Source organism: Streptococcus sp. FSL R7-0212, from assembly GCF_038007985.1.
In the GTDB taxonomy this organism is placed as follows: Bacteria; Bacillota; Bacilli; order Lactobacillales; family Streptococcaceae; genus Streptococcus; species Streptococcus parauberis.
Map to the genome: position 1 here is coordinate 1,070,414 of NZ_JBBOYF010000001.1, position 57,671 is coordinate 1,128,084.

Sequence of the window (57,671 nt, forward strand, 5' to 3'; positions counted from 1 at the left end):
TTAAGACTTGAGCAACTTCACCTACTTCTTCAACTAATTTTATAAATAGACCTTGGTCACCTTTATGAAATTGATAAACTGATTTTAAGTAGTCTTGGTAGTTTTTGATTGATAAATCCTTGGTTAATTCAATTATATCAAAAAACAAGCCGGAGCTTGTTTTTTTTTAAATATCAAATTGAGTTCCAATTCCCATATCTTGTGCTTTTTCGACAATTAATTGAGCTGTTACGATGTCTAAGACTGCTGATCCAACACTCTTAAAGACTGTGATGTCTGATTCTGATTTACGACCGTGAATTTGTCCTAATAAGAATTGGCCAATCTCTCCAGTATAGTCAGTTAGTTCAAGCAAGCCTTCCTTGATTGGTGTTTGGATGTCTCCTGCTTCTGCTAAGACGCCATCACTGGTATCAAAGATAACTGCATCTGCTTTGACTAGTAATTCTTTAGGCAACTCAAGCATTTCTGGCGTATAGGCTCCAATACCATTGACATGAGCGCCAACTTTGACATCTTCAGCATTAAAAGTATTAACTTTTGAAGTTGTAACTGTTGTGACAATATCAGAATCCGCTACTGCTTCTTTTGCCGTTTGGACAGCATAGATTTTTGTAGTGAAGCTATCTTTCATATCAGCTGAAAGTTGTTGGGCAAATGTTTTTGCACGCTCAAAATCAATATCAAAGACTTTTAATTCTTCCAGTTGACGTGCGGTCATCATGGCGATGGCTTGTTGATAGCCTTGGCCACCGGTTCCAATTAAACCAGCAATTCTTGCATTTGGGTTTGAGAATTCTTCTGTCGCAGCACCTTGGATGGCAGCTGTGCGTAATTGGGTTAAATAGGTACCATCTAAGATAGCTGAGACAATACCTGTTTCTGGGTCTAAGGCGACCATTGTTGCAGGCACTGAAGGTAAACCTTTGTTGATATTGTCAGGATAGACAGAGACGATTTTGACACCTAAAGCATTCTGTTCACCTTTAGTCGCAGCTGGCATATAGAGGCTTTGACCATTAAAATCTGTTACATCTAGGTTAGTTCTTAATGGAACAGTTGCATTTCCACTGGTATATAATTTACTTGCTTCTTTGGCAGCTTTTATTGCATCAGTCATTTTGAAACATTGTTGGATATCTTTTTTAGTTAAAATTAACATGTTTTTCCTCTCTTCTATTTTTTCAACATACCGGAAGCACTATAGAGCAAGATAAAAGCGACAAACCATTGAAGGATTGAGACATTTAAGCTTGTTACGACAAAAACCGCACATAGAACACCAAGGACACCAAAAGTTGAGGTGAAAAGGGTAATTTTACGACTGTATTCACCAGACTTAACAAATTGAACGCTTCCCACTGGTACTGAGAATGTTGCTGCACCCATCATAATTGGGAAAGCGACTGCTGGATTCAAGCCTAGTAAGTAAACAGTAATCATAGTAAGGGCATAAGAGCCAATTCCAATGTTATTTAAGGCACCGAAAATTGCTAGCGCTACAGCCGCAATAACTAGTTTAACTCCAGTTAGTTCAGTAGCATTGCCACCACCTGGTAACCATCCAAATTTACCACCAAAGATAATCAAGGCGGCAATAATCATACCTATACCAATAGAATATTTTAGTTTTTCAGCTGGAAGCTTAACAGCAAATTTTGCGCCAAAGTACGAGCCAACCATTTGGCTTATTATACAAACAACTAAAGTTACAATAGAAACTTTAATACTAGTGATATAAGCCAGTGCCATTACAGCAACAGGAATTGTGCACTGTGTATTTAAGGTTCCTGGTAATTTTTTAACACTTGTCCAATTGAGTTTAGGATACAAGCTAGTACTGATGGCAAAGTCTGAAATACCGACAGAAGATAATAGCACTAGAGATTGGTAGAACAGCTGTTTTTGCTGGTTCAGCCATTACTTCTTTTTTATGGCTTATTAAGTCTTTAATAAAGATAAAGGCAAAATAAGCATTTACAATTATAACGAGAAACAATAATATATTTTTGAACGTCATGGTATTCTCCATTAGAATATTTTTCGAATACCTTCAAAATCGTTTCCATAGGCGCGTGCCAATTCCTGACCATGTTCTTGAATGATCTTTAAAGTGTATGCATCATGTTTAACATATTCCTTAGCTAAGAGACGCATTGCTTTATTGTGTGACCAAATGACATCACATGTGTCATCTAAAGTTCCAAATAGAACAATATCATCATCACAAATTAAATTAACCCAACGCCCACCCATGTCTTCAAGTTTATCAGTCTCAAAACCATGAGGGTAAAAACGTTTGAAAGGTAAAGTGTAATGACCACTTGGACTAAACAAAATACAAACGAAACCTTCTAATCTAGCTTCAGCTTCTTTTAAAGCTTGAATAATTGTGGGACTTAAACTTTCTTCCCAGATTTGGATATAAAGACTTTCCTTGGCATGTTCAATCATATATAAGATTTTATGTTGGACGGCCTCTTTATTTTCCAATTGCCATAGTAGAGTATCGTCTTCTTTTTCTTTTATATCAGATAAGTGATCATCTAAATATTGAATATCACCAAGAGTTGTTTGTTTGAGCATGCTAACAAACTCTTCTGGCGAAATGGCAGAGTATATCTTTGGTTCACTTTTATTAACTAAAACGACTCCCTTTTTTACCAATGTTTCTAAATTATTATAAACTTTGGACCTAGGGACACCTGATTTTTTACTGACCTCATATCCTGTCATGGATCCATTTTCCACCAGACTAAGGTATATATTGGTTTCAGACTCAGTATAGCCGAATTGTTTCATTTTTTTAACCAGCATATTAACTCCTCGTTTTTCATAGTAGCTACTTACAGTAACTACTATATTCTTGTGAGCGATTTTTGTCAATAGATTTTGTGAACTTTTTAACGTTTTTTTGAAAAATATTTCACGAAGTAAAAAAAGGACCTAATTTTTAGGTCCTTTTTTTACTTCTTATGGGCGCCGTATATGCCGAGCATATCGAAGCATAATTGGATCTTACCTAAATGGTAGGGGATAAATTTTTCGTCAGCCATCGTCTGGAAAATTTCTTGACGGCTTGCCCATTTAACAGCCTGTACTTCTTCTTCTTGTAAGCTTAAATCGTTTAAGTTGACATTAGCAATTACTAAGAAAGTATCATCAAAGCCCTCTTCAAAGTTTATTGTAAACTGTGGTCTAGTTTCAGATAAATCAAAAGAAATTCCTAATTCTTCCTGAGCTTCTCTCATGATGGCTTGCTGCGGTGTTTCTCCTGCTAAGGCACTGCCACCGACGGAGATATCCCACATGTTCGGAAAGTCTTCTTTATCCTTTTGTCGTTGTTGAATCAGCATCTCACCTTTGGTATTGAATATACAAAGATGGACAACTAAGTGAAGGTCACCTTCTTCAAATTGATGACTTCTAATCATGGTACGACCAGTTTTAATCCGTTGATTATCATAGATATCCCAAATTTCTTGCATGTTTGACCTCCTATCTACATGTGAAATGCTTCTTTGATTAAGGCTAGTAATTGATCATCAATATCTTCAACGTGATGCAATCGAATAGCATTATGATAACGCTTCTTTGAAATTTGTTCCGTTTTTCTTAATCGAGAATGGCTTAAAGGATGATCGCTGACGATATTAAGATCTAGCCGCTTCTTCTTTGGGTGAACTCCTAGAAAAGCAAGTTTTTTTTTACAAGATGTAAACTTGTTTTTTTAATTTCAATAATAGGTTGACCATATGTTTGTATATTTTCTAAAATAGTTTGGTAAATTTCTAAAACATGATCTTCATTATTTTGGAATAAACTATCCATGGCATAATCTTGATTCATGACCATTATCTTTTACTCTTTGTGATCGTTACTTTCGTTCCTTTTTCAATTTCACTAGTAATAGAAATCTCTAACTCAAGGTTGTTGAGTACTTTTTTTGTCATATAAAGTCCAAGACCAGAGGCTTTTTGATGTTCATGACCATTAAAACCAGTGAAACCATCATCAAAAATGCGATTGATATCCGCTTCTAGTATTCCAATACCTAAATCAGATATCTCAATACTATCACTTTTTAATTCAATTCTGATTTTACCACCATGCTTGGAATACTTGATAGCATTGTCAATAATTTGTTCTAAAGCAAAACTGAGCCATTTTCTATCAGTCTTAAGTTTACATCGACCAGATACACTAATACTAATATCTTTAGATATACAAACATAAGCATAACTTTTGATGATTTGTTTGATTAGATCTGCTACTTGGACCTGTTCAAAAATGTAATCATCATTATAATCAGAAAACTTCAAATAGGTTAATAATTGTTTCAGGTAATTTTCCATTTTAAATAGCTGAATCTTACCTTCTACCTTATCATAAGCCTTGGTTTGTTCCATTAGTGAAAGAACAGAAAGCGGAATCTTCATTTGATGGACCCACATTTTTATCATTTGGTTTAAGTTTTCTTTTTGTTTGATCAGCTCTTGTTGACTAAAATCACTTTGACTTAAGATTTTTTGAATAACATTCAAGTAGGCAAGTTCACTGGGAGATTGTAAATCATTTAACTCGTTTACATAAATAAAATCTTGTAAGATTTCTATTTTCCTTTTGAATTTCAAATAACTGGGAACTGTATATAGCAATAGAAACCCTAATGAAACCCATCCAGCAGTAATAAAATAATCGAGTGGTAAATGGACCAAATAAAAAACAAGAAAATTTAGAAATAGTAAGAGAAAATATAAGATATACCAAGATTTGTACTCTTTAATAAATAATCTAATCATTTCAGTACGTAACCTACTCCTCTCACCGTATGAATGTTATCCATCCCAAGCTCACCGACGCGTTTGCGAAGTCTGGTCATATTGACATTCAAGGTGTTTTGATCAATGAACTGATCATTCTCCCATAAGTTAGTCAAAATTTCTTCCTTGGTTACTACTTGTCCTTGCTTTGAGAATAGCAGAGCTAAAATTTTGTGTTCTGTCGGAGACAAGGCAATTTGTTCCTCACCCTTAACCAAATTGCCATCAAACATGAGGGTGAAATCTTGAAAGGTCAAGTCTGATTTGGTAAATTGTTGCGCTCTTCTTAAGAAGGCAGAAATTTTTGCATCTAAAATAGTTAGTGAAAAGGGTTTACTGATAAAATCATCTCCACCCATATTTAGAGCCATTACAGCATCCATTTCATCTGAGGAGCTAGATATAAAAATTATTGGAACTGTCAGCTCTTTTCTGATTTCAGTTGTCCAATAAAATCCATTATAATAGGGAAGGGTAATATCCATCAAGATTAAGTCTGGGGCAAAGTCTGTGACTTCACGTTTAATATCTCTAAAATTTAGGACGCTTGCTACTAGATAGTTTTGGGATAAATGTTGCGTTAGCATATTCTTTATTGTCGAGTCATCCTCAATGATAAAAATTTTTTGATGTATTTTCATATGACTATTTTAACAAAAAAGAGGCGAAAAATCGCCATCTTTCTATCTTTCTATAATTTTATAATAAGTTCGGCTAGTAATACTATAAATGATAAAGTATATCGCAATGATAATAGCTATTGTCGATGCACAAACAGTATAGATAAGGCTTGTATTAGTAACTCCAAAGAGTAATAACATCTGTTTAATCATCACTAGGGCAACACTAAAGTGGATGATTGACATTATTATTGGCATGAAAAAGACAAGGAGAATTTGAGAGTTAATTGTCTTTTTAACTTGTTTTTGACTCATTCCAACTTCTTGTAAGATTTTATAACTCTTTTTGTCTTGGTGGCCTTCAGTATACTGTTTATAGTAAATTATTAAGGCAGCACCCATTATAAAGGTAAGTCCCAAAAGAAATCCTGTGAATAGAAATCCACCAAACAGAGTATATGATTCATCTTTAAATCTATTTTTTTGATCGACATGAGCAATAAATTCTTTTGTGTTACTGATGTTTCCACTCTTATCAAGAATTTGATTTAATTGTTTCTGATTAAGATCAGCATAGACTTTATAGTTAGGTCTGATCTTATATTTTTGTTCAGTATTTACAAGTTCTACTATTTGGTTAAAAACTGTCTGATCCTTGACGATTATTAGTGATGGGTAATAGGTATTCGTAACATCTGGATAGACTACTTTTTTAAAATTTTTAACTACCTGATAAGTTTTTCCAAGGACAGATATTGACTTAAGTTGACTATCACCTTTTTGTGTAAAATAAGCAACTTGGTTTTTACTAAGTTTTGGTGCTTTATTTCCAAATTTTTCAAATTCTTTAGAATGTATTAAGTAGGTATAACTAGTTTTAGTTGGGATAGGTTGATTTAAATCCTTAGCAGTGACTTGAAGTTTACTACCTTTAGCTCCTGGAAATGCTAACATAGTGCTAGTTGATTCAATGTAATCTGTTTGACTTAATTGTAGTGGTTTTAAAACAAAATCATTCAATTGCTTTTTGGCTACTGACTCATTTTCTGAAACAAATTCAATTGAAGTATTTTTGGGAAACAATTTGTCGATTGCATCTTCTGTATTAGTATACAGAGCTGTTGTTGTTGCAATAGCAACAAATGCCATACAAGCTAAAAGTGTAATATTTGCTAGACCAAGAGCATTTTGCTTCATTCTAAAAATTAATTGGGACGTTGAAATAAAGTGCTCAGGCTTGTAATAATATCGTTTATTAGCTTTTTTTCTTTTTAGATACCAAGAAACAAATGAAATATAAAAGAGATAGGTTCCGATAATTACAAAGACAACAGCAATAAAGAACCGATATAAGACTGCTAAGGCTGCTATTTTTTCAGAACTTAGGGAAAGGTAATAACCAATTCCGATTGATAGGATGGCTAAAAAAGCAAATAAGATATTTCCTTTTGGCTCTAATTCTCCATGTTGATGATCCTGAAAAAGTAGAAGGGGAGATGTTTTTTTAATTTTTAAGAGTCCTACGAGTTCTAATATGACAAAGAATCCTAGGAATAGGAAACTTGTAATGATATATCCTTTACTATTAAACGGTAAGGATAATTGATTCATGTGAGATAAATTTACAAAAATTAAATAAAATAATTTTGAAAATATAAAAGAGAATAGACTTCCGAGAATAATTGTCAAGCCAAAGATTATCAGCAATTCAATACTTGATACAAGTCCAATTTGGCTTTTATTCATACCTAATATATTATATAGTCCAAATTCACGGTTTCTTTGCTTTAAATAAAAATTATAGCTATATATCTCCATTATCAATGTAAAGATATTAAGGATCACCATCGCCATTGTTAATAGGATTTTACCATAGGACATATTAGTTGTAATGGGACTAAATAAAATAATTGAAACGATACAACTCAGCACAAATAAAACAGTACTGGCTAATAAAAAAGGGGCTACAACTTCTTTTGATTTTTTTAAATTATTCCATGCTAATTTTAGGTAGAACATGCTATTCACCCCCCAATAAACCTGTCATTGCAAGTGAAATTGATTTACTAAATTCACTATTAGATTTATTACCTCGGTACATTTGATGGAAAATACGACCATCTTTGATAAATAAGACGCGTTTTGCATGACTTGCTGCATTTGAAGAGTGAGTCACCATGAGAATGGTTTGACCATCCATATTTATCTCTTCAAATAGATCTAATAAATCCTCAGAATTTCGATAATCTAAGGCAGCTGTCGGCTCATCTGCTAATAATATCTGTGGTTGGGTAATTAAACTTCTGGCTATTGCTACTCTTTGTTTTTGTCCACCAGATATTTCAAAAGGACGTTTATTTACCAAGTTATTAATATGTAGTTTCCTTGCAATTTGGGATAATCGTTTTTCCATTTCATGATACGATTTCCTGTCAAGTACTAATGGTAAAAAGATATTATCCTTGATAGACAAGGTATCTAGTAAATTAAAATCTTGAAATACAAAACCCAGATTTTTAAGGCGGAAATGTGCTAACTGGCTTTCTTTAATTTTTGTAATATCTTCACGATTTAATAAAACCGTACCATTTGTTGGTTTTTCTAGGGTGGCTAAAATGTTTAAGAGAGTTGTTTTACCTGAACCAGATTCTCCCATGATTGCAATGAACTCACCATTATCCACTTTAAAGTCTATATCTTGTAAGGCATGTGTAACTTCCTTTGAGAATCGTGTTCGATAGGTCTTTTGTAAATGATTAATTTCTAATAACATGTGCTAATCTCCTATTTCTATTATAACCTTTTTTATACTCTTAATTATAAACATTATCTTGCCTGTTAAACTTACAAGAGCAAGTCCAAAACTTACAATTCTGTAAGTTTTATTTTCATTATTAGACAAGCATTTTGTTATAATATACTTATCAATCCTTAGATAGGGGAAAAGACATGGTAAAAAAAAGACGACTTACGAATTCACTAGGTACATTAGGTAAAGTTATTTCATTTATTCCTGACACAACTGAATTAATTGGAAAAGGAATGGAAAATACACGACCAATTGTTGAAAAATATATGGATCAACGTCATCAACGCCAAGAAAATTTAAGACATTTGGATGATGTTGTTAATATTTCTTTAGATGATGCCAAGGCACATATTGAAAAGCAAGGGTTTATTGTTGCTACTATTCCGGCGCGTCCAGATAAGCATCATGCAGATTGTAAGCTCAATGAAGTTATCACAATGTCACCTAAAAGTGGTAAATATCCTCAAGGGTCATTAGTAAAACTCTACTTTGCTGATTTAAATATGCTAGAAAAAAGTCAAGAATTAAGAGATAAAGATACCCTTCGTTCAGTTGAATTCAATCAAAAGGTTGCTGATGCAATTGAGAACGTTAAACATATCAAATTTCCATTTAATAAGTAAATAAAAAGAACCCTAGGGTTCTTTTTATTTACTTAAAAATGGTTCTAGGTCTGTTAAAGCGCGTTTAGCGAAAGCTTCATACCGTTCTTTTTTATCTCTAATTCGTTTGCCTTCAAGTTCCTTAATAATACCGAAGTTAACATTCATAGGTTGGAAATGCTTACTATCTGCATGTGTGACATAATAAGGTAAGCTACCAATTGCAGTAGTTGATGGGAAAACAACTTTCTCTTCACCTTTGAATAGACGAGCTGCATTAATTCCTGCTACTAAACCAGAGGCTGCAGACTCAACATAACCCTCAACACCTGTCATTTGACCAGCAAAGAAAAGATTTTGATTAGCGCGTGATTGGAATGTTTCCTCAAGTAAATTTGGAGAATCCATGTAGGAATTACGATGCATCACACCATACCTTACAAATTCAGCATTTTCTAAACCAGGAATCATTTGGAAAACTCGTTTTTGCTCTCCCCATTTTAAATGCGTTTGGAAACCAACCATGTTATAAAGACTTCCAGCAGCATTATCTTGACGTAATTGAACAACTGCATAAGGCGTCTTAAATTCGCCGTCACGAGGTCCAGAGTAATCTTCCGGGTATTCTAATCCAACAGGCTTCATTGGCCCGTAGAGCATTGTTTTAATCCCACGTTTGGCCATAACTTCGATTGGCATACATGCTTCGAAATATTTTTCTTTTTCAAAAGAATTAAGCGGTGCTTCCTCTGCTGTCGTGAGAGCCTCATGAAATGCCATGAACTCCTCTTTAGTCATTGGACAGTTCAGATAAGCAGCTTCTCCTTTATCATAACGAGACTTGAGATAAACCTTGTTCATGTCAATCGTTGACTTATCGATGATTGGAGCTGCCGCATCATAAAAGTAGAATCCATCTCCACCGTTTAAAGCATGAATTTTTTCGGCTAAAGCATCTGAAGTCAAAGGACCAGTTGCAATAACGGTAATGGCATCATTTGGAATCTCCGTAATTTCACCGCGGATAACCTCAATCAAAGGATTATTTTCTAATTCCGTAGTCACAGATTCCGCATAACCTTCGCGGTCAACAGCCATTGCACCACCAGCAGGCACACGATGTTTCTCGCCAGCACGCATAATGATTGAATCCAAACGACGCATTTCTTCCTTCAAAAGACCGACAGCATTTGTTAGACTATCACCACGAAATGAATTAGAACAAACTAATTCGGCAAAATTTGAAGTCTTATGCTGAGGTGTTGATTTAACACCACGCATTTCATAAAGTTTGACAGGAATACCACGCTTAGCAATTTGATAAGCAGCTTCCGAGCCAGCTAAACCAGCTCCAATAACATTAATATAAGATTGAGACAATAGACTAATACCTCTTTGGAGTAAAAATACTCCACAAATCTTTCTAAAATTTTTAATTGCTATATTATAGCAAATTTACAGCTAAAACTAAAATAACTTTCTCTCTTTTACATAACTATATCTATGTAATTTATTCTAAAAAAAACAAATCCAAGCTGCTACAAAAACAGATAAAATACTAAATAAAGAACCAATTAAATAATACTCAGCAAAAACAGGATCCTTGGAAATTTTATCATAACGAGCAATAGATTTAGCTGTAAAAACAAGTCCTACTGACGCAAACTGGCCCATGACCATACAAATTCCAATGACAATTCTTTCCAAATTACCAATCATGGCACCTGCACCACTAATCGTATCAAGTTTAGCTTGCGTCCGTGGCTGAAAACGCTCAAAAAAGATTTTGAATGCAATATTACTTGGCTTGGTGATTAAAACCATAAATAAGATGACTTTGAGATAAGAATTCTCTAAAAATGCAGGAACTTGTCCCTTCCAAAGTAGGAAAACGAAACCTAAGATACATATTATATGGAGGATTTGGTCAATGGCAAAGCTTTTAATCTGTGTTAGTTTCAATAATTTGGCTAAGTAAGTTTTGCTGAAATCAATAACTGCATGGCTCAGCCATACGAGTAGGCTAATGTCGACAGTTGACGGAATCATGATAGAAATAATTACAAGTGGCAAAGCAACGCCTAGAAGATGTTTTATTAAATAGTTCATTTCTGAGTTCTTTTTATCTGATGTTTCTTGACTCTGCAATTGAAAATCAGATAAAAAATGAGCTATTAAATACATAATTATTAGTGGGTTGTCTGTTAAAAATGTCGATAATCCAGTCATTTAGTTTCCTCCTCAAGCCCTTGCTGGTAGAGGTCGCATGCCGTCAATCTTGTTCTAAAATAGACTTTTATGCTGCTAGATTTTAGACGTTTTGAGAGAGCACTTGGGTCCAGTTTCATTTCTTTTGCTAATAATGCTTGATTAAAGTCCTCAGCATAAATATTTTCTGATAACATGGTTTCAAAAACTTCCTGCTGACTTGTCACCCAATTGTTTTTGATAGCTTCTCCTGCTGCTAGCAGACTATTAATGACCTTACTTGTTAGTTTATTATCAGATTGAAAGGCTAAATGGTTTTGACCATAATCATTTTTTTCATGAATGTAATTAATGGCTTGTCTAGCATTCCAATATGCAGGTCCATCAGCACCAATGCTTACGTCTGGATTTATGTCTGTTAAAATTTGTCCTAAGCCAATCCCAAAACGAATCTGATATGGTTTCATAAGCAAAATAATATCATCAATTACTTGAAAAATATTGACTTGGGTGGAAAGAAGCCCCTGAAATTCATCACCTAATGTTAGTGAAAATTTTGAAACTATTTCTTCTTTATACTTTTCATTAATGGCTTGAAGACAGGCTTTAAAATTATTTTGGACGTCATAACGATTTTCCAGTGACTTTGAATCAATCACATCACCTATTACTGCTAGATAGTTCATTATCTTCTCCTTCACTATGTCTATTATAGCAGACATTATGAAAAATGTCCGTTATAATAGACATTTTATAAAAAGTCCGTTATAACGGACTTTTCCTTGTAAAAATTAATTAATTGACACGCGTGTCAGCTGTTCCAGTTTCTATAACTTGAACAGCTGCATTTAGACCACCCTCAACTAAGTTTTTAACAGCTTCATCTGTATAATAGGCAGCATGAGGTGTATAAATAACTTTATCATGAGTTATCAATTGTTTAAAGAGGGCATCAGTGATTTCTTGATTTTCGAAATTCTTAGGAATGTATGGACCTTCGAATTCATATGTATCAATTCCAGCACCAGCTAAGAGACCATTATCTAAAGCATCTAGTAAATCTTGTGTTTCAACTAGAGCACCACGTGCCATATTTAGTAAGATAGCATCTTTTTTGAATTTACTAAACATATCTTTATTGAAGATATGAATATTTTCAGCTGTAGGTGGCATATGGAGTGAAACCACATCAGCGTCTTTAATTGCTTCTTCGACAGATGACTTATATTCCAAAATTTCTTGTGCAGCAGGGCTATGATAAATATCAAATCCAACGACCTTACATCCGAAGCCTTTGAAAATTTTGGCTGTCGCTAGGCCGATTCTTCCAGTGCCAATAATAGCGACGGTCATATCGCCTAAAAGGCGGCCACGAACAGGAAGGCTCCATGTGAAGTTTTGATTTTTAACGTTTTCGAGGATTAATTCAACTTTACGGATTAAGTTCAAGGCAATAGTAACTGTAAATTCAGCAATTGACTCCGGTGAGTAACTTGGTACATTACTGACAATAATATCATTAGCTTTTGCTAAATCTAAGTTGTACATATCAACACCTGCACTACGTTGTGCAATTTGTTTAATGCCAAGCTCTTTTAAGATTGGGTAAACTGCATCGTCCAATGGACCAATTTGTGCATTAACAACACCATCAAAACCAGCAGCATTTTTAGCTGTTTCAGGAGTTAATGGGCCTTCTTCTAAAGATACTTCGATTTGATTATTTTTTGCCCATTGTTCAGCAAGTACGGCTTCTTCACCGCGGACATTATAACATTTTAATTTCATCTATTTCTCCTCACTAAACATCCAATTTATAGTCGTTAGGATCGATAACTTTTAAGACTTTGATAAATAAATAATTAAATGCATAGTTCAATACAATTGGAGCAACAACAAAGACAATAACAACAATAAGAATGTTGGCAAATGACCAGCCACCTTTTGCTAAGTTCAAAGCATTGATTGGGCCAATTAGACCACTGATCCCAAAACCAGCACTTGCAGGTGTACCTTGAATGTTAAATAATGCAGCTAAAACACCAAGAACTGCTGCTGATGAAAGCATTGGTAACATAATAATTGGTTTAGCTAAAACAGTAGCCATTGAAATTTTTGGTGAACCAAGAACGTGAGCTAAAGCGGTACCTTTTGAATTTACTGCCCAACCTGCCATACAAAGACCGAAACTTGCTGCGCAGATACCAAGATTGGCTGCACCTGAACCAATACCCGCTAAACTAATTGCTAAGGCAATACCAACAGTTGTAATTGGTGACACAATAAGGAAACAGAAAATCATGGCAATCAATACTGACATTAAAATTGGTTGTAAACCAAGTAATGAAGCAATACCTTGACCAATCATAGTTGTAATCATTTTAACATAGGGTAAAAGAAAATGTCCAATACCACCTACTAATAGTAAAGTAACTGTTGGTACAATAATCAATGTAAATGATTTAGTTTTATCTGATAAGAATTGGATTAATAATACACCAAGAGCTGCTGTGATACCCATATTAATGATGTCACCAGTACCTTGAAGCATAAATGCTCCTTTAACAAAATTGGCAGCACCACCAGCGAACATTACTGCTAGACCTAATGAAGCAGATTGAATTGGGTTGAACTTAAAGTTATTACCAACTAGCATCCCGATAACAAGACCCATCATAGTTGTTGCTAATCCTGCTGCGGCTATAAGTGTTCCGAAACCTGACCACAATGGTAAAAGAGCTTTCATCAATTCTCCAAGAATAGCTCCTGGGATAAGAACAATAACAGTGCCTAATGCTAAACCATTTAAGATATTTATAGTAAATGACTTAGCTGTTTGTCTTTTTGTAACTTCTGACATAAGATGTCTCCTTCATATTCTTTGCTTGTGATTTCACTAACTATATTTATATTAACATATAGACGCAGATAACTAAACTTAGTAAAACTTATTGTACTATATGTTTTACAGTAAAATACATTTTTATAATGATAATGACCAGAAAATGTACATTGAAGTGTGCTATACTAATCATAGGAAAGGGAATTATCATGGATATCAGACAATTAACTTATTTCATCACAGTCTCTGAAACAAAGAACTATTCGCATGCAGCAAAAAGTTTATTTGTTACACAACCTACCCTCTCTCAATCAATAAAAAAACTAGAAGCTGAATTAAATACTACTTTATTTTCACAAAGTGGACGTCAACTACTTCTAACCGAGGCAGGGGAAATACTCTACAAACGAGGAAAAGATTTATTAGCAGATTTCAACCAAATTACAGAAGAAATTCAACAATTAGGTCAGGAAAAGAAAGAAACGATCAGAATAGGTTTAACGGGTCTTTTTGCAATTCAGTTTATGAAACAAATTTCAACCTTCATGGCAAAACACTCAAACGTTGAAATTTCGATGATCCAAGACGGTTCACGCAAACTCCAGGAACTACTTTCATTGGGGCAAATTGATATTGGGCTCTTATCATTTCCGAGTATCTTCAACAATATTACCATTGAACCATTACAGACAACAACCAAAGGTTATCAAGTCAGTATTGTACTTCCAAAAAATCATCCATTGGCAAAAAAAGAATCGTTGCGATTAATCGATTTAAAAGATTGTAAATTTGCATCATTATCAGAGAATTTCATGCTAGGTGAGATGCTACCTCGTCGTGCAAGAACACTTGGTTTTGAACCAAATATTGTCTTCAAGCATGATGACTGGGAGGTTATTATTCACAGTTTAAAGAGTTTAGATGCTGTAGCAATTCTAGCCTCTGAATTTAAACCGCTAAGCCAAATTGAAGAACTAGTTTGGATTCCTTTCCAAGATAAAAATGATTTTTATCCAATTGGTATTGCCTATCGTGATGATTATTCTTTTAGTCCAATGATTGAAGAACTGCTAGCAACCATTAAAACAAATTAAAAAAGAATTTTAGGACATCCTAAAATTCTTTTTTGTTATTTAACTTTTTCTTCTTTGTAATCACACGTCTCACTACTACATACAACTTGTTTGCCACCACCTCGAATTTTCTTCTCAACTAAGTAATCACCAGATTTAGGACATGTTCTGCCGACTGGAATATCCCAAGAAGTGAAGTCGCATTCAGGATAACGATCACAACCATAGAAAATACGATTGCGTTTTGTTTTACGTTCAATGACTTGCCCTTTTTGGCAGATTGGACAAGTGACGCCAATCTCTTTGGTGATTGCTTTTGTGTTACGACAATCTGGGAAATTGCTACAAGCATAGAATTTACCAAAACGGCCTAATTTGATAACCATTGGATGGCCACAAAGATCACAGTCAAAACCAGCTGGTTCATCTTTAATTTGAATTTTTTCAATCTCGTCTTCAGCCTTAACAAGATCATTTGAAAATGGTTTGTAGAAATGGTCAATAACAGTCTGCCATTTAACTTGTCCTTCTTCAACTTGGTCAAGTTCAGCTTCCATACTGGCCGTAAATGCCACATCAACAATATTAGGGAAAAATTCTACAATCAGTTTATTAACGATTTCACCTAACTCTGTTGGCTCAAATCGTTTAGCAGCTAATTTAACATAGTACCGTCTTTGAATAACTTCCAAGGTTGGAGCATATGTTGACGGACGACCAACACCGTTTTCTTCTAAGGTTTTGATTAGAGTTGCTTCTGAATAACGAGCTGGTGGTTGTGTAAAGTGTTGTTCTGGTGAACTTGACTCTCGTTTAACTGTTTCACTTTCTGTCATTTCAGGCAACATTTTATTTTTATCTGAATCATTATAGACTGCCATATAACCATCAAATTTAATTTGACTACCGTTTGCAACAAAAGTAACTTTATTTTGCTCAAGAGTAACTTTAACAGTATCGAAGATAGCTGCAGTCATTTGACTGGCAACAAAACGATTCCATATTAAAGTATAGAGTTTGAGTTGATCTTTATTTAAGTGTTTGGCAATTGACTCTGGCGTATGATTAACATTTGAAGGTCTGATTGCTTCATGGGCATCTTGTGCGCCACTTGCATTTTTAATACGACTTCCATGTTTAGAATACTTGCTACCAAAACGATTACTAATAAAAGTAGCTGCCTCGTTTTGAACAGATGGACTAATCCTTGTTGAGTCAGTACGCATATAGGTAATTAGACCTTGTGTTCCTTGACTACCAAGATTGATACCCTCATATAAATTTTGAGCTATCATCATTGTTTTACGCGTACGGAAATTAATTTTGTTGGCAGCATCTTGTTGTAATGAGGAAGTTGTATACGGTAATGGAGCATTACGACGGCGTTCTTTTTTCTCAACTTTCTCGACTGTGAAATCATCATTTTTAATGCGAGAAAGAACGTCTTTTACTTCTTCGTTAGTATTTAATTTAACTTTCTTGCCGTCAACCCCATAAAAAGAAGCTTGGAATTTCTTTGTACCTTTTTTAAAGAGACTATCGATTGTCCAATACTCTTCAGGTTTAAAAGCTTTAATTTCATTTTCGCGGTCAATAATAAGCTTTAGTGCAACAGATTGGACACGACCAGCAGATAAACCTTTTTTGACTTTTTTCCAAAGAATTGGTGAGATAGAATACCCAACAATACGGTCTAAAACACGCCTTGCTTGTTGAGAATCAACTAGATTCATATCAACTTGTCTAGGCTCAATAAATGCATTTTTTACTGCATCTTTCGTGATTTCATTAAAGACAACACGATTCTTATCTTCAAGATTAAGTCCTAAAATATGAGATAGATGCCATGAAATTGCTTCTCCTTCACGGTCCGGGTCACTTGCCAGAAAAACTTGTTTTGCATTTTTTGCTTCTTTTTTAAGTGAATTAATCAGTGGACCTTTACCACGAATATTGATATATTCTGGCTCGTAGTTGTTTTCAAAATCAATTGACATTGATGATTTTTTTAAATCACGGATATGACCAACTGATGCGACAACTTTGTAATTGCGTCCTAAATATTTTTCAATTGTTTTTGCTTTTGCAGGTGATTCAACGATGACCAAATTCTTTTTTGGACTGGTTGTTTTTTTCTTACTTGTGGCTTTTTTACTAGTAGTTTTTGCCTTACTTGTAGTTTTCGTTACCAAATTGACACACTTCCTATAACTTATTGGTTAAAGCTTCTAGAATAATATCCCATTTTTTTGGAACTGTCAATAAAAAAATTTGTTATATATGAAGAAACTTGAGAATTATTGGTATTCTGAAAGGATGTCTAAGCCAATTGTGACGCATTTTGCACCCTCTTTGATAAGCTGGTGACATCCCTCTGAATTATTATTGACAATCGTTCCTGGTATTGCAAAAATATCTCTTCCTTCATCCAGTGCATACTTACAAGTAATTAGACTTCCAGAACGGACTCTGGCTTCACAGACTATGATTCCTAATGATAGCCCTGCAATTATCCGATTCCGTTGAGGAAAATGATAAGCTAAAGGTTCTTCTGCTGGTCCATATTCACTAATCAATAGATGGTTATTTGCAATATACTTTTGCAGTCGATGATTTTCTTTTGGATAAAATTTAGTCATCCCTGAACCAATTACAGCAATTGTTTTCCCTCCATTTTTGATAGCTGCAAAGTGGGCAGCCGTATCAATCCCTCTGGCTAATCCACTTACAATAACAAACTTACTATTTAACTCTTCGATAATTTTATCAACGGCATGAATACCTTTTTTTGTTGCCTGACGCGAGCCCACTACACCTAAAATAGGCTGATTTAATAAGCTAATATCTCCTTGATAAAATAAAAGAACTGGTGGATTATAGATTGATTTTAAAGAAATTGGGTAGTTTTTATCAAAAATTGAAATGGAAGGAAAAAGATTGAATTCATTTTTTATTGCACCAATGTCTAAAGATTTATAATTCTCAATAAAAATGATTGGTTGCTTGCATTCAGATATGAGTGCCATATTACGTAAGGAAAGTTTTTTGTCATACTTTTCCTGATAGGCGATAATTTTTAAAATGTGATGATTTTCTAGTCCAGCTTTTTTCAATTTGTATAGTTCGAAATTATTCATAATAATACCTCTCACTATATTATTCGAAAAAGAAAGAAATCCCTAAAAGGGATTTACTCATTATAAATTTTTTATCACACGAGCAGGATTTCCACCGAGAACAACATTATCCCCAAAGGATTTTGTAACGACACTGCCAGCTCCAACAACGACGTTATCACCCAGAGTGATTCCAGGTAAGATAGTTACACCACCACCCAGCCAAACGTTGTCTCCAATAGTTATCGGAGCACCAAATTCAAGCCCAGCAATTCTTTCCTCAGCATTAAGTGGGTGTAAAGGCGTCAATAACTGACAATTAGGTCCAAACATAGCATTATTACCAATGCGAATTTCACAAACATCCAACATAGTCGTATTAAAATTAGCATAGAAGTTTTCACCTAGGTAGATATTGGAACCATAATCACAGGCAAAATTGGCTTCCATAAAGATATTATCACCAGTCGACCCGAGCCATTCCTTCAAAATTAGACTTCTTTTATCCCCATCTAACTCATTGTTGAAGCGTGCCATATAGTCACGTTTTTTCTGACGCATGGCTTTAAGATCGCTATCACTAGCATCATACATTTGACCCGCAATCATTTTTTCAAATTCAGTCATTTCACATCTCCTCGTAACTAGTTAAAAATTATTTAAACGAAAAACTACTATTTTTCTGCTGAAAACTAGTATTAAAGCATGGATTTAACTGGTTCAAATGTACGTCGGTGGATTTCAGTCACGCCCAATTTGCGCAAGCCTTCCAAATGATTCTTTGTTCCATATCCAGCATTTTTGGCAAAATCGTAACCTGGGTATGCCTTATCATAATCAACCATTAAGCGATCACGAGTGACTTTAGCAACAATTGAAGCTGCCGCTATAGATAAAGAATTGGCATCTCCTTTAATAATTGATTCTTGAGGAATAGAATTCTCAAGTTTCATCGCGTCAATCAAGAGAAAATCAGGAGTCAAATTGTCACCTTCTAAGTTATTGATTGCGGCTTGCATGGCTAATTTAGTAGCCTGATAAATATTAACTTCATCAATCACTTCGTTAGTCATTAAACCAATACCAACTGCGATTGCTTTCTCTATAACCAGATTATAAATCATTTCATGTTTAGATTTAGGTATTTTTTTGGAATCATTCAACCCAGTGATTTTACAGTTTTTCGGCAGAATAACACAGGCTGCGACAACTGGACCTGCAAGGGGGCCACGACCTACTTCGTCGATACCAGCAATGGCTTGATAGCCTTGAGCATATAAGGATTTTTCATAGCGTAACATATTCTCTAGACGCTGGTCTTCATCAAGTATGGCTTGAATAGCCCTTTTTCTCGCCTCTAAAGCCTTCTTGACCCCTGCACGGCTATCTGTATCAAAAGTAGCAAAAAGAGGGTCAGTGAGGTCATTAATGGCCTCTAATTGACTTTTAATGTCTTTAATCGTCAAAGTCATCAACATCACCTACTTGATCAAGGGTAAAGACACCCAGTCTGCCGTCTCGAACTTCTTTGACAAAAAGATTGTAAAAACGATCATAATCATCTTTATAGCCAAGCTTTCTAGTCATAGACATAATCATTTCTGGAGCTTCGTCTTCAAGGTTGATTCCTTTAAAACGGTCAAGTAAACGATTTGGATAATGCTCTTTAAAGTAATTTAAACCAAAAATAGTCACTTCATCCATAGGTAGCAATTGGTCTTTGATTGCACCTGTCAATGCTAACTTAAGACCAACTTTTTGATCTTCGAATTTGGGCCATAGAATCCCAGGAGTATCTAAAATTTCCAAATCTTTATTTGATTTTAACCATTGTTGACCCTTGGTAACCCCAGGTTTATTACCAACGACTGCTATTTTCTTACCTGCCAGACGGTTCATCAAAGTCGATTTACCAGCATTTGGAATCCCAATAATCATTGTTCTTAGGGTTTCTTTTTGGATACCGCGGTCGCGTAATCTTTGAATTTTGTCTGCCATCAAGTCTTTAGCTGCTTCAGTCACTTTTTTAACTGTAGATTGCTCTTTCGAGTTAATTGCTAGTGTCTTGATGCCTTGTTTCTCGTAGAATTGACGCCACTCTTTTGTCATACTCTTATCAGCTAAGTCTGCTTTATTTAAAATCATTAATTTAGGTTTGTCACCAACAATTTTAGTCAGCATTGGATTTTGACTTGATAAGGGTAAGCGTGCATCTACTAGGATAGTCACGAAATCAACGTGTTTAATATTTTCTTGTACTTGTCGTCTAGCTTTGGACATATGTCCTGGGAACCATTGAATGATAGCCATGTTTTTCCTTTCAACTTAAATGTCAATTAAGTTCTGATCTATTTTGAAGTTATTTGTCTCATGTAAATGGTAATAAATACTTCAAGCAAAGCCTATTTTACCATTTTTTTAATGATTTTGCTCCTGATTAGAATATAAAATGACCTTTCAAATAATTGAAAAGCCATTCTTTTTATTTTATATTTTCTGCCATTTGTTTCATGACACGTTGGAATGTCAGTAAATCTTCATTTGGAATTCCTTTTACAGCATCATTTTTAAATCTTTCAGCAACTGGCAGAATCTTTGTATACATTTCCCGACCATTGCTTGTCAAATCAAGAAAATTAGTCCGTTTATCAAATTGGATACGTTGAATAAGTCCATTTTCTGTCATCCGATCTAATAATTTAGCAATAGTTGGCTGTTTTGATCCCAATAAATTAGCTAATTGTTTCTGACTAATCTGCTCATTATTTGCAATATGGTAGAGAGCCATCCATTGAACACGTGTTAGTCCATATGGTTGGATACGATTATCTAATTCAGTCGCAAGTAACTTACTTTCTTTATTCGTAAAATAGGCTAAACATTCTTCAATCTTAAACATACAACCTCCAAAAAGACTATATCATAAAAGACGAATCAATTCTACAATTTTATCATTATTTTCCGGATTATAATCATTTCCTATAAATGTATTAAAATTTTCATCACTAAACCTCGGATTTAAACTGTCAGTATAGACTTTAATTGCTTTGATTTTGTTATCTTTAGTCTCTATAAAAACTTGAAATAGGCCACTAACAGTCTTTTCTTCGATTTGAGCTGTAAAATCTGGACTTTGTGCAAAAATCCATTCTTCGGAAGAGAGATATTTAGCTTGATCAATGATATCATCAGTCCAATCTGGAAGGATTGGTTCTTGATTCAATACCTGACAAAAGCTGGCAATTAAATTCGAACTTGATAATTCTCTATTTTTTTGGTTTAGATTAAGAACCCTTGATTTTACTGAAGTAATTCCTTTAGATTGTAATTTGATTTTTGAAGGTTTTAACACCTTACATAGAACGGCCTCATTTAAATCAACCAAGCATGTTCCATGATGAAGCACCCATTCATTCTCAATTAGATAAGCCATTCCACTAATTTTTTTACCATCTACTGTTAAGTCGTTTCGACCATTTTTTTCTACAATTATTCCTTTTGTCTCAAGTACTTTTTGAATGAGGTTTATAATTTCCTCAGTCGATTCTTCGGTTGAAATATAAGAATAGTTAAGATTTCCCTGATCATGATAGACCGCACCTCCACCACTATATCTTCTGACTAAACAGATTTTGTTTTCTTTTAGATACTCCATATCGACTTCCGCATATGGATTTTGATTTCGTCCAATAATTACTGATGGTTGATTGACCCACAAAAACAGAGCTTCTTCCTTTAGATCGAGAAGATGTTTTTCAAAGGCGATGTTTTCATATGGATTTAATCTATCAGAAAGGTATAATTTCATTCGTGAAATGCTCCTAAACCAAGATCAAGTGATGCTTCATGGATAACTTCAGCTGTTGTAGGATGGGCAAAGATGATTTGTTCAATTTCATCTAATTTCATTTTATTTGTGACATAAGTTGTTAATGTCGCAATTAAAGTGGAGGCATCTGGTCCTATAACCGAGGCACCAATTACAGTATCTGTTTGATCTTTAATAATTTTGACGAAGCCTTGTGTTTGATTCAATGTTAAAGATTTTCCATTAGCTTCAAAATGAGCATATCCTACTTTATAGTCTATTCCTACTGCTTTTGTTGCTTCTTCGCTTAATCCAACACTTGCAATTTCAGGTGAAGTAAAGACAACACTAGGTGTATTAGTTATTGTAAATTCACTTGCCATGCCTAAAATATTTTCAACAGCAATCATCCCTTGTTTGCTTGCAGCATGTGCAAGTTGAATCATATTGTTTACATCACCGACAGCGTAGATATGATCGACAACTGTTTTCATGTGATTGTCTACTAAAATACCTCTAGTTTTTTCATTAAGAGTGACGTCTGTTTTTTCTAAAGCAAGTTCTTCCATATTTGGTTTACGACCAACAGCAACTAATACTTTCTCACTGATAGCAAATTGTTCTTTACCTTTTTCTTGGAAATGAGTGATAACTTGTCCATCAACTGCTTCTGAAAATGCCGAAACTTTGCTTTCTAGATAAACTTTGATGCCTTTTTCTCTTGCTATATCAAAAATAGTTTTAGAAATTTCTGCATCCATATTTGCTAGTAAGGCGTCCCTAAATTCAATAACTGTTACTGAAACTCCAAGTTGAGCATAAAGGAAAGCAAATTCAAGACCAATGACACCACCGCCAACAATAACCATACTCCTAGGTAATTCTCTATTATCTAAAGCTTCAGTACTTGTCAAAATGTGTTTTGAATCAATCCCTGGAATGTTTGGAATGGCAACGACTGAACCTGTCGCAATAATACAATCTTCAAAAGTGACAATAGTTTCTTGTTCAGAATCTATTTTGACACTTGTATTATTAATGAAACTCGCTTGACCTATAATGACTTCAATTTGATTTTTTTCCATCAGAAATTCAACACCGGTGGTTAATTTTTCAACAATTTGATTTTTACGATCAATAATTGCAGGCATATCCGGTTTAATCTGACCATCAATCATAATCCCAAAATCCTTACTATGGATAGCCTGCTCATATAGTTCTGAAGAAGCAATTAAAGCTTTGGTAGGGATGCAACCTACATTTAGGCAAGTCCCTCCCATTTTATTTTTTTCTACTAATAAAACATTTTTCCCAGCCTTTGCAGCTCTAATGGCTGCAACATAGCCACCAGTTCCACCACCTATTATGAGAAGATTCACACTTTTATTAATTATTTCTTTGCTAGTGCTTATTTCTTTCTTGCTAAGAATTTCACTACTATCAGTTTGAGTGTCAGAAGCAGCTAGTTCATAAATATCTTGACCAACTTTCACAGATTCACCCTCAGTTACTAGAAGTTGAGAAATCCGTCCATTTGATTTTGCTTTAATTGAACGATTTCCCTTTTTAGTTTCGATTTGAAAGAGTTCTTGCCCTTCTTCAACTAAGTCTCCTTGAGCAATATTAATTTTTCCGACGGTAAAAACTTTGCTACCAGGAAAACTTGGTAATTTTTCCATTTTTATCTCCTTAAATAAAATTCAGGAAGGCAAAAATGCAGCTTCCTGAATAGCTCAGTATATTATTGACTTATTTATCTTCAATGACAGCTGCAGTACGAATAACTTTTACACCATTTTGCAAGTTATCACTAACTGGGCAATGTTGATCAATAAATTCTGAAAAAGCATCAACTTTTTCTTGCGGTTCAGAAGTTACAAAGTGAGTAGAATAACGAATTTCTTGGAAACCATTACGGACTCCTTCTGCCAATCCCATAAATCCATCAGGATCAAGGTCTCCTTCTAATTCCATCCAGAATTCATCATATTTGAAGTCTTGAGATTCTGCAAATGCTGCACAAACAATTGATTGACAAGCACCAAGTGCACATAGAATGGCTTCTACAGGATTCATTCCTGTATTAGTTCCACCAAGTTCTTCTGGCTCATCTAATGTGATTTTGAAACCACGCGCATTAGCTTCTACTTGCAATCCATTGGCAGTCTTTCTGGCTGTCGCTTTAAATGTTTCTAACATAAAATACCTCCAAAATTAAAAAAGTTGTGTAATAGTTAGCATGCTATCTGTTTTGATTATAACGCTTTCAATTTGTGAAGTCAATAACTTTCTTATAGATTTTGCTATTTTTTCACAATTAACTTTTTTCTTGCTTTGTTTTTTCAATAATGTTATTATCTGGTTATTGAAACTATATAAAGGGGTTTTTAAAAAATGACTTTTCCAATATTGCCAAAATGGGAACAACTACCAGATCTTGATTTATATTTAGATCAGTTGTTACTCTATACCAATAAAACAACTAATTTTGGTAGCCCGGCCATCCAAAAAGAAGTTACTGCTTCAATGATTAACAATTATGTCAAACATGGATATCTGGCTAAGCCAATCAAAAAGAAATATGAAAAACAACAAGTTGCTAGGTTAATAGCTGTTACCATACTAAAAAATGCTTTTCCAATCCAGGCCATTGCACAAGTTTTAAGCCAGCTCCAAGAAAAGTCCAATTCTCAAGTACTTTATGATACATTCGTCGACTATTGGAATGAGGAAAAAACTCAAGATACTCCTGAGATAATTATCAACGCTTGTCAAACAATTAAGTACTACTTCCAAACCCTTCAACTAGTCGAAATTACACAAGAGGTACCAAAAAATGAATCAAACCTTTAAACAAAGTCTTCCCTTATCCTTTGGAGAGGAGGTGGCAAATGCAACAACCCATGCAATTGGATCAGCGACAATGCTTGTCCTACTTCCGATTACAGCTATCTATTCATATCAAACTTACAATTTACAGGCAGCTGTTGGCTCTTCAATTTTCGTGATTAGTCTCTTCTTAATGTTTTTATCATCAACTATTTACCACTCAATGACCTACGGATCACCTCAAAAGTATATACTGCGGATCATTGACCACAGCATGATTTATATTGCTATTGCCGGTTCTTATACACCAGTTGCTTTATCACTTGTCGGTGGTTGGCTAGGCTATACTATCATTATTCTCCAATGGGGTATCACTATTTTCGGAATCCTCTATAAGATTTTCGCTAAAAATATAAATGAAAAATTCAGTCTTGCACTCTACCTGATAATGGGCTGGTTAATCGTCTTTATCTTACCAACTTTAATTCAAAAAACAGGACTAATATTTGGGATATTGATGTTTCTAGGTGGCTTATCTTATACAATAGGCGCAGCCTTCTATGCTAAAAAGAAACCGTATTATCATATGATTTGGCATTTATTTATCCTCTTAGCATCCGCTTTACAATATATTGCAATTGTTTATTATATGCTCTGAGAAAAAATTAACAAGACAAAGAGGCTAGTCAAACGACTAGTCTTTTTTAGCAACATTTAAACTTTTAGTGATATAATAAAATTATTAGAAAAGAGGACTTAATGACCACAGTAGCAATATTTTTCAATCCGAATTCTGGAAAAAAAGATGACCTTTTAGCTAGTACTGTTAAGGCATCACTTATCACCAAAGGAATCTCAGAATCAAATATTACTATAATAATCCCAAAATCAATAGAAGAATTATTTTTATTAGCAAAAGCAGCCAGCCATAACGGTGTTGATATCATCATTCCACTCGGCGGTGATGGTACAATTAATAAAGTTATTTCAGGTGTATACGAAGGTGGTGCCCATTCTCGAATTGGCCTTATTCCATCAGGAACAGTAAATAATTTTGCTCAAGCTTTAGACATTCCACTTGATTACCAGGCAGCCATAGATAATATTTTCGATGGACAAATTAAAGCTGTCGATATCTGCAAAGTTAACAATGATTATATGATTAGTAGTTTAACTTTAGGCTTATTGGCTGATATTGCTGCTAATGTTACAAGTGAGAGCAAACGTAAATATGGACCCTTGGCTTTTCTCAAAGACAGTCTACGCATTCTTCGCAGGAATCGAACTTATTCAATTATAATCAATGAGCAGAATAATACGTATATTGCTGATCTCAAATTTTTACTGATTACAATGACTAATACCATTGCTGGCATGCCATCATTCTCTCCAGATGCCGCAATAGATGACGGGCACTTTCAAGTTTACACAATGAAAAAAGTATCTTTTTTCAAATTTCTCCGTCATAGGAATGACTTTTACAAAGGAGATTTTTCAAGAGCTAGAGAAATTCACCATTTTAGTGCTAACGAACTCAGTCTTGAACCAACTAATCCTCATAGACCATTTAATCCACGGACACGAGTTGACGGCGATAAAAGTAGTCGTCTTCCTATCAGATTGACTGTCTTACAAAAAGCAATTCAAGTCATTGTTCCAAAATGAAAGAGGCCCCCTGAGGGCCTCTTTCGTGTCTTATCATATTTATGTCCGAATTATCAGGTCGAACATCGAAGTAGTTTTTTAAAATCATCACCCTTTCTTTAAAAACAATATAATTATCATTGCTTATTATTCATATTAAGAATAATAAGTTACAACCCTATTATTTGAAAAGATAAATCGACAAATATTATTTATTTTGTCTTGTCAAAATAGTTTTTTAACCTGCTAATATTTGCCTGTTATTCATCCACTCTCTGATTAGCATCTTCTAGTAAGCTATCTTTATCTTCTTTAGGTAAACTGAAATAAGATAAAACTGCTACAAGTGTCCCTGTCAGCAAACCAACTAGTAGACCTGACTTTTTATTAGTCATAGGTACTCCTATTTCATTTTACGACCATTTAACATTTTTTTTGATAATCTTAGAACTGGTACTAATAATATTACCAATTGAAAAACATCTTTCATATCAAATTTATTTTTTTGACTAACTGATTCTACATTTTTATTTTTATTAAACATAACTTTTCTCCTTGGTTCTTCTTCAATGACAACCTTATCTTTTTTAGGGCTAACATTTTCTTTTACATAGATAACTTTATCTTTAATTTTTTCTGGTAATTTCTTTTGTTCGATTACTTCCCCATTTACTAAACTACCAATTGAAGTTTTAGCAAAGTCTGCAACTTGGTCAACAATTTGATCAATTTTTTCTTGAGATAACATAATATTGCCCTCCAAATATTTTTTATTCACTTGAATTCTTCCAAGTCAAAACAAGATTAAATAATGTGTAAAAAGACTGATAAACCTTATAGGTAAGGGTTTAGTAAAAGTGACAACACGTTATTTAATTTATATTGTCATTATATTATTTTATTTTTTTTAGGTCAAGTAATATGCGTAATAAAACCTAGAAAATTTTATTTCTAGGTTGCTTTTTTTATGTTAATTGATTAAAATCCCAGACATCAGATACCCAACCCTCATAAAAGTCAGGTTCATGACAAACCATTAATATTGATCCTTTGTAAGCCTTCAATGCTCGTTTTAATTCATCTTTGGCATCGACATCTAAGTGATTTGTCGGTTCATCTAAAACTAATACATTGTTTTCTCTATTCATTAAGAGGCAGAATCTTACTTTAGCTTGTTCTCCACCAGACAAAACTTGAATTTGACTTTCAATATGTTTAGATGTTAAACCACATCTTGCTAATGCTGCACGCACCTCAGCTTGATTAAGTGCAGGGAAAGCATCCCAAACAGCTTCAAGTGGTGTTTGTCGATTTCCACCTGCTACTTCTTGTTCGAAATAACCTAATTCAATAAAGTCACCACGTTCAACTTCACCTGAAAGTGGTTTGATAATTCCTAAGAGACTTTTCAATAGTGTCGACTTACCAATACCATTGGCCCCAGTTATAGCAATCTTTTGGTTTCGTTCAAAATTTATAGTCAACGAATCTTTAGTCAAGGGACGATCATAACCAATTACTAAATCTCGCGCTTGGAAAATGAAACGACTTGGTGTACGAGATTCTTTAAATTCAAAACTTGGTTTTGGTTTTTCAGCCTGTAATTCAATCAAATCCATTTTATCAAGTTTCTTTTGTCTTGACATGGCCATATTACGGGTTGCTACACGCGCTTTATTTCGGTTTACAAAGTCAGTCAAATCAGCAATTTCTTTTTGTTGACGTTCATAAGCTGCTTCTAATTGTGATTTTTTCATTTCATAGACATCTCGGAACTGATAATAATCACCGGAATAGCGAACAAGGTCTTGATTCTCAACATGGTAAACAATATTAATCACATCATTTAAGAAGGGAATATCATGCGAAATCAATACAAAAGCATTTTCGTAGTTTTGGAGATAACGTTTCAACCAATCAATATGCTCAGCATCTAAATAGTTGGTTGGCTCATCTAATAATAAGATATCTGGTTTTTCAAGAAGTAACTTAGCTAATAAGATTTTAGTCCTTTGACCACCCGATAATTCTGTCACATCAGATTCCATCCCAAATTCCATAACGCCAAGAGCACGCGCCACCTCATCGATTTTTGCGTCAAGGATATAAAAATCCCGAGATTCAAGGCGGTCTTGGAGTTCACCAACTTCTTCCATCAAAGCCTCAACGTCAGCCCCTTCGTCAGCCATTGACATGTAAATTTCATTGATTCTCTCTTCTGTTTTAAAGAGCTCGTCAAATGCTGTACGCAAAACGGCACGAACTGTTTGCCCTTGCTCAAGAACAGTATGCTGATCCAGGTAACCAGCTGTTACATATTTAGACCATTCAACTTTTCCTTCATCAGGGATTAGATGACCCGTAACGATACTCATGAAGGTTGACTTTCCTTCACCATTAGCTCCAACTAGGCCAATATGTTCCCCTTTCAAAAGTCGGAAAGAGACATTTTCAAAGATTGCACGGTCACCAAAACCGTGACTCAAATTTTTTACTTCTAAGATACTCATATGTTCATTATCTTTGATTTAACACCAAAGCATTTTTTCCTTTCACAAATCGCAGAGCTATTATCTTGTGCTCACAAATCATCAAAAAAGCCGTTACAACGGCTAATATCTATAGTCATTATGGCAAAATCGCAGAGCTTTGTCAATTCAATAATTAGTGGAAACCTTGAATTTGCCACTATGAATTATTTAAGGTAAAATAGAAAAAAATCTGTACGGGGACAAAATATGACGAGCATCTACCAAACTATTGTAAATGACTTAACACAAGCCATTACAGATAATTATTTTAAAGAGGGTGATAAACTTCCTTCCATTCGGAAAATAAGTTTACAATATAAATGTAGTAAGGATACCGTACAACGGGCTCTACTCGAATTAAAATTCAATAATTTAATCTATCCGGTAGCTAAAAGCGGTTATTATGTTTTGGGAAATATTAAGGACAGTCAGTCTGACTCAACTAAAAGTTTAGAGCAAGTTAATCATGAAGCTTTTGAAGATTTTAAGCAGTGTCTTAATCAAGCACTTAACCATCAAGAAAATCAACTCTTCAACTATTATCATAAAGAAGAAGGTTTAGATGAATTGATCAAGTCACTTTCCCATTACTTTATCAATAATCAAGTCTTTACATCATTAAAGAACATTATGGTTACTTCTGGTAGTCAGCAAGCTCTCTATATCTTAAGTCAGATGCCTTTTCCTAATGGCAATCAAACAATTCTGATTGAAAAACCAAGTTATTCTCGGATGGAAAATCTGCTAACAACATTAAAGATTCCTTATCAAACTATTGAACGTCATTTTCATGGAATTGATTTGAAAACTTTAGAGGAAATATTTAAAGAAGGTAATATCAAATTTTTCTATACCATCTCACGATTTTCAAATCCCTTAGGATTATCCTATACAAAAGAAGAAAAAGAAAAAATTGTAGACTTGGCCAAACAATATCAAGTTTATATTGTTGAAGATGATTACCTTGGAGATTTTGCCAAAGGGAATGATTCGCCAATTCATTACTATGATACTAATGATCGAGTAATTTACCTAAAATCTTTTTCAATAACTGTTTTTCCATCTTTACGGATTGCAGCTCTTGTGTTACCTTTAGAATTGCGGATTGATTTTATACGCCATAAATCACTCATTGACCTTGATACCAATTTAATTATGCAAAAGGCTTTAGCTCTTTATTTATCAAATGGTATGTTTAGTAAAAATCTCAAAAATCAGATTCACTTTTTCTTTACTAATCGAGGACACTACCGTGATATTTTTACAGGCAATCAAATGATTAATGCTTATCATGTTACTCCTACCGATCTTATAATAAAGGTACCTAAGAAAACAATCATTCCAACAGAAATCAAAAAAGTCTCTCACAAAATTATTAATAACAAGAAATCTATCTACGTCATCTTCAAATTGAGGGAAACTCTAGCTCCATTGCTGGAAGATTGGATAAAATAAAAAGAAAGCAAATTCTTTGCTTTCTTTTTATTTTGTTTGCTCAAAGCGGAGATGGACGATAATACTATCACCATAACCATTTCTTTCAAGATCTCTTTGAAGACGATATGAAATATAGTGTTCAGCAACATTGATAAAGCCTGCATCCATCAGACGATTCTCGACTAAAGATTGAATCATATTAATAGTTGGTTTTTCAACCTTCGCTTCTTCTAAATCAAGAACAACTTTTTTTGTAACCTGTGCTAAATTTTGGCGCCAAGTTTCATCAATAACATATACAGTTCGTGCAGCTTTAATGATGGCTTGATAAATTTTATCAGGATTAAATTCTGCAACCTGACCATCACGTTTAATTATTTGCATTGTACCGCCTCTTTTCATCTTGTTTTCAACTTACTTACATTATGCAAATCTTTTGACCATTTGTCAAGTTATTGCACCTTGCAATACTTTATAAGAATTATCTAGATTAATTTCTTAGTAATCTGGTCTGAGGACACCAGTTGTCACATATTCTTTAGGCGCTTTGTCAAGGACAATCGCAATAATGCTATCGGCCTCATCTCGAGTACAGGCTACAAGCGGAAGACGCAATGGCCCAACATTAAATCCTTGATGGTTGAGAACTGCTTTAACAGGTGCTGGACTAGCTACAGAGAATAAGGCGTTGACTTTAGGTAAAAATCGTCTTTGTATTTTCGCCGCTTCCTTAATCTTCCCAGCTTCTATTGCTTGAAACATGTTATAAATTTCATCACCATTAGTATGTGATGCGACACTGATTAGGCCATCAGCACCTAAGTTCATTGCGTGAAATGCTTGTCCGTCTTCGCCAGTGTATACCAAGAACTCTTCAGACTTGTTCTCAATAATATAAGCCAAGTGATCCAAATTAGTACAGTCTTTGATACCAATAACATTTGGATGCTCTGCCAATTTCAACAAAGTATCCGGATGAAGTTCAACCACAACTCGGCCAGGGATATTATAGATAATAATTGGTAAATCACTAGCATCAGCGATTGCTTTAAAATGGTGATAAAGGCCCTCTTGGGTCGGTTTGTTATAGTAAGGAACTATGGCCAAACCGGCTGCAAATCCTCCAAAAGCATCAACTTCTTTGGCAAAATCGACAGAGTCTCTGGTGTCATTTGTTCCAATTCCAGCAATTAGGGGAACACGTCCATTGACGATTTTCTGCACTGCAGAAAATAATTCAAGCTCTTCTTGGTGAGTCAAAGTAGGACTCTCAGCCGTTGTACCAGCAAGAAGAATAGCTTCTGTATGATGATCCAAGAGGTGTTCAATTAATTTTGGTAAGGCATCAAAGTTGATTGAACCATCTGCATGAAATGGTGTAACTAAAGCTGTAATAATGTGACAGTTTTTAAGTTGTGAATAAGACATAGAGTACCTGCTATCTTCCATTGGGTTTTGTTGTAAGTGTTAATTCAACTCGAATTTTAAATCTTGACTAGCTTTCACTAAACCTCTCTCATGTAAAGTTTCTGCAATTTGAACAGAATTCCAAGCTGCACCTTTTAAAAGATTGTCAGAGACAACCCACATATGCAAGCCATTTTCAATATCGAGATCTTTTCTAATTCGGCCAACATATGTTTCTCTGGAACCTACAGCATTAACTGCTTGAGGATAAATTTGATGAGCAGTATCATCTTCAAGGATAGCACCAGGGAATTCTGCTATTACTGCTTTTACTTGATCAATTGGGGCAACAGTTTTAGTTTCAATATAGACTGATTCAGAATGAGCTGATAAAACTGGAATACGAACACATGTTGCTGAAACTTTAATGGAATCATCCGACATGATTTTTTTCGTTTCATTTGTCATTTTCATTTCTTCATAAGTGAAATCATTAGCAGTAAAAACATCAATTTGAGCTAAAGCATTGAAAGCAATTGGATAATGTTTCTTATCTCCTGAACAAGGTAAAATATTAGCTGTTACATCTTTTGGATTCAAACCTTCATTAATAACTTGACTAAACTGATTAAGTGTTTCATTTATAGCTGATTGACCTGCTCCAGAAACGGCTTGATAAGTTGAAACAATAATTCGTTCCAAGCCCCATTTTTGACGAATAGGTTCAAGGGCGACCATCATTTGGATTGTAGAACAATTTGGACAAGCAATAATACCATTGTGATTATCCATTGCTTGTGGATTAACCTCTGGAACAACAAGAGGAACATCAGGATGTTGTCTAAAATGAGAAGTGTTGTCTACAACAACTGCTCCTGCTTTAACAGCATATGGAGCATACTTTGCAGAAATAGATCCTCCGGCTGAAAATAAAGCAATATCAACTCCTTTAAAAGCAGATTCAGTCGTTTCTTCAATAACAATTGATTCATTTTTATAAGTTAAAGTTTTACCAGCTGATCTTGATGAAGCTAGTAACCTAACTTTTTCAATTGGAAGGCTAGATTCTTCCAACATTTTAACCATTTGTGTTCCAACGGCACCTGTGGCACCAACAACAGCGACTGTATAACCCATTTTTCTACCTCACTATAAACTATTGTTTACTATATTTAAAATTTTCAAAAAATTTATATTTACTTATTATAGCGTAAAATTTTTAACTTGAAAAGTCAAAAAAAAAAACCTTTGTCAAAAGACAAAGGTTTGGGGCATTCAAAGAATGTGATAAAAGGGTTCACACAATTTATCAAAGTCGGCTCCTGCCTTAATGACCTCCCCGCGCAAAAGTGGTCTAAGACCACAATCGACTCATCGCATGTACCTATCATAACAGAAAGATTCTTTAATTACAAGAGGGGTGCAATTGTTTTTACCAACAAACCAACAAGTTTTTGATGGAATGGCCGATTATTAACCATTTCAGGTGTAACTAATTTGGATTGTTCTTGTACTTTTTGAAAGTCTTTTAAGATATCGGAAATAATCGATACACGATATAAATATGTTGCACACTCGAAATGATGATAAAGACTTCTGTAGTCAAGATTAATAGTGCCCACTACTGCTTTCATGCCATCACTGACAAAGATTTTCGAATGAACAAAGCCAGGTTTATACTCATAAATGATTACACCAGATGACATTAAAGCTTTATAGTAAGTTTTTGCTAGGGCATAAGGAATTTTTTTATCTGGGTTACCGGGCATAATTATTCTGACATCAACACCACGTTCGGCCGCAAAACGTAAAGCATGCTCCATCTCACTATCCAAGATAAGGTATGGTGTCATTATATATACATACTCTCTGGCATGGTTAAGAATATCGATATAAACATTCTCGCCAATTTTATCTGTATCTAATGGTGAATCACCATAGGGGATAATGTAACCATCAGACGGAATGTGTTTTGTATGTTCTATTAAATAGGGTTCAATGATAATTTCTTTTTCAGAAATTGACCACATTTGTAGAAAAAGAACTAAGAAACTGTCAACAGCTTTCCCTTCAAGCATCAAACCAGCATCTTTCCAATGACCAAAGCGATCAATCTCATTTATATATTCATCAGCTAGGTTAATACCACCAGTAAATGCTACTTCCCCATCAATAACAACAATTTTCCGATGATCACGGTAATTGTAATAGGTCGAAATAATTGGGGAAATTGGTAGGAATGATTTTGCTTTGATTCCCAATTCACTTAAACGTTTTGAATAATCCAGTGACAAAGTCGAAAGCTCAGTCATTCCATCATATAATACTCTAACCTCGACGCCTTCATTAACTTTTTTCTCTAAAATTGTTAAAATCTCACCCCACATAAGACCTTCTGCAATAATAAAAAATTCCATAAAGATATATTTTTCTGCCTTTAATAGCTCAGCTTTCAAGGTTTCAAAAAAATCTTCGCCACCTGGAAAGTAGGTTGTCCGCGTCCCATCATAAACTGGGAAATTGCCACTTGTTCTTTGTAAATATTGGACTAAATGATAGGTAGTTGAAGTCTTTCCTTTTAAGACTTCTAAAATCTCTTGATCATTTTTCATAAACTTACTACTCTCATCGACTAAGTGATTAATTCGTTTTTTTAAGCCTCGATAACCCCAGTCTAGTTTTGTATAAACTAGAAACAAGGACCCTAATAAGGGTGCAATCATAATTAATATTAGCCATGTAACCCGAGAAATAGCATCCATTTCACTATTTACTAGATATAGAACAATAAACATTGAAAAAATGGCTTCAACAATTGTTAACCAATAACGATATTGCTCCATCCAGGCATAGGACTGATAAATAAAAACTAATTGAATGACAATCAGAATAGCAATAACTGTCCCCCGGCTGAAGATTCCTCGCAAAAATCCTAATTTACTCTTATGGAGCAGATGCTTTACTTTTGTTTTATTATTAATGTGCCTTTCCTCCATAAAGTTTGATATTAACAGATATTATATCATATTCAATGATTAGACAGGAATCAATTAATCTCTTTCTCTAAGAGTTATTTCAACTGTATCGCCAATTGTTTTATTGATTGCCTTTTGAATATCTTTTCTGATTCCAATAATATAGACAACTTGATCGAATTCATCCTTTATTCCCATGTTAACAATTGGCCCATCATAATCATAGCCATCAAATGTAACATGGACTTTAACACGTCCTTTATTGAATTCTTCTCTAATATTATATGGAAAAATAGTATAAGCTCCTCCTTTTCCAGGAACTGCATAGATAGTTGATTGATAAGTATATGTTTTCATCTTTTTTATTACCTTTCTAGTCAAGTCTATCATCAATAGTTTATCAAAATTTTCTATTCCTTCCCATAAAAAAAGAGAATCTTAGATTCTCTTTTAATTATTTTAGAATAAACCAATAGCAGTTCCGTCGTCTAATACATCCATATTTAAGGCAGCAGGAGCTTTTGGTAAACCAGGCATAGTCATTACATCACCAGTTAAAGCAACTATAAAACCAGCACCAGTTTTTGGAACAAATTCACGAATTGTGATGTCAAATTCACTTGGTGCACCTAAAAGATTTGGATTATCTGAAAAACTGTATTGTGTTTTGGCCATACAAACTGGTAATTTATCCCAACCAAATTCACTAAACTGCTTTAATTGATTTAAGGCTTTACCAGAGTATTGAACTGAGCGACCACCATAAATTTCGGTAACGATTTTTTTAATTTTCTCTTGGATAGCATCTTCTGATTGATAAAGGCGACGGTAATTTGCTTGACCTTTTTCAATAACTTCTACTAAAGTCTGTGCCAATTCGACACCGCCATCAGCACCATCGGCCCAAACACTTGCTAACTCAACAGGGACATCAATTTGTTTGCACAATTCTTTAAGTGCTGCAATTTCAGCCTCTGTATCAGCTACAAACTCATTAATGGCAACAACAGCTGGTACATTATATTTTCTGATGTTTTCCACGTGTTTTTTTAGATTGGCAAAGCCATCACGGACAGCTTGAACATTTTCATTATTTAAATCAGCTTTAGCCACACCACCATGCATCTTGAGTGCACGTAAAGTAGCAACTATCACAACTGCATCAGGAGTTGTTGGTAAATTAGGCACCTTGATATCGAGGAATTTTTCAGCCCCTAAATCTGCTCCAAATCCAGCCTCTGTAACTGTATAATCAGCTAAGCGTAACGCAGTACTTGTTGCAAGTACTGAATTACAGCCGTGAGCAATGTTAGCAAAAGGTCCACCGTGAACCAGTGCAGGGGTTCCATAGATAGTCTGAACTAAATTTGGTTTAATAGCATCCTTAAGAATTAATGTTAAAGCACCCTCAACTTTTATATCTCTAACATACACAGGCTGACGGTTTTTATTGTAGGCAATAACAATATTTGCTAATCTTTTTTTTAAATCAGCTAAATCAGTTGAAAGACACAAAATGGCCATGATTTCAGAAGCTACGGTTATATCAAAACCGTCTTCTCTTGGTACACCATTAAGCGGACTTCCTAGACCAACAATAACCTGACGAAGTGCACGGTCGTTCAAATCCAAAACGCGTTTCCAAATGATACGGCGTTGATCAATCTCAAGTTCATTTCCTTGTTGTAAATGATTATCAATTAAGGCTGATAAGGCATTATTCGCTGTAGTAATGGCATGCATATCTCCTGTAAAATGAAGATTAATGTCTTCCATTGGTAAAACCTGTGCAAAACCGCCACCAGCAGCTCCACCTTTTATTCCCATAACAGGTCCTAAAGAAGGTTCACGTAAGGCAATCATTGTTTTCTTACCAATTTTATTGAGAGCGTCTGCTAAGCCAATACTCATTGTTGATTTTCCTTCACCCGCTGGTGTAGGATTAATGGCAGTAACTAATATTAGTTTGCCAACTTTATTGTTTTCTAATGATTGAATTTTATCAAAGGATAATTTTGCTTTGTATTTACCATATAATTCAATATCATCATAGGTAATCCCAACTTTTTCTACAATTTCTGTAATAGGTTTGAGTGTTATGCTTTGAGCAATTTCTATATCTGATTTCACTTTAGTCTCCTTGTTAGTTAAGATATGACTATTATACCACAGTCGCAACACAAACAAACAAATATATATTTATATATAATTAATGTTCGGTTTCTTGCTATTTTTACAAGATTATTTCATTTTTTTGAAAATCTAAATAAATTAAACCGAACATAACGAGATATCTGCTCTGATTTAATATATGTATAATTTTAGATTAAATATTCTATAAATTCATCCGCGAATTAAAACGTTTACTAACTAGTGATTTTTGTGTAAAATAAGGCTATGAAAATATTAATTACATCTGGTGGAACTACTGAAAAGATTGATTCTGTTAGAGGGATTACAAATCATTCAAGTGGTCAAACAGGAAAAGAAATCGCTCAATTATTTTTAGACCATGGTGACCAAGTAACTCTTGTTACAACTAATGCTACTATTAAGCCAGATCCACATACTAATTTAACTACTTATATCATTAGTAATGTTGATAGCTTATTGATGACCTTAGAACCTTTAGTTAAAGAAAATGACTGTCTTATTCATGCCATGGCAGTTTCTGATTATACCCCAGTCTATATGACAGACATGGATGAATTGCTAGCTACAAGTAACCCCCTGACCTTACTTGAAAAAGAAAATAAAGAAAGTAAGATTTCTTCAAAATCAGACTACCAAGTTCTTTTTCTTAAAAAAACGCCCAAAGTCATTTCAATGGTTAAGGATTGGAATCCAACTATTCAATTAATTGGTTTCAAATTACTTGTTAACGTATCTGAGGAGGAATTGATTAATGTAGCCAGAGACAGTTTACGAAACAATAAAGCCGCTGCAATTATTGCTAATGACTTAAGTGGTATTAACAAAGACGAGCATCCGGCATTATTAGTTTCCGCTGAAAATGTTCAAAAGTTAGAATCGAATCAAGAAATTGCTCAAGCTATTTTTGAAAGGGTGAGCGCATATGATAACTAAAATTACTCTTGCAGTTACCGGTAGCATTTCAGCCTATAAAGCTGCTGATTTAACGAGTCGTCTTGTTAAAGAGGGCTATCACGTAACTGTATTAATGACTAAAGCTGCCCAAGCTTTCATCACTCCACTCACATTACAAGTCCTTTCAAAAAACACAGTCCATTTGGATATCATGGATGAAGATGATGTTTCCAAAATTAATCACATTGACCTGGCCAAAAATACCGATTTGTTCATTGTCGCACCTGCTAGTGCCAATACGATTGCTCATCTTTCATATGGCTTTGCAGACAGCATAGTGACAGGTGTCGCCTTGGCTTTGCCTGAGGAGACAAAAAAAATGATAGCGCCAGCAATGAATACAAAAATGTACACAAACCTAATTACCCAAGAAAATTTAAAACGCTTGGCCTCAGTTGGTTTTTATGAAATCAAACCGAAATCGAGTTTACTAGCCTGTGGAGACATTGGAACTGGTGCCTTAGCTGATATCGAGACTATCGTATCGGAAATTCTTAACTTATCTGAAATTAAATAAATTTATAACTTTAAAGGAGTTTTTTTTACTTATGAACCGTTCTAAAGCATCAACGATTGCTACTATTTCAATCTTTTTTGCCATTATGCTACTGATTCACTTTATCAGTTCAATGGTTTTTAATATCTGGCCGGTCCCAATTAAACCGACACTTGTTCACATCCCAGTAATTGTAGCATCAATTGTTTATGGTCCTAAAATCGGTTCCATTTTAGGTGGATTAATGGGTATTATAAGTATTATTACCAATACCATTGTCCTTTTACCAACCAGCTACCTTTTCTCTCCATTTGTCACTAATGGTAACTTTTACTCTATTATTATTGCTTTAGTTCCAAGAATTCTAATTGGTGTCTTCCCATACTTTATCTATAAAATGATGCAAAATAAGGCAGGACTCATTCTATCAGGAATAATTGGATCTTTAAGTAATACAGTTTTTGTCCTTAGCGGAATTTTTGTTTTTTTTGCTACTGTATTTAACGGAAATATTAAAGCCTTGTTAACTACAATTGTTTCAACAAATGCAATTGCTGAAATGGTAATTTCTGCCCTTGTTGTCTTTGCAATAGTCCCTACTTTAACAAAATTGAAGAAATAAAAATTTACTTGTTCTTCGAAGTAAGTTTTTTTGAAAATTTAATTATGTAAGCAATGAAATCTCTATAAAAAAAAGATGATTTTTTCATTCCAAAATGGTATAATGAAAGCGTTTAAAAATATAAAGGAGCAAATAATGACTTATAAAGAAAATTATCAAAAATGGTTAGCTGTTTCTACTCTTCCAGATTATCTTATGGAAGAACTTAAATCAATGGATGATAAAACTATGGAGGATGCCTTCTATACCAATTTAGAATTTGGTACAGCTGGGATGCGTGGTTACATTGGTGCAGGAACAAACCGAATCAACATTTATGTAGTACGTCAAGCTACTGAGGGTTTAGCCAAATTGGTTGAGTCAAAAGGTCAGGATGCTAAAGATGCAGGAATCGCTATCGCTTATGATTCACGTCATTTTTCACCAGAATTTGCCTTTGAATCAGCACAAGTATTAGCTGCGCATGGCATTAAGTCATATGTTTTTGAAAGCTTACGACCAACCCCTGAATTATCATTTGCTGTTCGTCACCTTGGAGCTTTTGCAGGGATCATGATCACAGCCAGCCATAATCCAGCTCCATTTAACGGTTATAAAGTTTATGGTGCAGATGGTGGACAAATGCCACCAGTAGACGCTGATGCTCTTACAGACTATATTAGAGCTATTGAAGACCCATTCTCAATTCAACTAGCAGATTTAGAAGAAGCTAAAGAAACAGGTTTAATCGAAGTCATTGGTGAAGCTATTGATAAAGAATACTTAAAAGAAGTTAAAGATGTCAATATCAACCAAGACTTAATCGACAACTACGGACGTGACATGAAAATTGTATATACACCACTACATGGTACTGGTGAAATGCTTGCTCGCCGTGCTTTGGCTCAAGCAGGTTTTGAATCTGTTGAAGTTGTTGAAGCACAAGCAAAACCTGATCCTGATTTTTCAACTGTAAAATCTCCCAATCCAGAAAGCCAAGCAGCATTTGCTCTTGCTGAAGAATTAGGTCGTCAAGTAAATGCTGACGTTTTAGTTGCAACCGACCCAGATGCTGACCGTTTAGGTGTTGAAATTCGTCAGGAGGATGGTTCTTATTGGAATTTGTCAGGTAACCAAATCGGCGCTTTAATTGCTAAATATATTTTAGAAGCTCATAAGCAAGCAGGTACTTTACCTGAAAATGCTGCTCTAGCTAAATCAATTGTGTCTACAGAGTTAGTTACTAAGATTGCTGAAAGCTACAGTGCAACAATGTTTAATGTTCTTACTGGCTTCAAGTTCATTGCAGAAAAAATTCAAGAATTTGAAGAAAAACATAACTATACTTACATGTTTGGATTTGAGGAAAGTTTCGGTTACCTCATTAAACCATTCGTACGTGATAAAGATGCTATTCAAGCAGTATTAATAGTTGCTGAAATTGCTGCTTACTACCGCTCTCGTGGTTTAACATTAGCAGATGGTATTGATGAAATCTACAAAGAATATGGCTACTTTGCTGAGAAAACCATTTCACTAACACTTTCAGGTGTTGATGGAGCTGCTCAAATTAATTTAATTATGAATAAATTCCGAGACAATGCACCAAGTCAATTTAACAATACAGAAATTATACTTTCTGAAGATTTCCAAGAACAAACAGCAAAAGATGCTCAAGGAAACGTTAAACCATTAACAACTCCTCCAAGTAATGTATTAAAATATACACTTGCTGATGATTCATGGTTTGCAGTTCGTCCTTCTGGTACAGAACCCAAAATCAAGTTCTACATCGCAACTGTTGGTGAAACTTTAGAAAAAGCTGAAGAAAAAATTGCTACAATCGAAAAAGAAATTAATGCATTCGTAGATTAAAAAAAGGTCCAGTGGACCTTTTTTTCTGTTCTCCATGAAATATGATAGAGAACACCTTGGTCCAATGGACCTTTTTTTTGTTAAAGAACTAGGAAAAATTTCCTAGTTCTTTCGTTTTCCATTCAAGAGTCACTCGCCTGAATCGATTTTCTATTCCTATAAAACAAAAAAGAGCATTTCTGCTCTATTTATTTTGATTTAATATAATTAACACCATCAGCTTTTGGCGCAACAGCTTGACCAAAGAAGGCTGCTAGGATAAATATTGTGAAAACATAAGGGGCAATTTCCAAATATACTGGTGGAATTGATTCTAGGAATGGAAGCTGACTTCCAATAACTGCCAAACTTTGAGATAAACCAAAGAATAAACTAGAAAGCATTGCTCCAATTGGATTCCACTTACCAAAAATCATTGCTGCTAGAGAAATAAATCCAGGACCTAAAATTGTCGTAACAGCAAAGTTTACTGAAATAGATTGAGCATAAACTGCTCCTCCGATTCCGCCAAGAAAACCAGAAATCATTACACCATAGTATTTCATCAAATAAACATTAATACCTAAAGTATCAGCTGCTTGAGGGTGTTCACCAACAGAACGAAGGCGTAGACCAAATCTTGTTTTATACAAGACATACCAAGCTACAAATGAAAATACTACTGCAGTGTATCCAATTAATGTAGTATTTTTAAAGAAAATATCACCAATCACTGGAATTTGTGATAATATTGGAAAATCAAATTTACCAAAAGAAGTTTGAATATTATCAGTTTGTCCTTTACCATAAAATGCTTTCACAAGGAAAACTGCTAATGAAGGAGCTAGTAAATTTAAAACAGTACCACTAACAATATGATCTGCTCTAAAGTTAATTGTTGCTACAGCATGGATAAGTGAGAAAATTAAACCTGCAATCCCAGCAACTAAGATTGAAATCCATGGTGTTGCTGCTCCAAACACCTTAGCAAACTCGAGGTTGAAAATGATACCAGTAAAAGCACCAATAACCATAATCCCTTCAAGACCAACGTTAACGACACCAGATCTTTCAGAGAAGGTCCCACCAATACTAGTGAAAATTAAAGGAGTTGCATAAATAAGCATTGAGGACATTAATAAGGATAAAATTGTAACTATACTCATCTTATTTACCCCCTTTCACTGTTATTTTTTTCGTTCTAATCATATAACGTTCAATCAGGTAATGCGTTCCAACGAAGAAGATAATTGAGGCTGTAACAATTTTCACAAGTTCTGGTGGAATACCAGCAATGTTCATACCAGGTGCTCCAACATTTAGGACACCAAATAAGAATGATGAGAAGAATATTCCAATTGGATTATTTGCCGCTAATAAACTAACTGCCATCCCATCAAAACCAACTGCTAAAGAGCTAGATTGAACAAAGACATTGCCAAATGTACCAAGACCTTCTACGACTCCTCCAAGTCCAGCTAAAGCGCCTGAAATAATCATCGAAAGAATGATTGTACGTTTTGAAGACATACCTGCATACTCACTAGCATGTGTATTTAAACCAACTGAACGAATTTCAAATCCTAAGGTCGTTTTATTGAGTAAGAACCAAATTAATACTATAGCAATGATTGCAAAGAAAATTCCAATATTAACTCGGGAATGATTAGTTAAATCTGATAACCATTGGGATTGGTAACTAGCATTTTTACTAACTTGAATAGAAGAGTCAATACTTTGTTTTATACTTTTGGCAAAACCATTTTGAATAACAGCGTTGCCGATGTATAAAATAATGTAGTTCATCATGATAGTTACAATAACTTCACTAGTACCTAAGAAGGCTCTTAAAATACCAGGAATTGCCCCAGCAATTCCGCCTGCAATCATACCAATTAAAACGGTGAAAAGAATTAATAAAGGGCGAGACATCTCAGGATGTGCTAAAGCAAACCAAGTTGATGAAATCCAACCAGCTAAAGCTTGACCAGAAAGACCAATATTAAAGAATCCAGCGCGACTTGCAACTGTAAAGCCAAGCGCAATTAGAATTAGTGGACCCATTGCTCTCATGATTTCACCAATATTTTTAACACTACCAAAGGCGACTTGGAATAATCCTTCATATCCCCAGATTGGATCATAGCCAAAAATAAACATAATAATTGCACCCAGTATAAATCCCAATAATACGGATATGACTGGTACTGCAATTTGTTGTGCCTTTTTAGACATTTTCTTCCTCCTTATCAATCGAACCACCGGCCATCAAGATACCTAATTCTTGCTTATTAGTGTTTTCAGGACTTACAATACCTTGAATTTTACCATCATGAATTACTGCTATTCTATCTGATACATTTAATATTTCATCTAATTCAAAACTTACAACTAAGACTGCTTTCCCTTTGTCACGTTCTTCAATTAGACGTTTGTGAATATACTCAATTGCACCAACATCTAGTCCACGAGTCGGTTGGCTAACAATCAGTAAATCCGGATCACGGTCAACTTCTCTAGCTATAATTGCTTTTTGTTGGTTTCCTCCAGAGAATCCTTTTGCAGGTACTAATTCACTTGCGCCTCGAACGTCGAACTCTTTCATCAATTTACGAGCATATTCATTAATTTTGTTGTAGTTTAGAATACCATTTTTACTTAATGGTTCTTTGTAATAAGTTTGTAAAGCAGTATTTTCTGCCAAGGAAAGATCTAAAACTAGTCCATCTCTATGACGATCTTCAGGAACATGACCAACTGATAATTCAGTAATTTGACGAGAAGACATATGCGTAACATCTTTATTTTTTATTGTAATTCTACCAGATTTTGTTTTTCTTAAGCCAGTAATAGCTTGAATAAGCTCACTTTGTCCATTACCATCAATACCAGCAATACCAACGATTTCACCAGCACGAACATCAAGTGAAAGACTTTTAACTGCAGGAACACCTCGATTTTCATCTACAACCAAATCTTTAATAGATAAGATGACATCTTTAGGTTGTGATGGATCTTTCTCTGTAATAAATGATACTGAGCGACCCACCATCATTTCAGCAAGTTCTTTTGAACTAACCCCTGCTACTGGAACTGTTTCGATACTCTTACCACGTCTAATAACTGTAACTTTATCTGCTACAGCACGAATTTCATCAAGTTTATGAGTAATCAATACAATTGATTTACCTTCTTTGACCAAATTTTTCATGATAGACATTAATTCTTTAATCTCTGATGGAGTTAATACTGCTGTTGGTTCATCAAAGATAAGAATATCCGCACCACGATATAATGTTTTCAAGATTTCAACACGTTGTTGTGCTCCAACAGAGATATCAGCAACTTTTGCATCTGGATTTACAGATAGACCATATTTTTCTGATAATTCTTTGATATCTTTACTTGCTTGTTTTAGGTCCAAAACGCCATTTTTGACTGTTTCATTTCCTAAAATTATGTTTTCAGCTACAGTAAAAGCCTCTACCAACATGAAATGTTGGTGAACCATTCCAATTCCTAGTTTAGAAGATTTTGATGGCGAATCAATATCAACTACCTGCCCATTAATGATAATTTCACCTTCAGTAGGTTCTAATAAACCAGCTAACATATTCATTAATGTTGATTTGCCAGCTCCATTTTCTCCTAAAAGGGCATGAATTTCACCTTTTTCAACTTGCAAATTAATATGATCATTTGCAATAAACTCACCAAATTTTTTTGTAATGTCTTTCATTTCAATGACATATTGAATCATGGGATTGTGCTTCCTTTCAATTCACTCTTTTATTTCAGTAAAGCTTGTCACTAGTCACAAGCTTTACTGAGATAAAAGTATCTCAGTCTAAAAAGAACGACCGACGAAGGTCGTTCTTTTTAGTTATTATTTTTCAGGAACTTTGATGTCACCAGAAATAATTTTTTCTTTTGCTTCTTTAACTGCTTTTATAGCATCGTCGTTTAAGTTTGTAGTAGCAAGGTCAACACCACCATCTTTCAAACCATAAACAGTTGATTTTCCACCAGGGAATTTCTTATCAGCAACAAGTTTGTTAATTAATTCAACTGATTTACCAACTTGTTTAATAGATGAAGCTAATACAAAGTTAGATTCTTTTTTATCGTTAGTTGTGTATTTACCTTCAGCTTCTTGGTCACGGTCAACACCGACAACCCAAACTTTTTCATCTTCAGAGCGTTTTTCATTGATACTCTTAGCTTCGTTAAAGACACCAGCACCAGTACCACCAGCAGCTTGATAAATTACATCAGCACCACCAGCATATTGGGCAGCTGCAATTGCTTTCCCTTTAGAGGCATCACCAAATGATCCAGCATAGTCAACTTTAACTTTGATTGAGTCGTCAACCGATTTAACACCAGCTTCAAAACCTTTTTCAAAACGAGTGATAACTGTACCTTTCATACCACCTACAAAACCAACAACTTTAGTTTTTGTAGTTTTAGCAGCAGCAATACCAGCAAGATATGCAGCTTCATTATCAGCGAAAGTTACGCTTGCAACATTGTCTTTACCTTCGATTACATCGTCAATAATTACAAAGTTTACATCAGTATTATCACCAGCTGCTTTGGCAATTGCGTCTTTTAGAGCAAAACCGATACCATAAACAACTTTATAACCATTTGATACTGCAGTATCAAGGTTAGTAGCATATTCAGATTCACTGTTAGATTGGAAGTAATCAAAACCAGCACCTTTTTTTAGGCCATTTTCTTTACCCCAAGCTTCCAAACCTTCCCAAGCTGATTGGTTGAATGATTTATCATCAACACCACCAGTATCAGTTACAATCGCTGCTTTCAAATCAGTTTTAGCATCTTTACTATCAGATTTTGAAGCACCACGATTACCACAAGCAGCTAAACTTAATAATGCTACTGAAGTTAAACCAAGACCAATAATTTTCTTGTTCATCTAAATGAACCCTCCTAAAAGTTTCTAGCAATTACTTGCTGAAAAATAATATAAAGCCTTATGGCTGAATAACAAAATAAGTCAGATTATTTTAAATCTGTAAAAGAATAGGGTAGTAAGTCACCTACTGTCATTTCCTGGGTTCTGCCATCTTTTGCAATTAAAGTTACTTTTGCTGTAGGTGGGAAGAACTCCGCCATGACTTGACGGCATGCTCCACATGGAGAAACCGGATCTTTGGTCTGACCATAAATGACAATTTCTGACAATTCTTGATAGCCTTCAGAGACTGCTTTAAAAATAGCTGTTCTCTCTCCGCAATTTGTCAAACCAAAACTAGCATTTTCAATATTACAGCCTGAAAATGCATGTCCTTCTTTTGTAAGTAATGCGGCACCAATAGGAAAATGAGAATATGGAACATAAGCATGTTTACTTGCATCAATTGCTAATTGAACTAAATTAATAGCCACCATTAGCAATTTCCCCACGTACAATTTTCACACCAGATGATGTACCAATTCTTGTTGCACCAGCGTCGATAAATGCTGCGGCATCCTCTAAAGAACGAGCTCCCCCAGCAGCTTTAACACCAATATCAGGTCCAACTGTTTGACGCATTAGTTTAACATCTGAAATATTGGCACCTGCTGTTGAAAATCCCGTAGATGTTTTAACAAAATCAGCACCAGCAGCAACTGAAAGTTGGCAAGCTTTAACTTTTTCTTCATCAGTTAATAAACATGTTTCAATAATAACTTTAACTAATTTATCACCACTTGCTTCAACAACTGCATGAATATCATCTTCAACAGCTTGGAAATCGCCTTGTTTTAATAAACCAATATTAATGACCATATCAATTTCATCTGCACCGTTTGCAATGGCATTTTTTGTTTCAAAGGCTTTTGTTTCAGCAGTTGTTGCACCTAATGGAAATCCAACTACAGTACAAACTTTAACATCTGTGTCTTCTAGTTCTTTAGCACAGTATGAAACCCATGAAGGATTTATACAGACACTTGCAAAGTCAAATTCCTTAGCTTCTTCTAATAATTGATCAATTTGACCTTTAACTGAGTCAGCTTTTAGCAAAGTATGATCAATATATTTATTAATTTTCACAAATGTATCCTCCTTAGGATATAATTTCAATAATCTCTTTTGTATCAAAGTGTTCCTTACTTATTTTAACATTTTTTTCGAAATCTGTAAGCACATTTTGATCTAAATCTTCACAAGAATAAACCGTTGCGATGACTTGTCCAATAGTAATGTAATCGCCAACTTTTTTCTCAAAGACAATTCCACTTTCATAATCTAATGGGTCTGTCTTTACTGCACGACCTGCACCTAATCTCATAGCAATTAATCCAAATTCCAAAGCTGGCAATTCAGAAATATAGCCTTCCTCTTTTGCTAGAATTTCTGTTTTAACAGGTGAATTAGAAGGACGATATAAATCTTCTAAATCCCCACCTTGATAAGAAATCATCTCTTCGAATTTTTTTAGTGCTTTTCCATTAACTAATTGGTCTTTAATCTCTTCGAGACTTTTCTCCACTCCAGCTAATTCTAACATCAATTGTGCTAATTCACAGATAAAATGAGTGATATCGTCGCGACCTTTTCCTCGCATGATGTCAATTGCTTCCAGAACTTCTAAACGATTTCCGATTGCTTGTCCTAGGGGTTGACTCATGTTAGTAATAACAGCAATAGTTTTGCGACCAACTTCTTTTCCTAAATCAACCATAAGGCGCGATAGCTTTTCTGCATCCTCAATGGTTTTCATAAAGGCCCCATCACCAACTGTTACATCTAGCAGGATGCTGTCTGCTCCAGCTGCAATTTTTTTACTCATTACTGAACTTGCGATAAGGGGAATAATGTCAACTGTTGCTGTTACATCACGTAAAGCATAAAGTAATTTATCTGCTTTTACTAACCGATCGGACTGTCCAATGACAGAAACACCAATTTCTTGAACTTGTTTAATAAATTCATCTTGACTTCGGTCAATTTGATAACCTTTAATAGCTTCAAGCTTATCAAGTGTACCTCCAGTGTGACCAAGACCTCGTCCACTCATTTTTGCAACGGGTACCCCAAAACTTGCAACTAATGGAGCTAAAATTAGGGTAACTTTATCCCCTACACCACCTGTTGAGTGTTTATCAGTTTTTATCCCGTTAATAGCAGACAAATCAATCTGATCTCCGGTCTTAACCATACTCATTGTTAAGTCACGAGTTTCACGAGTAGACATTCCTTTAAAGTAAACTGCCATTGCAAAGGCAGCCATTTGATAATCAGGAACACTGCCATCAGCATATCCTGAAATTAACCACTCAATTTCTTGAGTCGATAACTCTTTACCATCACGTTTTTTTTGAATTAAATCAACTGTTCTCATCCTTTATACTCCTAAGAATGTAATAACCTTTATCTTTTTTGATAATTTCAACATTACCAAAAATTGAAGACATTTTATCCTTTGCACTTGGTGCACCTTGTTTTTTTTGAATCACAATAGTCAAATCCCCACCATTATTTAAAAAATTTATACTTTTTTCGATAATTTCATGGACAACTTGTTTTCCAGCCCTGATTGGTGGATTACTAATAATGTGATCAAAAGTTCCTTGAACATTACCGTAAATGTTGGACTGTTTAATTGTAGCTGTAACACCGTTTCTCTCAGCATTTTTTTGAGATAAATCGATAGCTCTGTTGTTGATATCAACCATTGTGGCATCGACTTTTTGAACTTTAGCCAAACTAATTCCGAGTGGGCCGTATCCACAGCCGAGATCTAAGACTTTATCTCCTGGATGGAAGTATAAAGTACTCAATAATACTTGACTACCATAGTCAATCATTTTTTTTGAAAAAACACCAGCATCCGTTAAAAATGTAAAAGTGGCTCCTAGTAAGGAAACTCTTAATTCATGAATGTCATGTTGACTATCTGGGTTTTCATCATAATACATATTTGCCATAGAAATTCCTATCTTTTTAAGATGCTTTTTCATTCTACCATACTTTGAAATGGTTTACAAGACGCTTGTTATAATAGTTTTTCATGATAATGTTCGTCTTTTAGTTGATAGAATTCTATTCATTATTTTAGAAAGTATATACATATAATGTATTTTTACTGTTTTATTATTAAATTTAGAAAGCCCTTTCCTTACAATTTCGTTTTTCTCGTGTTATAATTAAGCTAATGCCGAATAACAGGAGAGATAGATGACAAAAGATTATACAAACTTTGATAGAATATCTAGAAAATCATGGAAAGAGTTACATCAAAAAGTTAAACCTCTATTAACTGAAGATGAGCTAGAAACAATTACCAGTTTGAATGATAATATTAATATCAAAGATGTAACAGAAGTTTATCTTCCACTACTCAATTTAATTAAAATCTATAAAATCAATCAAGAGAATCTTTCATTTACTAAAGGAATTTTTCTAAAAAAAGAAATTGGCTTCCGTCCATTCATTATTGGCATCTCAGGTTCAGTAGCTGTAGGTAAATCAACAACCAGCCGTCTATTACAGCTTTTATTGTCACGTACCTTTAGATCGAGCAAAGTTGAAATGGTTACGACAGATGGATTTTTACATCCGAATGCTTATCTCACGAAACATAATATTCTCAATCGTAAAGGTTTTCCTCAATCATATGACATGGAATTGCTTTTAGAATTCCTAGATAAAATGAAGACTGGTGAAGATGCTGAAATCCCGATGTATTCACATGAAATCTATGACATTATTCCAGACAAACGTCAATTCATTAAAAATCCAGATTTCTTAATTGTCGAAGGTATTAATGTTTTTCAAAATCCAAAAAACAATCATATTTATATGAGTGACTATTTTGATTTTTCAATTTACATCGATGCAGATTCTAATCATATCGAAGACTGGTATATTGAACGCTTTGAACGTATTCTAGATCTGGCTAAAGCTGACGCTACTAGTTTTTATTCTAAGTATGCAAAAATGCCTCGTGATGAAGCAATAACTTTTGCTAAAGATGTGTGGAAAACAATTAACTTAGAAAACTTAAAAAAGTTCATCGAACCAACTAGAACTAGGGCAGAGCTTATTTTACATAAAGCAAAAGACCATAAAATTGATGAAATTTTCGTCAAACGGTGAGAAAGACTTGCCAAACAAGTATTTATTCTATATAATAGTGTAGTTAGATTAATTTGGAGGTGAAAACATTGGCAAATATTAAATCAGCTATTAAACGCGCTGAACTTAACGTTAAATCAAACGAAAAAAATTCAGCACAAAAATCAGCTATGCGTACTGCTATCAAAGTATATGAAGCTAACCCAACTGAAGAACTTTACCGCGCTGCTACTTCAAGCATCGATAAAGCTGCATCAAAAGGTTTGATTCATACTAATAAAGCAAGCCGCGATAAAGCACGTCTTGCTGCAAAACTTGGCTAATCAATATCCAATGAAAACTCCTTCAGGAGTTTTTTCTTTTTCTTGACATCAGTCAAAAAGACTTAGTTAAATACTAAGTCTTTTTTTATTATAATTTGACCTGAAAAATAGTTCCTTGAGGAAAATTATCTTTGACTGTAACATCACCTTTTAAAGTGACCACAATCTGTTTAGCTAATGCTAGGCCTAGACCGAATCCACCAATTTGACGCGTCCTAGCTTTATCAACCCGATAAAAGCGATCAAAAATTCTCTCTTTATCTGAATTAGAAATTCCTATGCCATTATCACTAACACGAAGTAAGAGTGATTTCTCAGTCGTTTTAACGAGGATTACAATATTCCCATTTTCAGCTGTATATTTCACAGCATTATCAAATAAGATGGTTATTAATTGTTTTAACAAAGCTTTATCAGTGACAAATTTATAGGAAACTTCGTTAAATGATTGAAATTTTATCCCATTTTCTTCCGCAATTAGCTTATAATTTTCAAAAATAGGATCAAAGAATGAAGCGCCAATTTCTTCTTTCTTTACATCAATCCCATCATCTCGTCTAGCTAAATTTAGGAGATTAGTCGTCAAAATACGCATGTTTCTAACTTCTTCAAGACTTGAAGCAATGGCTTCGCTATTCTCTAAGATAGTCTCGTTTGGCTTCCTAAACAAAGATTCTAAGCGATTTTGTAACACAGCCAAAGGCGTCCTTAATTCATGACTAGCATTTTCAACAAATGACTTCTGCTTTTCAAAACTCTCAACAATAGGTTTTCGACTCCAATAAGCTAAATAGATACTTGCAAAAATGGAAATTAACCAAAAGATACTCATAACCAATATAATAATATTCTCATACCGCTCATTAGCCCGATCAAGTTGGTCAACATTTGCCACCGCACTGAGATAAGAAACGGCAGGATAATTATTTGATTGAACTTTAATGGTGACAGTATGAAACTTTTCTTCATGTCCGTAAAAATTTGTTTTCTTTTGGGTAACTATCTTATTAAGTTGATGTGGATTTAATTTAAAATAATTTAAGTTTGAAAAAGCATCAAAGGGATTTAAAATTGTTCCATCAGCACTATATAAGATAATGTCAGTATTACCAACAGGATCAGTAATCAAAGATGACTTATAGCGACTCGTCGCTTCATTAAAATTCTGATTATCAAAATTAAAGAGTGAAATCTGTTCCATCGCTTTATCAGCATAAAGAGTAGAGTGTTTTGCAACAAGATTCAAACTATTATCAACTGTTGAATAGACACCAAAGCGCATAATTTGTAATATGATAAAAGTCATAATAACAAAAATACTTGTAAAAACAGTGAAGAAATGAAAGAAATGATCAAAGCTCCCTGACTTTAAAAATAATTTTATCTTATTCATTTGTTTTTAAAATGTAGCCAACGCTCCGAAGAGTTTGTAAATCAGCAACAAATTTTGTTCCCTTCAATTTTTTTCGTATTTTTGAAACATAAACTTCTACGACTGAAATTGTTGTATCACTATCAAATCCCCAAATTCGATCAAATATCTGTGATTTTGGCAAAATAACGTTTTGATTTTGAAGGAAATAAACAAGTAATTCAAACTCTTTTCCAAGTAATTCCACTTCCTTCTCATCAACAGTAACGACATTACGTTCTGTATCAACTTTTAGATTTTTATAATATAGACTACTGTCCATCAGTTTTCCAGAACGTTTGAGTAATGCTTGAATGCGCATCTTCAATTCTTCAAGATAAAACGGCTTAGTTAAATAATCATCAGCTCCTAATTCAAAACCATGACCTTTATCATCAAGACTCTCTTTAGCGGTCATAATTAACACAGCTGTATGAATATCTTTTTCCCTAAGCTCTTTTAAAACTTGAAAACCATCTTTTTCTGGAAGCATTAAATCAAGCAAAATTAAGTCATAGACACCACTTTCAGCCTCATAAAGCCCCTCATCACCATCAAAAACTTGTAAGACATCAGCAAAGTCATCTAAAAAATCAAATATTGAATTGGACAAACTCAAATCATCTTCGACTAATAATATTTTTATCATCTCATCTCCATCTATCTTATAAAACACTTTTAATTACTATTTTAGCTTATTTTAAATAAAATAGCATGAAAAGCTTAATTTTAACTAAAAAAGAAAGCCAGAGGCTTTCTTTTTTAGTTAAAATGCTAATAAGGCTTGAGAAACCGCTGCTTTTTCTTTATCAATTAAATCAACACGAGCAGAAATTTCATTGATACCCATTTTAATATTACGACTTATTGCCATATCATCTAACTTAGGCTCGAAGAAAGCTTTATACTCAGCTAAACGTTGAGCAGTTTTAAAGTGGTTAGCAGGGTAAATAACGAAACGGTCGAAACTCATATCGCCACCCAAGGCCGCTTTAATCCATTCCCAATCTTGACGAGCCCATTCCCATATTTTTTCTTGAGTAAATGGCTGACTTAATAAGGCACTATACCACATTGCTAAATCTTGAGGTTTAACGATAGCTTTGTCTTTCATGCTGGCTTGAATTCGTCTCAAAGTTAGGTCTTGATGAGTTTTTGATAAAGCTGCCGCAATATCCAAACGAATATTGTTATTATTTGTGTGAATATAGGTATCAAACAAATGATCAACAGCTACTTCATCTTCAAAATATTTAATTTTGTTAATCAAAACAAAACGACGAATTGCAGCAGGCAATTGAGCAATGTCTGATTGATGCTCTTGATAAACTACTTTGGCTTTCTCTAAAACATCTACTTGACCTGTAAGAATTAGCTGATTTAAAACAATCTGACGGACCATTTCGTCTTCATCTGATTCATTTTCTTTTTTCTCAAATCCAAGACGTTCATAATCAGCTTGGTAAATTGATTGAATTAATTGGTGTAAAGCTTTTTCTTCATCAGAATCTTCATCAACGAAGTTTCCAAGACCTGTTAATACTTGGTGAACTGCTGATGCAACCATATATGATTTTTCGGCTTTAAAGGCTGAAATGAATTCTACCAATTGGGCATATGATATCATTCCACTCTCTGCTAATAAGCGACGCTCTTGAATTAATTGGAGTAGACTGGTGTTATCCAATTGTTCAAGATGATCAACTAGATTTTCAAATAATTGGCCTTGATAATTAGTAATATAGTGAGCAGTATTTTCTGTATTAAAACGTAGTGGTCCTTGATTTTGCTTTGCAATTAGACTAAAGTTAGGAATCACTAAAGTTTCTTCTGTCAAGGTGTCAGGAATACCAGTCCATGAGCTATTTAAAGGAATTGGCCAAATTCTGTTTTGTTCTTGGTGATCCCCAATAAAGAACTGCTCTTGACTAAGTACCAATGAATCATTTTCAACTTTTACTGTTAAGACTGGATATCCAGGCTGTTCTAACCAAGCATCCATAAAGGCTGCAACATCTTTTCCAGAAGCTTCAGCTAAGGCATTCCACAAGTCTCTACCGACTGTGTTTCCATACTGGTGCTTATCAAAGTAAATTTTCAAACCTTTTGCAAAAATTTGATCACCAATCCAACGTCTCAGCATATGCATTAAACGACTTCCTTTTGCATAAACAATTGCTGGATCAAAAAGTGTATTAATTTCATCTGGATGGTTAACACCTACATGAACTGATTGAACGCCATCAGTAGCGTCACGTTTTAGCGCAAGTGGAACTCCACCAGTTTGGAAATCTTCAAAAATTTTCCAAGCTGGTTCAATTGCATCAACTGATACATATTCCATCATGTTAGCAAAACTTTCGTTCAACCATAAATCATCCCACCATTTCATAGTAACTAAATTACCAAACCATTGGTGAGCTAACTCATGAGCTACTACTAGTGCTACTTGCTGACGGCTTGATGCTGTTGAATTTTTATCAACTAATAAATAGATTTCACGATAAGTGATTAAGCCCCAGTTTTCCATTGCTCCTGAAGAAAAATCGGGTAAGGCAAGATTATAAGATTGAGGAATTGGATATGAAACACCAAAATACTCTTCATAAAAATCAATAATACGAACAGCAATATTTAATGAAAATTCTAATGATGAAGTAGGATGTGCTTTAGTCGCAAATACACCAACTTCTGTTCCACCTTTGGATTTAGCAGTGACACCATGTAAATCACCTAAACCAAATGCGAGTAGATAAGAGGACATGCGAGGTGTTGTATCGAAAATCCAGATACCAGTTTCTTGTCGCAATTCCACATTGGTTTCCGGCATATTAGAAATAACAATTTCAGATTCTTTTTGATCAAATTTGATGCTTAAGTCAAACGTTGCTTTAGCTTGTGGTTCATCAATACATGGGAAAGCTTCGCGAGCAAAATGACTTTCAAATTGAGTAGAAATGACTTCTTTACTTTTACCGTCAATTGTATAGTATGATGGGTAAATTCCTGTCATATTGTCAGTGATAATACCGGAGAATTCAATGACAACTGTCATTGTACCAGTTGTAGGTAATTCAACATGGACTGCTTCATTTGCATGATCCACTGAAAATACAAGATCTTCGTTATCTAATAGAATAGAATGAAGCTCTAAATCTTTTTGATGAAACGAAATATGGTTATCAAATGCTTCACCATTAATGGCTACATTCCCAGTGAAGGTCTTATTTTCACGATTAATGTCTAAAAATAAATTATAATTTTCAGGACTAAATTTCTCGATCAAATGTTCTACTTTGTTCATAAAACTCCTCAGTCTAAAATAGTGATTAGAAAATATTTCTAACTACTATTATATCATATTAACTTATAATTCAATAATTTTTCCAGTTTTAAGGTAAACAATCCACTCACAAATATTACGAGCATAGTCACCGATTCTTTCCAAATACATAAGCACTTGGAAGTATTCTTTCCCTGCAAAAACAGCATCTGGAGTTTTTCTAATTTCTTCAACTGCTAATGCTTGAATATCACGGAAATAATTATCAATGATTTCATCATGTGCAGCAATTTCGTATGCTTTTTTATCATCACCGTTGATATAGGCATTTAAAGCATCCTCAACCATATGTTTAACAGCTTTACCCATTAAGTTAATTTGTTCTTCAACAAGTGGTAATCTTTCTTCACCCTTCATACGAATTGTTGCTTTTGCAATTGACGAAGCATGGTCACCCATACGTTCAATATCACTTGATGCTTTAAGAACAGTGATAACAGTACGTAAATCATTTGAAACAGGCTGTTGTAAAGCAATAATTTCAAGTGATTTCTTCTCAAGTTTGGTTTCGAATTCGTTAATAGTATCATCTTCTTCAATGACTTCTTTTGCTAAATCACGATCATGACTAACAAAGGCGCGAACAGTTTTATTAATTTGTGCTAAAACTTCTGTCCCCATTGAATAAAATTGATTATGTAATTTGTCTAATTCTTCATCAAATTTACTTCTAAGCATAATCTTCCCTTCTTTTCTATATATCTATATTTGTTCATAAACGTATTGAGATAGTTTTCAAATAATTATCCGAATTTACCAGAAATATAATCTTCGGTTTCTTTTCTCTTAGGATTCATAAACATTGTTTTCGTATTACCGACTTCAAGTAAATCGCCGGCAAGGAAAAATCCTGTTCGGTCAGATAATCGAGAAGCTTGTTGCATTGAACGAGTTACAACTACTAAGGTATATTCTTTTTTTAATTCAAATAAAGTTTCTTCAATTTTTCCGGCTGAAATTGGGTCTAATGCTGAGGTAGGCTCATCTAATAAAATAATTTTTGGACTAGTTGCTAATACTCTAGCAACACAAACACGTTGTTGCTGTCCACCAGATAAACTTAAGGCTGAATCATGCAAGCGATCCTTAACTTCAACCCAAATTGAAGCTCCTTTTAATGAGGATTCAACAGCTTGGTCAAGAACTTGTTTATCTTTGATACCTTTTAAACGAAGACCATAAACAACATTTTCATAGATTGACATTGGAAATGGATTTGGTTGTTGGAATACCATCCCAATTTCTTTTCTTAAATCTACTGTATCAGTTCTAGGACTATAAATATTATGTCCATTATAAATGATTGTTCCTGTAACTGTAACTTCTGGATTCAAATCACTCATGCGGTTAATAGCACGTAACAAAGTCGATTTACCAGATCCAGAAGGGCCAATCAAGGCTGTAATTTCATTAGGGAAAAAATCCAAAGATACATTATTTAATGTTTTCTTCTTGTTATAGTAAACAGATAAGTCTTTAACTTGTAATATTGGTTCTGTCATAGGAGCCCTCTCTATCCAAAATGACCTGATACGTAATCATTTGTTGATTTACATTGAGCATTTTGGAAAATATTGCGTGTTTTATCATATTCAATCAGGTCACCCAAATAGAAAAATCCTGTATAATCACTTGCACGAGCAGCTTGCTGCATATTATGAGTAACAATGATAATTGTATAGTTTTTTTTCAAGTCAAACATTGTTTCCTCTAATTGCATAGTTGCAATAGGATCCAATGCTGATGCAGGTTCGTCCATTAATAAGATATCAGGTTTCACTGAAATTGCTCTTGCAATACATAATCTCTGTTGTTGTCCACCAGATAAGGTAAACGCTGATTTGTGTAGGTCATCCTTTACCTGATTCCAAAGTGCTGCTTGTTTTAATGAAGTTTCAACAATCTCATCTAAGATCTGTTTATCTTTAACCCCAGCACGCTCATGAGCAAAAGTGATATTACGATATATTGATTTTGCAAAAGGATTTGGACGTTGAAAAACCATTCCAATATTTTTTCTAACTTCAAAAACATTCATTTCTGGACTATTGATATCAATACCATGATAATTAATCTCACCAGTAACTTTAGCAATATCGATGGTATCATTCATTCTATTCAAACTTCTGAGATATGTTGATTTACCACAACCAGAAGGGCCAATAAGAGCCGTAATTTTGTTTTTTTCAAACTGCATATCAATCCCTTTGATCGCTTCATTACCTGCATAATAGACGTGTAATTCTTTTGTAGATAAAGCAATTTTTTCTTCAGGGAAGGTCATGATATGACGTTCATTCCAATTATATTCAGTCATTATTTCTCCTTGAACCTATTCAGCTGCTGTCATTCTTGAATGAAGTCTCTTACCGAGTAAACGAGCTGATAGGTTAAAAATTAAGATAAAGATTAATAATACTGCTGCACTACCAGCAGATACTAAAGTTCCATCAGGAATAGTCCCTTCACTATTTACTTTCCAAATATGAACAGCTAGTGTCTCAGACTGACGGAAAATAGAAATTGGACTTGTAATACTTAATGGATTCCAGTTTGACCAATCAAGAGCCGGTGCTGATTGTCCAGCTGTATAGATTAGAGCAGCCGCTTCACCAAAGATACGACCTGATGCTAAGACAATACCAGTTACAATACCAGGAAGTGCTTCCGGAATAACTACATGGAAAACAGTTTCCCAACGGGATAGTCCAAGTGCT

Annotated in this window: 60 protein-coding genes and 1 pseudogene (2 of these 61 running past the window's edge); 12 read left to right on the plus strand and 49 right to left on the minus strand. The window is 34.4% G+C overall.

Features of this window, described 5'->3' with window-relative positions; genetic code table 11:
• The 11 genes and pseudogenes from MKY69_RS05485 to MKY69_RS05535 form a co-directional block, all read right to left on the minus strand.
• Positions 1 to 148 carry the 5' portion of a MazG nucleotide pyrophosphohydrolase domain-containing protein gene (locus MKY69_RS05485; protein WP_340791125.1) on the minus strand. It extends 206 nt beyond the left edge of the window, so only the first 148 of its 354 coding nucleotides appear in the window; it begins with the start codon at positions 146 to 148; the stop codon falls past the left edge of the window.
• Positions 149 to 166: 18 nt separating this feature from the next.
• Positions 167 to 1,162, minus strand: a complete 996-nt coding sequence (locus MKY69_RS05490; RefSeq protein ID WP_340791126.1) for an ornithine cyclodeaminase family protein — start codon at positions 1,160 to 1,162, stop codon at positions 167 to 169.
• Positions 1,163 to 1,176: 14 nt separating this feature from the next.
• Positions 1,177 to 2,020, minus strand: a pseudogene (locus MKY69_RS05495) (sulfite exporter TauE/SafE family protein).
• A gap of 11 nt (positions 2,021 to 2,031) precedes the next feature.
• Positions 2,032 to 2,817 carry a TrmB family transcriptional regulator gene (locus tag MKY69_RS05500; RefSeq protein ID WP_013793935.1) on the minus strand — a complete coding sequence of 262 codons (786 nt, stop codon included), beginning with the start codon at positions 2,815 to 2,817 and terminating at the stop codon, positions 2,032 to 2,034.
• A 149-nt stretch (positions 2,818 to 2,966) separates the two neighbouring features.
• A complete protein-coding gene (locus MKY69_RS05505) occupies positions 2,967 to 3,488 on the minus strand; it encodes an NUDIX hydrolase (RefSeq protein ID WP_340791127.1) in 522 nt (173 codons plus the stop codon).
• Between the two features lie 14 nt (positions 3,489 to 3,502).
• A complete protein-coding gene (locus MKY69_RS05510; RefSeq protein ID WP_413473747.1) occupies positions 3,503 to 3,652 on the minus strand; it encodes a DUF5655 domain-containing protein in 150 nt (49 codons plus the stop codon).
• Between the two features lie 35 nt (positions 3,653 to 3,687).
• Positions 3,688 to 3,855: a hypothetical protein gene (locus MKY69_RS05515; RefSeq protein WP_340791128.1), complete on the minus strand. Its 168-nt coding sequence runs from the start codon at positions 3,853 to 3,855 to the stop codon at positions 3,688 to 3,690.
• Entirely contained in the window at positions 3,855 to 4,802 is a 948-nt protein-coding gene (locus MKY69_RS05520) for a sensor histidine kinase (RefSeq protein ID WP_340791130.1), read from the minus strand. Before MKY69_RS05520 ends, MKY69_RS05515 begins: the two co-directional genes overlap by 1 nt.
• Positions 4,799 to 5,464 (minus strand): response regulator transcription factor, encoded by a 666-nt coding sequence (locus tag MKY69_RS05525; RefSeq protein WP_003108452.1) that lies wholly within the window; start codon positions 5,462 to 5,464, stop codon positions 4,799 to 4,801. The genes MKY69_RS05520 and MKY69_RS05525 overlap by 4 nt, the downstream gene beginning before the upstream one ends.
• A 42-nt stretch (positions 5,465 to 5,506) precedes the next feature.
• The gene (locus MKY69_RS05530; protein ID WP_062806621.1) at positions 5,507 to 7,462 is read right to left on the minus strand and encodes an ABC transporter permease; all 1,956 of its coding nucleotides are present in this window, start codon (positions 7,460 to 7,462) and stop codon (positions 5,507 to 5,509) included.
• 1 nt (position 7,463) lies between these two features.
• A complete protein-coding gene (locus MKY69_RS05535; protein WP_003105207.1) occupies positions 7,464 to 8,216 on the minus strand; it encodes an ABC transporter ATP-binding protein in 753 nt (250 codons plus the stop codon).
• Positions 8,217 to 8,392: 176 nt separating this feature from the next.
• Between MKY69_RS05535 and MKY69_RS05540 the strand changes: the two genes are divergently transcribed.
• On the plus strand, positions 8,393 to 8,875 hold the full coding sequence (locus MKY69_RS05540) for a PASTA domain-containing protein (RefSeq protein ID WP_100083855.1): 483 nt from the start codon (positions 8,393 to 8,395) through the stop codon (positions 8,873 to 8,875).
• 24 nt (positions 8,876 to 8,899) lie between these two features.
• Here the strand turns inward: MKY69_RS05540 and trmFO are convergent, their stop codons facing one another.
• The 5 genes from trmFO to MKY69_RS05565 form a co-directional block, all read right to left on the minus strand.
• Complete coding sequence (gene trmFO, locus MKY69_RS05545) at positions 8,900 to 10,234, minus strand: methylenetetrahydrofolate--tRNA-(uracil(54)-C(5))-methyltransferase (FADH(2)-oxidizing) TrmFO (RefSeq protein WP_180946341.1); 1,335 nt, start codon at positions 10,232 to 10,234, stop codon at positions 8,900 to 8,902.
• A 135-nt stretch (positions 10,235 to 10,369) separates the two neighbouring features.
• Positions 10,370 to 11,083, minus strand: a complete 714-nt coding sequence (locus MKY69_RS05550) for a DUF3307 domain-containing protein (RefSeq protein ID WP_096633553.1) — start codon at positions 11,081 to 11,083, stop codon at positions 10,370 to 10,372.
• Entirely contained in the window at positions 11,080 to 11,748 is a 669-nt protein-coding gene (locus MKY69_RS05555; protein ID WP_003103686.1) for a SatD family protein, read from the minus strand. Before MKY69_RS05555 ends, MKY69_RS05550 begins: the two co-directional genes overlap by 4 nt.
• A 109-nt stretch (positions 11,749 to 11,857) precedes the next feature.
• Entirely contained in the window at positions 11,858 to 12,850 is a 993-nt protein-coding gene (locus tag MKY69_RS05560) for a D-lactate dehydrogenase (protein WP_003106906.1), read from the minus strand.
• Positions 12,851 to 12,863: 13 nt separating this feature from the next.
• Entirely contained in the window at positions 12,864 to 13,922 is a 1,059-nt protein-coding gene (locus MKY69_RS05565; protein ID WP_013793942.1) for a PTS transporter subunit IIC, read from the minus strand.
• Between the two features lie 191 nt (positions 13,923 to 14,113).
• Between MKY69_RS05565 and MKY69_RS05570 the strand changes: the two genes are divergently transcribed.
• Positions 14,114 to 14,998 (plus strand): LysR family transcriptional regulator, encoded by an 885-nt coding sequence (locus MKY69_RS05570; RefSeq protein ID WP_003102535.1) that lies wholly within the window; start codon positions 14,114 to 14,116, stop codon positions 14,996 to 14,998.
• Positions 14,999 to 15,033: 35 nt separating this feature from the next.
• On the opposite strand, the gene topA is transcribed toward MKY69_RS05570, so the two are convergent.
• The 9 genes from topA to MKY69_RS05615 form a co-directional block, all read right to left on the minus strand.
• Positions 15,034 to 17,169 carry a type I DNA topoisomerase gene (gene topA, locus MKY69_RS05575; RefSeq protein ID WP_003106911.1) on the minus strand — a complete coding sequence of 712 codons (2,136 nt, stop codon included), beginning with the start codon at positions 17,167 to 17,169 and terminating at the stop codon, positions 15,034 to 15,036.
• A 105-nt stretch (positions 17,170 to 17,274) separates the two neighbouring features.
• The gene (gene dprA / locus MKY69_RS05580; RefSeq protein WP_340791131.1) at positions 17,275 to 18,114 is read right to left on the minus strand and encodes a DNA-processing protein DprA; all 840 of its coding nucleotides are present in this window, start codon (positions 18,112 to 18,114) and stop codon (positions 17,275 to 17,277) included.
• Positions 18,115 to 18,174: 60 nt separating this feature from the next.
• Positions 18,175 to 18,720 (minus strand): sugar O-acetyltransferase, encoded by a 546-nt coding sequence (locus tag MKY69_RS05585; RefSeq protein WP_003106915.1) that lies wholly within the window; start codon positions 18,718 to 18,720, stop codon positions 18,175 to 18,177.
• Positions 18,721 to 18,791: 71 nt separating this feature from the next.
• Entirely contained in the window at positions 18,792 to 19,565 is a 774-nt protein-coding gene (locus MKY69_RS05590; protein WP_062806615.1) for a ribonuclease HII, read from the minus strand.
• Positions 19,549 to 20,403: a ribosome biogenesis GTPase YlqF gene (ylqF, locus tag MKY69_RS05595; RefSeq protein WP_003106918.1), complete on the minus strand. Its 855-nt coding sequence runs from the start codon at positions 20,401 to 20,403 to the stop codon at positions 19,549 to 19,551. The genes MKY69_RS05590 and ylqF overlap by 17 nt, the downstream gene beginning before the upstream one ends.
• 172 nt (positions 20,404 to 20,575) lie before the next feature.
• On the minus strand, positions 20,576 to 20,992 hold the full coding sequence (locus MKY69_RS05600; protein ID WP_003104767.1) for a MarR family winged helix-turn-helix transcriptional regulator: 417 nt from the start codon (positions 20,990 to 20,992) through the stop codon (positions 20,576 to 20,578).
• 21 nt (positions 20,993 to 21,013) lie between these two features.
• Positions 21,014 to 21,901 carry a lipoate--protein ligase gene (locus MKY69_RS05605; RefSeq protein WP_003104209.1) on the minus strand — a complete coding sequence of 296 codons (888 nt, stop codon included), beginning with the start codon at positions 21,899 to 21,901 and terminating at the stop codon, positions 21,014 to 21,016.
• Entirely contained in the window at positions 21,898 to 23,580 is a 1,683-nt protein-coding gene (gene lpdA, locus MKY69_RS05610) for a dihydrolipoyl dehydrogenase (RefSeq protein WP_340791132.1), read from the minus strand. Before lpdA ends, MKY69_RS05605 begins: the two co-directional genes overlap by 4 nt.
• A 70-nt stretch (positions 23,581 to 23,650) precedes the next feature.
• Complete coding sequence (locus MKY69_RS05615; protein WP_003106923.1) at positions 23,651 to 24,100, minus strand: OsmC family protein; 450 nt, start codon at positions 24,098 to 24,100, stop codon at positions 23,651 to 23,653.
• A gap of 195 nt (positions 24,101 to 24,295) precedes the next feature.
• Between MKY69_RS05615 and MKY69_RS05620 the strand changes: the two genes are divergently transcribed.
• From MKY69_RS05620 to MKY69_RS05630, 3 genes are all read left to right on the plus strand, one after another.
• Entirely contained in the window at positions 24,296 to 24,754 is a 459-nt protein-coding gene (locus MKY69_RS05620) for a DUF1836 domain-containing protein (RefSeq protein WP_003106925.1), read from the plus strand.
• Positions 24,738 to 25,388 (plus strand): PAQR family membrane homeostasis protein TrhA, encoded by a 651-nt coding sequence (gene trhA / locus MKY69_RS05625; RefSeq protein ID WP_003106926.1) that lies wholly within the window; start codon positions 24,738 to 24,740, stop codon positions 25,386 to 25,388. The genes MKY69_RS05620 and trhA overlap by 17 nt, the downstream gene beginning before the upstream one ends.
• 101 nt (positions 25,389 to 25,489) lie before the next feature.
• Positions 25,490 to 26,395, plus strand: coding sequence for a diacylglycerol/lipid kinase family protein (locus tag MKY69_RS05630; protein WP_100083858.1), 906 nt, complete (start codon positions 25,490 to 25,492; stop codon positions 26,393 to 26,395).
• Between the two features lie 239 nt (positions 26,396 to 26,634).
• On the opposite strand, the gene MKY69_RS05635 is transcribed toward MKY69_RS05630, so the two are convergent.
• The 3 genes from MKY69_RS05635 to MKY69_RS05645 all read right to left on the minus strand — a co-directional run bounded on the left by MKY69_RS05635 (position 26,635) and on the right by MKY69_RS05645 (position 28,884).
• Entirely contained in the window at positions 26,635 to 26,769 is a 135-nt protein-coding gene (locus MKY69_RS05635) for a hypothetical protein (protein WP_257876014.1), read from the minus strand.
• Between the two features lie 8 nt (positions 26,770 to 26,777).
• Positions 26,778 to 27,122 carry a hypothetical protein gene (locus MKY69_RS05640; protein WP_100083859.1) on the minus strand — a complete coding sequence of 115 codons (345 nt, stop codon included), beginning with the start codon at positions 27,120 to 27,122 and terminating at the stop codon, positions 26,778 to 26,780.
• Positions 27,123 to 27,339: 217 nt separating this feature from the next.
• Entirely contained in the window at positions 27,340 to 28,884 is a 1,545-nt protein-coding gene (locus tag MKY69_RS05645) for an ABC-F family ATP-binding cassette domain-containing protein (RefSeq protein WP_003105973.1), read from the minus strand.
• 228 nt (positions 28,885 to 29,112) lie between these two features.
• Here MKY69_RS05645 and MKY69_RS05650 point away from each other — a divergent pair, with 228 nt between their 5' ends.
• Positions 29,113 to 30,360, plus strand: a complete 1,248-nt coding sequence (locus MKY69_RS05650) for an aminotransferase-like domain-containing protein (protein ID WP_103344486.1) — start codon at positions 29,113 to 29,115, stop codon at positions 30,358 to 30,360.
• Between the two features lie 27 nt (positions 30,361 to 30,387).
• On the opposite strand, the gene MKY69_RS05655 is transcribed toward MKY69_RS05650, so the two are convergent.
• The 6 genes from MKY69_RS05655 to MKY69_RS05680 all read right to left on the minus strand — a co-directional run bounded on the left by MKY69_RS05655 (position 30,388) and on the right by MKY69_RS05680 (position 36,854).
• The gene (locus MKY69_RS05655; RefSeq protein WP_003105122.1) at positions 30,388 to 30,726 is read right to left on the minus strand and encodes an ATP cone domain-containing protein; all 339 of its coding nucleotides are present in this window, start codon (positions 30,724 to 30,726) and stop codon (positions 30,388 to 30,390) included.
• 114 nt (positions 30,727 to 30,840) lie between these two features.
• Positions 30,841 to 31,770 (minus strand): 4-hydroxy-tetrahydrodipicolinate synthase, encoded by a 930-nt coding sequence (gene dapA / locus MKY69_RS05660; protein ID WP_003106933.1) that lies wholly within the window; start codon positions 31,768 to 31,770, stop codon positions 30,841 to 30,843.
• A 39-nt stretch (positions 31,771 to 31,809) separates the two neighbouring features.
• A complete protein-coding gene (locus tag MKY69_RS05665; RefSeq protein WP_013793948.1) occupies positions 31,810 to 32,886 on the minus strand; it encodes an aspartate-semialdehyde dehydrogenase in 1,077 nt (358 codons plus the stop codon).
• A 272-nt stretch (positions 32,887 to 33,158) separates the two neighbouring features.
• Entirely contained in the window at positions 33,159 to 34,745 is a 1,587-nt protein-coding gene (cls, locus tag MKY69_RS05670; RefSeq protein WP_013793949.1) for a cardiolipin synthase, read from the minus strand.
• 54 nt (positions 34,746 to 34,799) lie between these two features.
• Positions 34,800 to 35,081: a DUF1905 domain-containing protein gene (locus MKY69_RS05675; RefSeq protein ID WP_100083865.1), complete on the minus strand. Its 282-nt coding sequence runs from the start codon at positions 35,079 to 35,081 to the stop codon at positions 34,800 to 34,802.
• A 102-nt stretch (positions 35,082 to 35,183) separates the two neighbouring features.
• Positions 35,184 to 36,854 carry a formate--tetrahydrofolate ligase gene (locus MKY69_RS05680; RefSeq protein WP_100083866.1) on the minus strand — a complete coding sequence of 557 codons (1,671 nt, stop codon included), beginning with the start codon at positions 36,852 to 36,854 and terminating at the stop codon, positions 35,184 to 35,186.
• A gap of 267 nt (positions 36,855 to 37,121) precedes the next feature.
• Here MKY69_RS05680 and MKY69_RS05685 point away from each other — a divergent pair, with 267 nt between their 5' ends.
• From MKY69_RS05685 to MKY69_RS05700, 4 genes are all read left to right on the plus strand, one after another.
• Entirely contained in the window at positions 37,122 to 37,811 is a 690-nt protein-coding gene (locus MKY69_RS05685) for a phosphopantothenate--cysteine ligase (protein ID WP_003106034.1), read from the plus strand.
• Entirely contained in the window at positions 37,801 to 38,349 is a 549-nt protein-coding gene (gene coaC / locus MKY69_RS05690; RefSeq protein ID WP_100083867.1) for a phosphopantothenoylcysteine decarboxylase, read from the plus strand. Before MKY69_RS05685 ends, coaC begins: the two co-directional genes overlap by 11 nt.
• A gap of 31 nt (positions 38,350 to 38,380) precedes the next feature.
• Complete coding sequence (locus tag MKY69_RS05695) at positions 38,381 to 38,950, plus strand: ECF transporter S component (RefSeq protein WP_100083868.1); 570 nt, start codon at positions 38,381 to 38,383, stop codon at positions 38,948 to 38,950.
• Between the two features lie 135 nt (positions 38,951 to 39,085).
• The gene (locus MKY69_RS05700; RefSeq protein ID WP_003105990.1) at positions 39,086 to 40,804 is read left to right on the plus strand and encodes a phospho-sugar mutase; all 1,719 of its coding nucleotides are present in this window, start codon (positions 39,086 to 39,088) and stop codon (positions 40,802 to 40,804) included.
• 188 nt (positions 40,805 to 40,992) lie between these two features.
• Here MKY69_RS05700 and MKY69_RS05705 read toward each other — a convergent pair whose 3' ends face one another.
• From MKY69_RS05705 to MKY69_RS05740, 8 genes are all read right to left on the minus strand, one after another.
• Positions 40,993 to 41,949 (minus strand): ABC transporter permease, encoded by a 957-nt coding sequence (locus MKY69_RS05705; RefSeq protein ID WP_003105285.1) that lies wholly within the window; start codon positions 41,947 to 41,949, stop codon positions 40,993 to 40,995.
• A 1-nt stretch (position 41,950) separates the two neighbouring features.
• Positions 41,951 to 43,018: an ABC transporter permease gene (locus tag MKY69_RS05710; protein ID WP_003106943.1), complete on the minus strand. Its 1,068-nt coding sequence runs from the start codon at positions 43,016 to 43,018 to the stop codon at positions 41,951 to 41,953.
• Entirely contained in the window at positions 43,011 to 44,543 is a 1,533-nt protein-coding gene (locus tag MKY69_RS05715; RefSeq protein WP_003108422.1) for an ABC transporter ATP-binding protein, read from the minus strand. The genes MKY69_RS05710 and MKY69_RS05715 overlap by 8 nt, the downstream gene beginning before the upstream one ends.
• Before the next feature lie 126 nt (positions 44,544 to 44,669).
• Positions 44,670 to 45,725, minus strand: a complete 1,056-nt coding sequence (locus MKY69_RS05720) for a BMP family lipoprotein (protein WP_003106947.1) — start codon at positions 45,723 to 45,725, stop codon at positions 44,670 to 44,672.
• An 86-nt stretch (positions 45,726 to 45,811) separates the two neighbouring features.
• The gene (locus MKY69_RS05725; RefSeq protein WP_003108421.1) at positions 45,812 to 46,201 is read right to left on the minus strand and encodes a cytidine deaminase; all 390 of its coding nucleotides are present in this window, start codon (positions 46,199 to 46,201) and stop codon (positions 45,812 to 45,814) included.
• Complete coding sequence (gene deoC, locus MKY69_RS05730; RefSeq protein ID WP_003103647.1) at positions 46,188 to 46,850, minus strand: deoxyribose-phosphate aldolase; 663 nt, start codon at positions 46,848 to 46,850, stop codon at positions 46,188 to 46,190. The genes MKY69_RS05725 and deoC overlap by 14 nt, the downstream gene beginning before the upstream one ends.
• A 13-nt stretch (positions 46,851 to 46,863) precedes the next feature.
• Positions 46,864 to 48,141 carry a pyrimidine-nucleoside phosphorylase gene (locus MKY69_RS05735; protein WP_003102832.1) on the minus strand — a complete coding sequence of 426 codons (1,278 nt, stop codon included), beginning with the start codon at positions 48,139 to 48,141 and terminating at the stop codon, positions 46,864 to 46,866.
• Positions 48,128 to 48,727 carry a class I SAM-dependent methyltransferase gene (locus MKY69_RS05740; protein ID WP_003103028.1) on the minus strand — a complete coding sequence of 200 codons (600 nt, stop codon included), beginning with the start codon at positions 48,725 to 48,727 and terminating at the stop codon, positions 48,128 to 48,130. The genes MKY69_RS05735 and MKY69_RS05740 overlap by 14 nt, the downstream gene beginning before the upstream one ends.
• A 250-nt stretch (positions 48,728 to 48,977) precedes the next feature.
• On the opposite strand from MKY69_RS05740, the gene coaA reads away from it, so the two are divergent.
• Together coaA and rpsT are read left to right on the plus strand one after the other, a co-directional pair.
• Entirely contained in the window at positions 48,978 to 49,898 is a 921-nt protein-coding gene (coaA, locus tag MKY69_RS05745) for a type I pantothenate kinase (protein WP_340791138.1), read from the plus strand.
• A gap of 68 nt (positions 49,899 to 49,966) precedes the next feature.
• Positions 49,967 to 50,200 (plus strand): 30S ribosomal protein S20, encoded by a 234-nt coding sequence (rpsT, locus tag MKY69_RS05750; RefSeq protein WP_003105398.1) that lies wholly within the window; start codon positions 49,967 to 49,969, stop codon positions 50,198 to 50,200.
• 88 nt (positions 50,201 to 50,288) lie between these two features.
• Here the strand turns inward: rpsT and MKY69_RS05755 are convergent, their stop codons facing one another.
• From MKY69_RS05755 to pstA, 7 genes are all read right to left on the minus strand, one after another.
• Positions 50,289 to 51,593: a sensor histidine kinase gene (locus MKY69_RS05755; RefSeq protein ID WP_100083870.1), complete on the minus strand. Its 1,305-nt coding sequence runs from the start codon at positions 51,591 to 51,593 to the stop codon at positions 50,289 to 50,291.
• Positions 51,586 to 52,260 carry a response regulator transcription factor gene (locus MKY69_RS05760; protein WP_003104260.1) on the minus strand — a complete coding sequence of 225 codons (675 nt, stop codon included), beginning with the start codon at positions 52,258 to 52,260 and terminating at the stop codon, positions 51,586 to 51,588. Before MKY69_RS05760 ends, MKY69_RS05755 begins: the two co-directional genes overlap by 8 nt.
• 117 nt (positions 52,261 to 52,377) lie before the next feature.
• Positions 52,378 to 54,915, minus strand: coding sequence for a M1 family metallopeptidase (locus tag MKY69_RS05765; protein WP_340791139.1), 2,538 nt, complete (start codon positions 54,913 to 54,915; stop codon positions 52,378 to 52,380).
• 63 nt (positions 54,916 to 54,978) lie between these two features.
• Complete coding sequence (gene phoU, locus MKY69_RS05770; protein WP_003103398.1) at positions 54,979 to 55,632, minus strand: phosphate signaling complex protein PhoU; 654 nt, start codon at positions 55,630 to 55,632, stop codon at positions 54,979 to 54,981.
• Between the two features lie 65 nt (positions 55,633 to 55,697).
• A complete protein-coding gene (gene pstB, locus MKY69_RS05775; RefSeq protein WP_003104047.1) occupies positions 55,698 to 56,456 on the minus strand; it encodes a phosphate ABC transporter ATP-binding protein PstB in 759 nt (252 codons plus the stop codon).
• Positions 56,457 to 56,467: 11 nt separating this feature from the next.
• A complete protein-coding gene (pstB, locus tag MKY69_RS05780; protein WP_099567490.1) occupies positions 56,468 to 57,271 on the minus strand; it encodes a phosphate ABC transporter ATP-binding protein PstB in 804 nt (267 codons plus the stop codon).
• 15 nt (positions 57,272 to 57,286) lie between these two features.
• Positions 57,287 to 57,671, minus strand: the 3' end of a protein-coding gene (gene pstA / locus MKY69_RS05785; protein WP_003106960.1) for a phosphate ABC transporter permease PstA. It continues 503 nt past the right edge of the window; 385 of the gene's 888 nt are visible here — the last part of the coding sequence; the start codon falls outside the window, past its right edge; the stop codon is at positions 57,287 to 57,289.

Coding starts and splice junctions, on each gene's coding strand:
- MKY69_RS05490 (WP_340791126.1), bottom strand. CDS start 1,162: ATGTTAATTTTAACTAAAAAAGATATCCAACAATGTTTCAAAATGACT.
- MKY69_RS05500 (WP_013793935.1), bottom strand. CDS start 2,817: ATGCTGGTTAAAAAAATGAAACAATTCGGCTATACTGAGTCTGAAACC.
- MKY69_RS05505 (WP_340791127.1), bottom strand. CDS start 3,488: ATGCAAGAAATTTGGGATATCTATGATAATCAACGGATTAAAACTGGT.
- MKY69_RS05515 (WP_340791128.1), bottom strand. CDS start 3,855: ATGGTCATGAATCAAGATTATGCCATGGATAGTTTATTCCAAAATAAT.
- MKY69_RS05520 (WP_340791130.1), bottom strand. CDS start 4,802: ATGATTAGATTATTTATTAAAGAGTACAAATCTTGGTATATCTTATAT.
- MKY69_RS05525 (WP_003108452.1), bottom strand. CDS start 5,464: ATGAAAATACATCAAAAAATTTTTATCATTGAGGATGACTCGACAATA.
- MKY69_RS05530 (WP_062806621.1), bottom strand. CDS start 7,462: ATGTTCTACCTAAAATTAGCATGGAATAATTTAAAAAAATCAAAAGAA.
- MKY69_RS05535 (WP_003105207.1), bottom strand. CDS start 8,216: ATGTTATTAGAAATTAATCATTTACAAAAGACCTATCGAACACGATTC.
- MKY69_RS05540 (WP_100083855.1), top strand. CDS start 8,393: ATGGTAAAAAAAAGACGACTTACGAATTCACTAGGTACATTAGGTAAA.
- MKY69_RS05550 (WP_096633553.1), bottom strand. CDS start 11,083: ATGACTGGATTATCGACATTTTTAACAGACAACCCACTAATAATTATG.
- MKY69_RS05555 (WP_003103686.1), bottom strand. CDS start 11,748: ATGAACTATCTAGCAGTAATAGGTGATGTGATTGATTCAAAGTCACTG.
- MKY69_RS05560 (WP_003106906.1), bottom strand. CDS start 12,850: ATGAAATTAAAATGTTATAATGTCCGCGGTGAAGAAGCCGTACTTGCT.
- MKY69_RS05565 (WP_013793942.1), bottom strand. CDS start 13,922: ATGTCAGAAGTTACAAAAAGACAAACAGCTAAGTCATTTACTATAAAT.
- MKY69_RS05570 (WP_003102535.1), top strand. CDS start 14,114: ATGGATATCAGACAATTAACTTATTTCATCACAGTCTCTGAAACAAAG.
- dprA (WP_340791131.1), bottom strand. CDS start 18,114: ATGAATAATTTCGAACTATACAAATTGAAAAAAGCTGGACTAGAAAAT.
- MKY69_RS05585 (WP_003106915.1), bottom strand. CDS start 18,720: ATGACTGAATTTGAAAAAATGATTGCGGGTCAAATGTATGATGCTAGT.
- MKY69_RS05590 (WP_062806615.1), bottom strand. CDS start 19,565: ATGACTTTGACGATTAAAGACATTAAAAGTCAATTAGAGGCCATTAAT.
- ylqF (WP_003106918.1), bottom strand. CDS start 20,403: ATGGCTATCATTCAATGGTTCCCAGGACATATGTCCAAAGCTAGACGA.
- MKY69_RS05600 (WP_003104767.1), bottom strand. CDS start 20,992: ATGTTTAAGATTGAAGAATGTTTAGCCTATTTTACGAATAAAGAAAGT.
- MKY69_RS05605 (WP_003104209.1), bottom strand. CDS start 21,901: ATGAAATTATACCTTTCTGATAGATTAAATCCATATGAAAACATCGCC.
- lpdA (WP_340791132.1), bottom strand. CDS start 23,580: ATGGAAAAATTACCAAGTTTTCCTGGTAGCAAAGTTTTTACCGTCGGA.
- MKY69_RS05615 (WP_003106923.1), bottom strand. CDS start 24,100: ATGTTAGAAACATTTAAAGCGACAGCCAGAAAGACTGCCAATGGATTG.
- MKY69_RS05620 (WP_003106925.1), top strand. CDS start 24,296: ATGACTTTTCCAATATTGCCAAAATGGGAACAACTACCAGATCTTGAT.
- trhA (WP_003106926.1), top strand. CDS start 24,738: ATGAATCAAACCTTTAAACAAAGTCTTCCCTTATCCTTTGGAGAGGAG.
- MKY69_RS05630 (WP_100083858.1), top strand. CDS start 25,490: ATGACCACAGTAGCAATATTTTTCAATCCGAATTCTGGAAAAAAAGAT.
- MKY69_RS05635 (WP_257876014.1), bottom strand. CDS start 26,769: ATGACTAATAAAAAGTCAGGTCTACTAGTTGGTTTGCTGACAGGGACA.
- MKY69_RS05640 (WP_100083859.1), bottom strand. CDS start 27,122: ATGTTATCTCAAGAAAAAATTGATCAAATTGTTGACCAAGTTGCAGAC.
- MKY69_RS05645 (WP_003105973.1), bottom strand. CDS start 28,884: ATGAGTATCTTAGAAGTAAAAAATTTGAGTCACGGTTTTGGTGACCGT.
- MKY69_RS05650 (WP_103344486.1), top strand. CDS start 29,113: ATGACGAGCATCTACCAAACTATTGTAAATGACTTAACACAAGCCATT.
- MKY69_RS05655 (WP_003105122.1), bottom strand. CDS start 30,726: ATGCAAATAATTAAACGTGATGGTCAGGTTGCAGAATTTAATCCTGAT.
- dapA (WP_003106933.1), bottom strand. CDS start 31,770: ATGTCTTATTCACAACTTAAAAACTGTCACATTATTACAGCTTTAGTT.
- MKY69_RS05665 (WP_013793948.1), bottom strand. CDS start 32,886: ATGGGTTATACAGTCGCTGTTGTTGGTGCCACAGGTGCCGTTGGAACA.
- cls (WP_013793949.1), bottom strand. CDS start 34,745: ATGGAGGAAAGGCACATTAATAATAAAACAAAAGTAAAGCATCTGCTC.
- MKY69_RS05675 (WP_100083865.1), bottom strand. CDS start 35,081: ATGAAAACATATACTTATCAATCAACTATCTATGCAGTTCCTGGAAAA.
- MKY69_RS05685 (WP_003106034.1), top strand. CDS start 37,122: ATGAAAATATTAATTACATCTGGTGGAACTACTGAAAAGATTGATTCT.
- coaC (WP_100083867.1), top strand. CDS start 37,801: ATGATAACTAAAATTACTCTTGCAGTTACCGGTAGCATTTCAGCCTAT.
- MKY69_RS05695 (WP_100083868.1), top strand. CDS start 38,381: ATGAACCGTTCTAAAGCATCAACGATTGCTACTATTTCAATCTTTTTT.
- MKY69_RS05700 (WP_003105990.1), top strand. CDS start 39,086: ATGACTTATAAAGAAAATTATCAAAAATGGTTAGCTGTTTCTACTCTT.
- MKY69_RS05705 (WP_003105285.1), bottom strand. CDS start 41,949: ATGAGTATAGTTACAATTTTATCCTTATTAATGTCCTCAATGCTTATT.
- MKY69_RS05710 (WP_003106943.1), bottom strand. CDS start 43,018: ATGTCTAAAAAGGCACAACAAATTGCAGTACCAGTCATATCCGTATTA.
- MKY69_RS05715 (WP_003108422.1), bottom strand. CDS start 44,543: ATGATTCAATATGTCATTGAAATGAAAGACATTACAAAAAAATTTGGT.
- MKY69_RS05720 (WP_003106947.1), bottom strand. CDS start 45,725: ATGAACAAGAAAATTATTGGTCTTGGTTTAACTTCAGTAGCATTATTA.
- MKY69_RS05725 (WP_003108421.1), bottom strand. CDS start 46,201: ATGGTGGCTATTAATTTAGTTCAATTAGCAATTGATGCAAGTAAACAT.
- MKY69_RS05735 (WP_003102832.1), bottom strand. CDS start 48,141: ATGAGAACAGTTGATTTAATTCAAAAAAAACGTGATGGTAAAGAGTTA.
- MKY69_RS05740 (WP_003103028.1), bottom strand. CDS start 48,727: ATGGCAAATATGTATTATGATGAAAACCCAGATAGTCAACATGACATT.
- coaA (WP_340791138.1), top strand. CDS start 48,978: ATGACAAAAGATTATACAAACTTTGATAGAATATCTAGAAAATCATGG.
- MKY69_RS05755 (WP_100083870.1), bottom strand. CDS start 51,593: ATGAATAAGATAAAATTATTTTTAAAGTCAGGGAGCTTTGATCATTTC.
- MKY69_RS05760 (WP_003104260.1), bottom strand. CDS start 52,260: ATGATAAAAATATTATTAGTCGAAGATGATTTGAGTTTGTCCAATTCA.
- MKY69_RS05765 (WP_340791139.1), bottom strand. CDS start 54,915: ATGAACAAAGTAGAACATTTGATCGAGAAATTTAGTCCTGAAAATTAT.
- phoU (WP_003103398.1), bottom strand. CDS start 55,632: ATGCTTAGAAGTAAATTTGATGAAGAATTAGACAAATTACATAATCAA.
- pstB (WP_003104047.1), bottom strand. CDS start 56,456: ATGACAGAACCAATATTACAAGTTAAAGACTTATCTGTTTACTATAAC.
- pstB (WP_099567490.1), bottom strand. CDS start 57,271: ATGACTGAATATAATTGGAATGAACGTCATATCATGACCTTCCCTGAA.